Consider the following 57,671-nt stretch of genomic DNA (forward strand, 5'->3'; position numbering starts at 1 on the left):
CACAGGTCTTCAAGAACATGCATCCGGTTATGCTTACGCCTTACTGTCCTGTGTTGCACTTGATTTGACAATTGGGGGTTTTTTGGAAACTTACCGGCTTTTCATAGAGGCGGTTGTGAGGAGGTCTGGGCGACGGCACCACATCGGTCACCTGACTTAACACAAAAGCACGAGGCCAGGACGTTAATCCTGCACCTCGCGTTTTTTAACTATCTTTCCTAACGTAACTGTATCCTCTATTGCTGAAGTTAAGACGTCCCGTCCTAAAGTTGGGGATTGGCCAGACCAGTCGTAACTACCGGAAATGACTCGGCCAGTGTGAGTGACCAGAGGTGAATCAAGGTGCCCCGCTGTGTCGATGTTCTTAGCTGAGTGCTTTATTCTCAGCTTAGAACATGAGGCGACCTTGGAAACTCGCGACCTTCAGCGAGGTTTCAAGGCGAGGTGGAAGACCGCTTCTCAGGCTGGAACCGTCCTCCATAGCGGGGTACCTTGAATTCACCGCCGGGAACGGACGCACGCCACCTGATTTTCGCTAGTCGTACAGGAGCTCGTCAGGCCGGACTGTGTGATACAGCGAAAAGCCTCCATCCAAATTAACCACATCAAACCCATGCTGCTTCAAAATCCGCTCGGCCACGTAACTCCGGTGACCACTCTGACAGCTGACAATGTATGGTTGCTGTGGATCTAATTCGCTTAACCGGTCACGCAATTGGTCAAGCGGAATGTTTCGTGATTCCGGGAAATACCCCTGCGCCAATTCATCCGGATTTCGCACGTCGATCAGCTGACGACCGGCCACCTCATTTTCCTTGAGCGCAGACCACTGAATGTTATCGCTGAAACCCTCAACCACGTTTAACGCGGCGTACCCCAGCAGGTTCACGGGGTCCTTGGCCGACCCAAACGGTGGCGCATAGGACAATTCCAACTCCGGTAGGTCTGCGACCGTCAGGTGTCCCTTGATGGCCGTGGCCAAAACGTCGATGCGCTTGTCCACCCCATCCGGCCCAACCCCCTGGGCGCCGTAAATTTCGCCGCTATCCGGGGCAAAGAGGAGTTTTAATAAGAGAGACTGGCTACCGGGGAAGTAGCTGGCGTGATTGTCTTCTCGCACGTGAACTGCCCGGAAAGGTCGACCTTGATTGCGTAGGTCGGCTTCGTTCAACCCGGTCATTGCCGCAGTCTGATCGAACACCCGCACGATGGCCGTGCCGATGCTTCCGCGGTTCCGCCGGGGATGGCCGGCCACGTTATCTGCCACCTGACGACCCTGCCGATTGGCCGGCGACGCCAATGAAATGAGCGCGTCCTGTCCGGTCAGTTGTTGCTTGACCAAGATGGCATCCCCCACCGCATAAACGTCAGCGGCGCTGGTTTGATAATAATCGTCAACCACGATGCCGCCGTGATCGCCCAAGGTGATACCGCTGCCGGCAAGGAAGTCCGTGGCCGGCCGTACACCGACCGTCAGCAACGTCAGGTCCGTTTGCAGTTCGGTCTCATCATCCAAAATCAGTGTCCGGCCCGCGTGGCGAAATCCCTGGACCGCGTGGCCGGTGATGACCCGGACATCATGGGCAACGAGTGCCTGCTGAACGCCGGCTGCCATTTCCTCATCCAATGGTGGCAAGAGGTGTTGGTGCTGTTCCACGATGGTCACGGTCAAGCCCCGTTGACGCAAGGCCTCGGCCATTTCCAAGCCAATAAAGCCGCCGCCCACCAGCGTGACGCGCTGAGCGGCCGTATCGTTGAGTTGCGCCATGATTTGGTCTAAATCGGGAATGTTGCGCAGAACCCAGACATTTTTCGCAGCGGTCAACCCGGCTAACTCGGGCACGACCGGCACGGCTCCGGGCGCCAAAATCAGACGGTCATAGGATTCGACCGTTTCTTGTCCTTGGCTGACCACGGTCACCGTATGCTGCGCTGGACTAACGGCCGTCACCCGATGACTCGTTCTCACGTCGATACCGAATCGTTGCTGTAGCTTAGCGGGCGTCTGTACCAGGAGATCTTCCCGGTCACTGATTTCACCGGATAGATAAAATGGCAGGCCACAGGTAGCGTACGACACGTAGGGCCCCTGTTCCAGCACCACGATTTCCGCCGTCTCATCCAGCCGACGTAGCCGCGCGGCAGCGGCCATACCACCAGCCACGCCCCCAACAATCACAAATTTCATATCCAAGCTCCTTTCGAGATACCCCCGTAGGTATGTAACTTCTTTCAGTATAGCCGACCCGTGATTGGGCGCAACTATTTTGCCAATAAGTGTAAAAGAAAAGCCGGCAAACGATTTCCGTTTACCGACTTCACTATAATTAGGAACGACTGCGCGCAATGGCAATCCAAATGGCGTTCACGCCAAAAACCGCAAAGAAGAACGCAATCAATACGTTCAGGGATAAGGCGGCAGCAATTGGGTGAATGAAGAGCATGATGCCGACGATTAAGGTCACAACATCTAACACGACCGACAGCCAGAACCAAACGCCCCCAAAATCTCGAAGGTGACTGGCGACCAGCAACCGTTCAATGGAGTCAAAAATAAACCACAGGGCAAATAAATAACCCAGCGTCACGATGGCACTGTTCATATCAAAGAAGAACACCACCGCAATCAGAATATCCAGGACACCAAAAACTAACGCAAAGTTAGCCCGTAATCCGGTTGCATCATGCAATTTTTTATAACCCGCAATCGTGGTCAACCCACTCAGCAGTGCCATGAAGGCAAAAATAATGGCTAATCCGGTTAGCCCGATCTTAGGTGAGCGCATTAAGCCAAACGCGGCAACGATGAATAGAATACCGAGAATGAACTCGCCCCAGTCAAAACCCCAACGGGATCGATTCATATTAAACATAGTCTGCATCTCCTCACAATTCCGGCCAAGTGGCGACCGGCTTTCAATCATTGTACTGGTTTTTCAGTCCGTCGACAAGTTCTACCCGCACCCAAATGCCGGGCAAACCGTGAACGGTCAACGTTACCCCATTTTGTAACATTTTGATGACTAACCGACCGGATCAAAAAAGCAGCAAGCACCGCGCACAAAGGCGTGGGCACTCGCTGCTACTGATTGGCATTTCGTTAAGCTTGATCTTCTTTGGTCCGGGCGGTGTCGCGTTCCAGTACCGGCTTCAGGTATTGACCCGTATAGCTCTCGCTGACCTCGGCCAGTTCTTCAGGCGTTCCAGTCGCAACCACGTTACCACCGGCTTCCCCACCTTCAGGACCCAAGTCGATCAGGTGATCGGCCGTCTTGATGACGTCCAGGTTATGTTCGATAACCAACACCGTGTTGCCCTTATCGACCAGACGATGAAGCACGACTAACAGGCGTTTGATATCATCGCTATGCAACCCCGTTGTCGGTTCGTCCAGGATGTAGAAGTTCTTCCCGTTCTGTTGTTTGTGCAGTTCGGAAGCTAACTTCATCCGTTGGGCTTCCCCACCAGACAATGTGGTGGCGGGTTGGCCTAATTTAACGTAACCCAAACCAACGTCCTGAATCGTCTGTAGCTTCCGGGTAATCTTAGGAATGGCATCGAAGAACTTCAGGGCTTCACTGACCGTCATGTTCAAGACGTCAGAGATATTCTTCCCCTTGTATTCGACTTCCAGCGTTTCGGAATTGTACCGCGTCCCATGACAAACCTCACAAGGCACGTAGACGTCGGGCAGGAAGTTCATTTCAATCTTCAAAATCCCATCACCGTGGCAGGCTTCACACCGGCCACCCTTGGTGTTGAAACTGAACCGGCCCTTTTGATAGCCCCGCAACTTGGCATCGTTGGTCTGTGCAAAGAGTGTCCGCACGTCGTCAAAGACCCCGGTATAGGTCGCCGGGTTACTCCGCGGCGTTCGGCCAATGGGACTCTGGTCGATATCCACCAATCGTTCAATGTTTTTGACCCCGGCGATGCTCTTGTACTTACCGGGCTTCTCAGAGTTGTGATTCAACTTCTGCGCCAGGGCACGCTTCAGAATTGTGTTGACCAGCGTGGACTTCCCAGAACCAGAGACCCCGGTCACCACGACAAATTCACCCAATGGGAAGTCGACCGTGATATCCTTCAGGTTGTTTTCAGCTGCACCGGTAATTTCGATGGACTTACCGTTGCCCGTGCGCCGTTCCAAAGGTACCGGAATGTACTGCTTACCGGCTAAATACTGACCCGTCAACGATTTCCGCGAACGCATGACCTGCTTGGGGGTGCCGGCAGCCATCACGTGGCCCCCGTTTTCACCCGCACCGGGGCCAATATCCACGATGTAATCGGCGGCACGCATGGTATCCTCATCATGCTCAACGACGATCAGGGTATTCCCCAAATCACGCATCTGCTTGAGGGAGGCAATCAGCCGATCGTTGTCCCGTTGGTGCAGCCCAATTGAGGGTTCATCTAAGATGTAGAGCACCCCGGACAGGTTCGAACCAATCTGTGTGGCCAACCGAATCCGTTGGGCTTCCCCACCGGACAGGGTCCGTGCCGAACGACTGAGCGTGAGGTAATCCAATCCCACGTTCCGTAAGAACGTCAGCCGGTCCCGAATTTCCTTCAAGATGGGTTGGGCGATGACTTGGTCTTGTTCCCCAAAGGACAGGTCTTGGAAGAAGGCCAGTTCCTTTTCAACGGGTAATTCAGAGACCTCACCGATGTGTTGGTGATTGATTTTGACACTCAGAGCTTGGCGGTTCAACCGAAAGCCGTGGCAAGTCTGGCAAGTCAATTCGGTCATGTACTTGCGCATCACATCACGGGTGAAGTCACTGTTGGTTTCGTGGTAACGCCGGTCGATGTTCGGGATGACCCCTTCAAATGCAACATCCACGTCACGCACGCCACCAAAATCATTTTCGTAATGGAAATGGAATTCCTTACCTTGTGATCCATAGAGCACCAGGGCTTGGTCGTTCTTGGAGAGCTTTTCAAATGGGGTATCCATGTCCACACCAAAAGCGTCACAAGCCTGTTCTAACAAGGCTGGGTAGTACTGTGAGCTGATGGGATTCCAGGGTTCCAAGGCCCCTTCGCGCAGTGTCTTGGTTCTGTCGGGAACGACCAGATCCAGGTCGACCTCCAGCTTGACCCCTAACCCATCACAATCCGGGCAGGCCCCAAATGGTGCGTTGAAGGAGAACAGCCGGGGTTCGAGTTCCCCCACCGTAAACCCACAGACTGGGCAGGCGTAGTGTTCAGAGAAAATCATCGGCTCACCGTCGATCAGGTCGGCGATGGCATAGCCACCACTCAGGCGCAGGGCAGCTTCAAATGAGTCAAACAGCCGGGAACGAATCCCCTTCTTGACCACGACCCGATCGATGACGATGGCAATATCGTGGTTTTGATTCTTGTTCAGTTCGGGAACTTCAGACAGGTCCATGGTTTCACCATCTACCCGCACCCGCACGAAGCCTTCGCGTTGAATCTTTTCAAAAATTTTCTTATGCTGACCCTTCTTACCCCGGACAATGGGGGATAAGATCTGCATCTTCGTCCGTTCAGGCAAGGCCAGGACTTGATCGACCATCTGCTCAACACTCTGGCTGGTAATCTTGGTACCGTCGTTGGGACAGATAGGTGTCCCGACCCGGGCCCACAGCAGGCGCAGGTAGTCATTGATTTCGGTAACCGTCCCAACCGTCGACCGCGGGTTCTTTGAGGTCGTCTTTTGGTCAATGGAAATGGCCGGACTGAGCCCATCAATGGAATCGACGTCTGGCTTGTCCATCTGTCCCAGGAATTGCCGAGCATACGATGACAGACTCTCAACGTAACGGCGTTGGCCTTCCGCGTACAGGGTGTCAAACGCCAATGAACTCTTCCCGGAACCGGAAAGACCACTGATGACGACCAATTTATTCTTAGGAATCGTCACGTCAATATCCTTTAAGTTATGGGCCCGCGCCCCGTGAATCACGATTTTATCGTTTGCCAAATTGAAATCTCCTCACTAACCTAATCACCGATCTCAGTCTTCATGTCCATGATGGTATCCCGTAACGATGCGGCTTGCTCAAAGTCGAGCTTCTTAGCAGCGGCACGCATCTCGTCTTCCAACCGAACAATCAGTTTTTCTTGATCTTCCTTGGTCATATCTTCAAAGTCGCTGGCCACGAAGTCATCCTTCTCGTCAGCGTTATCGTTCTTCTTCGTGACCGCAATCAAGTCACGAATTGGTTTAATAATGGTGGTTGGGGTAATCCCATGCTTCTTGTTATATGCAATCTGAACTTTCCGCCGCCGAGCCGTCTCATCCATCGCGGCCTGCATGGATTCCGTCACCTTATCGGCATACAAAATAACGTGCCCGTGGGAGTTCCGTGCGGCCCGGCCGATCGTTTGAATCAGCGACCGTTCGTTACGCAAGAAACCTTCTTTGTCGGCATCCAAAATCGCAATCAGCGAAACTTCTGGGATATCGATGCCTTCCCGCAACAGGTTGATGCCGACTAACACGTCGTACTTACCCAGTCGCAGGTCCCGCATGATTTCGGTCCGTTCCAGCGTCTTGATATCCGAGTGTAAATAAGCCACCTTGATGCCCAGATCCTTCAGGTAATCCGTCAGGTCTTCAGACATCTTCTTAGTCAAGGTCGTCACAAATGTCCGCTCGTTCTTCTCAACCCGCGCGTTGATTTCACCCACCAGGTCATCCATTTGACCCATGATTGGCCGGACCTCAATGGTCGGATCCAACAAACCGGTTGGCCGAATAATCTGTTGCACGACGTGGTCGGTCTGCTCTTGTTCATACGGTCCTGGCGTGGCTGACATGTAAACGACCTGGTTGATGTGCTGTTCCACTTCGTTGAGCTTCAATGGTCGGTTGTCCAGTGCACTTGGCAGCCGGAAACCGTAGTCCACCAGCTGTTGCTTCCGGGCACGGTCCCCGTTGTACATTCCCCGAACTTGGGGCATGGTGACGTGAGATTCGTCGACGACCATCAAGAAGTCCTTGGGGAAGAAGTCCAGCAACGTGTATGGCGGTTCCCCTTCCTTACGACCGTCCATCCAGCGTGAGTAGTTTTCAATCCCACTGGTGTAACCCATTTCCCGCATCATTTCGAGGTCATACGTGGTCCGTTGCTTCAGCCGTTGGGCCTCCAGCAACTTACCGCCATTTTCTAGCTCCGCGACCCGGTCCTTGAGCTCGCCTTCGATGCCCGCCGTGGCCTTCGCCATGATGTCATCGTTGGTCATAAAGTGGGTCGCCGGGAAGATGGCTACGTGTTCGCGGTCACCCACGATTTCGCCGGTCAGGGCATCCACCTCACGAATCCGGTCGATCTCATCGCCAAAGAATTCGATTCGTAACGCCCGTTCGTCCCGTGATGCTGGGAAAATTTCAACGACATCCCCGTGAACCCGGAACCGGCCCCGCTGGAAGTCGTAGTCATTGCGTTCAAATTGAATATTCACTAATTTGCGTAACAGGGCGTCCCGTTCAATCTCTTGGCCGACCCGCAAGGAAACCACGTGGTTCTTGTACTCGGTCGGATCACCCAACCCAAAGATAGACGATACGGAAGCCACGACAATCACATCGTTGCGCTCCAGTAACGAACTCGTGGCCGAGTGCCGGAGTTTATCGATTTCATCATTAATGGATGAATCCTTTTCGATATAGGTATCACTCGAGGGCACATAAGCTTCCGGTTGATAATAATCATAATAACTAACAAAATATTCCACCGCGTTGTTGGGGAAAAACTGTTTGAATTCCCCGTAGAGCTGTCCCGCTAACGTTTTGTTGTGGGACAACACCAGTGTCGGCTTGTTCACATTTTTAATCACGTTAGAAATGGTAAACGTCTTCCCGGTCCCGGTGGCCCCCAATAGAATCTGGGCCTTTTCACCAGACTCGATGCCCTGGGTCAACTTGCTAATGGCCTCGGGCTGATCCCCGGTAGGTTGATACTTGGACACCAAATCAAACTTACGGTCCGTTTGTCGATCGATCATGAATGGTAACCTCCCTGCTACTGTTATTTTCACTGCGCTGGCTGAAAGTCTGGCCTGTTCCCAGTCCCGCTTTCCTCGACGCCACGCCGCAGTTTCGTTCGTTGTCAGGCCCTGCCAGACTGGCAGAAATGCCTGCAATCGCAAAAAGAGTCTGGACGTAAATCCAAACTCATTACGCTAAAATATTTTACCATACCGAACATACTTTCGCCAGTTTGGCGACCTACTTAAAATTTATCCTGGTAAATCGTCACGTTGGCGACCCGGTCACCCTTCACGAGCGCGGTCGTCTGCATCGCAGCTAACCCACGGTCTTCCCAGAACTGCTTCATTTGCCGGTCGCCCATGAAGACACTCAACTGGAGCTGAACTGCCCCAGCGGCCTTCAACGTCTCGACCAGACTCGCATAATAGGCAGCGGATTGTTCCGTGGTGACCGTCTTAGCCGGTAGCCACATGCCTAGCCAGACCAGACTTGGCAGTGGGTAATCGATGATCAGATCGACCAGCACCCGCAACTCGCCATCCTGAAAAATCCCCAGGTAGGCCTTCTGCTCCGGCTGCGCGTTCAGTGGAATGTCTGTCACGTCTTGAATGGCCTCCTGGCGCGTCACGGGATGGTCCTGGAAGTGGGCAAAGTATTCCGGATGACTGGCCTGAAACTGGTAGATCAGCGCGTCATCGTCATGCGTTAACGGCCGCACACCGGCGCCGCCCAGTCGTTGATTCCAAACTTCTGCTAATTTCATTGCGCGTTATCCTCCAGTAATTTATCCGTCAACTGCGCCAACTTCTGCCGGTCGCTAAAGTCCGCCGCTAACATTTCTGGTAATACCTCGGCCAAGAAATACTGGACGCAGGCCATCTGATTGAATGTCAAAATCGTACTCAGGCTTTCCCGGTAAATTTCGGTGAAGACGGGTTCCGGATTGCCCTTTTGAATTTCGCCAAAGGATTCGTACAGCAAGTCCACCTTGTCGGCCACGGAGAGAATCTGGCCCTCCAACGTGTCATCCTTCCCTTCACCTAAGCGGCGGGTATAGGCGGCCTGGAACTGTTTGGGAATTTCATTTTGAATGAAGTTGGCCGTCAACGACGTCTCCACGTCGGCTAGCATCTGGCGTAACTGGGGTGTCGCATACTTCACGGGCGTCTTGATGTCGCCAATAAATCGCTCGGTGTAATCGTGATTCAAGGCCTTCTCGTACAACAAGCGCCAGTTGATGTCATTTCCAGCTTGCTCTTCCACATCGCCTAAGAATTGCGCGACTTCCGCCACTTTAAACGAGTGTGCGGCCACGGAGTGTTGCTCAAATTTAAAGTATCCCGGTGCCCGGTCGATTGTTTCCAAGTCACTCAAGCTTTGCAAAAATTGATTCATGCCCATAGTTCCCTTCAGCTCCCTCAAGTTAGTGATTGCCGTTGGAGCGGTCCCCAACATATTCTAAAGTTAGCTTACCACTCTTTTCGGTTTCAATTCACCTATTAGCCCAATAAAAAACGGGACTCACCCGCAAAGGCGTTCCCGTTTCTAATCACACATTATTTAGCTGCAGCGGCCTTTAGGTCTTCGATGAAACTGAAGGCTTCTTGGCCCGCGATACCGCCATCACCGACCGCCGTCGTGATCTGCCGCAAATCTTTTTGCCGCACATCGCCGATAGCGAAGATGCCAGGAACGGCCGTCCGCATGTGTTCGTCGGTCTTGATCCAACCAGCGTCATCCGTGATGCCCAGGTCCTTGAACGGATCGGTCATTGGTAAGTTCCCCACGTAAATGAAGACCCCACTCACAGCCTTTTCGCCAGTTTCACCCGTCACGTTGTTCTTCGTGGCCACACCGGTCACCTTCATGTCGTCACCCAACACTTCGGTCACACTGGTGTTCCAAACGAATTCGATCTTGTCGTTAGCAAATGCCCGGTCCTGAATAACCTTTTGGGCCCGCAATTGGTCACGCCGAACGTAGACCGTGACCTTGGAAGCTAATCCAGAGAGGTAGATGCTCTCTTCAACAGCGGAATCCCCGCCACCGATGACGGCAACTTCGCGGTTCTTAAAGAACGCCCCGTCGCAGACCGCGCAGTAGGAAACACCACGGCCACCGAATTTATCTTCGCCAGGCACGCCCAGCTTCTTGTATTCGGAACCGGAACCAATGATGACAGCCTTCGCAGCGTAATCACCGTCGTCGGTCTTAACCACCTTGTGGTCACCGTGATCTTCAATGGCTTCAACGCTACCGTATGCAAACTCAGCCCCAAATTGGGTCGAGCCTTCGTACATGTCCTTGGCCAGGTCGGGTCCGAGAACGGACTTGAACCCAGGATAGTTTTCAATGGCGGCCGTGTTGTTCATCTGACCCCCATAGATGCCGCGATCCAACATTAAAACGGATAAGTTGGCCCGTGAGGCGTACAGCGCTCCGGTCATCCCACCGGGGCCGGCGCCGATTACAATCACATCATAATTCTTCAAGCGTAACGCTCCCTTCCACTCTTGCCTTGATGATAGAGCCTACTTTACTATTAAAAAGTAAGTTTGTCACCTATTTCGACTTGGGTGCCTTCTCGTCGGCCTTAGCCAGCTTAGCGCCCAACTCTTTAATGTAGGCCCGGAGTTGGTCTTTGGTTTCTGGATGGTTCAAGCCATATTCGATGTTGGTTTGAATCCAGCCGAATTTATTGCCGACGTCAAACCGTTTGCCCGTATACTCGTGGGCAAACACGCGTTGGGTCTTGTTTAGATTATCAATGGCATCCGTTAATTGCAGTTCATTGCCCAAGCCAACTGGCGTGTTCTCCAGGGCTTCAAAAATTTCTGGGGTGAACAGGTACCGGCCAATAATGGCCAAGTCACTAGGTGCCTCGTCCGGTTGGGGCTTTTCCACAAAATTCGTGACGTTGTACAGTCCTGGCGCCGTTTCCTCGGAAGGATTGATCACGCCATACTTTGCCGTGTCCTTGTGTGGCACCCGCATCACTGCCAGCGTAGAGGCCCCGGTTTCTTCATACCGGTCGATCAATTGCTTGGTCAGTGGTACCTTGCTGTCGGTCATGTCGTCACCCAACATCACCACAAAAGGTTCGTCGCCGATGAAGGCCTTGGCCGTCAATACGGCATCCCCCAAGCCCCGTGGATAAGGCTGGCGAATAAAGTAGAGATTCATGCCCGTAGTTTCCTGGACCTGGCGTAGCAGGTCATCCTTATGCTTGGCTTCCAAATTCGCTTCCAATTCCGGGTTGGAATCAAAGTGATCTTCAATCGAGCGCTTAGACTTGCCATCCACGATCACGATATCCTCAATGCCAGACTTGCGGGCTTCCTCAACGATGAATTGAATCGTTGGCTTGTCCACGATAGGTAACATTTCCTTCGCTAACGCTTTGGTTGCAGGTAAGAAACGGGTTCCCAAACCCGCCGCTGGAATCACTGCTTTTCTAACTTTTCTCATAGTAATAAGATCCTTCCTCGTATCCCCAGAAATTTTTAAAATTCAGACCGACCCTCGCGTTGCATCAAATCAGAGATGGCGGCGCGAATGTCCTTGCCCTCATAAATAACCTGATAGATGGCTTCCGTGATTGGCATGGAAACGCCGCGTTCACGGGAAAGTTCGTAAGCGGCCTTGGTCGTTGCCAAGCCTTCGATGACCATGCCCATGTGATTGATGACGTCATCTAACGCCTCACCGCGGCCCAGCTCATCGCCGGCCCGCCAGTTCCGTGAATTAGAACTCGTGGCGGTCACGATAATGTCACCGACACCGGACAGCCCAATGAAGGTCATCGGATCGGCGCCAAAGGAGGTCCCCAACCGAGAGATTTCGGCCAGACCCCGGGTCATCAAGGCAGCCTTGGCGTTGTCGCCGTAGCCTAAACCGTGTAAGGCCCCGGCACCCAAAGCAATGATATTCTTCAATGCGGCACCAATTTCGACCCCAATAATGTCGGGATTGGTGTAGACCCGGAAGTATGGCGTCATGAACAGTTTTTGCACGTATTTAGCCGCGTCAGGGCTCACGCTAGCGGCCGTTACCAAGGTAATATCCTTGCGAGCAACGTCTTCCGCGTGACTTGGGCCAGACAAGACGGTCACGGCCTTGCGGTTGGCTGCGGGAATCTCTTCCTCCAGCACTTGTGACAACCGCTTGTAAGTCTTCTGTTCAATCCCTTTGCTGGCGTGAATCAGTTCAGGTTGTAAGTTCTTAGCCTTTAAAATTTCAGCAACCTGACCCGCCACGGACCGAATGGCCTTGGTTGGGACGACAAATAAAATGGCGTCCACGCCGTCCAGAGCGCTCGCCAAATCGGAGTAAGCCACTAACGACGGAGAGAAAGTAAAGTCCTTAATGTAATGCGTGTTCGTATGCTGCTGGTTTAATTCCTCAACTTGTTTGGGATTGTACGACCAGAGGCGGACGTCATGACCATTTTCGTCCAAAACGCTCGCTAAGATTGATCCCCATGAACCGGCACCGAGTACTGCAATTTTCTCTGACATAGTAATGGATTCTCCTTATTTAGAAAGATTAGTTTTTTCTTGAAACGGATTTCCGTCAAGGTAAGCGATTGGTGGCGTGGCCGCCCGTCGCCGGGATACCCAGAGAATCAGGGCACCCACAAACAAGATGATTGACAACAGCTGGGACACCCGGATGACGCCCAACAACATCAGGCTATCCGTCCGCATGCCTTCGATAAAGAACCGGCCAAATGAGTACCACATCACGTAGCCCAGGAAGACCTCGCCCTGCTTGAAGAGCTTGGGATAGTGACGCAGGCTCATCAAAATGACGAAGCCCATCAGATCCCAGGTCGACTCATACAGGTAGGTGGGCTGGCGGTAAGCCCCGTTGATTAACATTTGATTGATGATCCAGTTAGGCAGATGGAGCCCCTGCAGGAAGGCCAGGCTAGTGACACGGCCAAAGGCTTCCTGATTCATAAAGTTGCCCCACCGACCAATGGCTTGGCCCAGAATAACGGTCGGCGCGGCCACATCCAACATCAACCACACCGGAATGAACCGGGAACGGCAGAAGAAGTACACGACCAGGCCGGCCCCAATCAGCGAGCCGTAAATGGCGATACCCCCATCCCAAATCGCAATGATCTCACCGGGATGGTGCTGGTAGTACGACCATTGAAAAATAACGTAGTAAGCGCGGGCCGCAATCAAAGCGGCCGGCAATGCCCAGAGAATCATGTCGTAAATATCATCCGACTTGATTCCCCGGCGGTCGCCCTCCCGCACTGCCAGGGTCACCGCAATGATGACCCCGGTCGCAATAATGACGCCGTACCAGTGGACTGCAATCGGTCCGAGGTGAATGGCGATGGGGTTCAACGCCGCCACAATAGGTGAAAAGATAACGCCCATCTCCCTTATGATTTATTTCCGTTTTGCTTAATTAAGCGCTTTAAGTTTTCATCAAAGACCTTGGTGGCATCGTAGCCCATTGACCGTGCCCGGAAGTTCATGGCGGCGGCTTCAATGATGATGGCCAGGTTACGCCCAGTCTTCACGGGAATACTAATCTTTGGCACCACGACATCAAAGAACCGTTGCGTCTCATCGTTATTGCCGAGGCGGTCAAAGTGGTTATCGTCCTTCCAGAGTTCCAGGTGAACGATCAAATCGATGTCCGTTTCACTCCGGACGGCACCGGCACCAAAGAGGTTCATCACGTCAATGATCCCGATTCCCCGAATCTCAAGCAGATGGCTCAAAATGGCTGGGGCGGCCCCAACCAGGGTCTGTTCATCCTGCTGGTACACTTCAACGCGGTCATCGGCAATCAACCGGTGGCCCCGTTTAACCAGTTCCAACGCGGTTTCACTCTTCCCAACACCGGAGTCACCGGTAATCATGACCCCAACCCCGTAAATGTCCACGAGAACCCCGTGAACGGATTGGCGTTCGGCTAGTTTGCCTTCCAAAAAGTTGGTCATGTTACTGAGAACCCGTGACGTGGTGAGCTTGGTCCCTAAGATAGGGATCCCCGCCTCAGCAGCAGATTCCTTGAGTTCTTCTGGGGGATCCAGTTGCGTGGAAATCACAAATGCGGGTGTCTCGGGTTGACACATCTTCCGCATCACATCGAGCAATTTCTTGTGACTCATGCCCTTTGCAAACGAGGTTTCGGTGATTCCCAGTAACTGAACCCGTTTTGCTGGATAGTAATTAAAATAACCGGTCAATTCCAATCCTGGCCGGGAAATATCGCTGGTCGTAATTTGACGGTCTAGATTTTCTTCGCCGGAATACACATCTAAGCGGTTGGCTTTGACGAGTTCGGCAACCGTGACACTTTCTGTCATGGGCGCTCCTCCTTACTGCATAGTAAACTACTTTAATTTTAGCACTTTCCCGTGGGAACTCCCACCAAATTAAACCGGTAGCAGCAAGTTATCCTCGGGCAAAGTGGTCGCTGATAATCGCGTTACATAACGACATGATCACCGCAATGATCAGGGTCGTACCAAACGAGCTGAACGCAAAGTTGGCACCAACAAACGCCGAGGTCAACTCAAGCATGGCGGCGTTCAGCACGATACTGAACAAACCCAGGGTCAAAATGGTAATCGGCAGCGAGAGCACGAAGAGAATCGGCTTGACCACCGCATTTAATAGAGCCAGCACGAAGCTTGCCAGTAAGGCGATCCAGACGCTGGAGACATAGAAGCTATTTTGAAATGACCCGGCCAGCGAGCTCTGGAAAAAGCCGGCTAATGCCAGGAAGATTAACGCGTTTACAAAAATTCTTGGCCAAAACCGCACCCTACTCACCGTCCTTGTGAGAATCCTTGACGTCCTGTTCGGTGACGTCGTGAATCACCTTACGCCCGGTGTGGTCGGGTTCTTGTTGGCCCCCGCTCCGGAATAGATCCCGGAAGTTAGGCGTTGCTGGCTGTGAATCATCCAGTGGCATGAAGGTCATCACAACCACGTAGACCAATAGGCCCAAGACGCCGTGGGTGGGAATTGCGAGCGAAACCAAGACGTAGATCAACCGTAAGAGGTTGGCGTTCCAACCAAAATATTCTGCAATGCCGCCCAATACCCCACCAACCAAGCGGTTAGTACGGGAACGGACGAGACGTTTCTTTGCTGCCATAGGCGAACACACTCCTTTTTATTTACCTCATAAACATTTGAAATATATTAACTGACAAACTCTTTACCAGCTCACTAAGTAATCGGCTAGGCGACCACGTTAGCTTGAGTTAGCAACGTTAGCCGCAGGGAGAGTGAAAATGGTCTCAGCCGTGGGAATTGCCTTATCGGCGAACTAGGCCGATTAGGCAATTGATATCTTTGAGACATCCTGATGGCTCAAAGTAAGCGCGGAGACCGCTCTTTGGCTCCGGGCGTTCGCCCACAGTGTTCCGGACCATTTTCACTCTCCCGGAGGCCTGTCCAACGCACAAAACATGGCCTACGGTTAAGTGCTTCTATCATATCCGAAATGGCCTTAGTAAATCCAGTAATCTTACGAGAATTATCACCGTTCCGGAAGCCAACACCCCAGTTTCTCGGGCTCACTAGGGCAAGAATAACGAAAGCGGCCACTGAAAGCAAGTCTTCAGTGGCCGTTCTCATCAATCTTCAGTTTAGATTAAGCTTTCACACTGTTCGCAACGGATTACGCCGTTTCGCCATCCTGGCTTGCCGTGTTCAATTCAATGATTTGGCCGGACTTCAGGTAAACGATCCATTCACAGACATTCGTCACGTAATCCCCAATTCGGCTGAGGTCTTGCGCCACGTTCAAGTAAATGGACGCACCCGTTTCAAACGCCGGGTCGCTACGCATCTGGGCGTAACTATCGGCCCGTACCTGGTGATTCAGCTGATCCAGTTGCCGGTCGACATCCGCCAACTTGCGGGCTTCGTGGTCATTCTTATCCACGTACGCCGCCAAGACATCCTTGACCATCTGCGTCGTCATCAGCCCCATCTGGTTCAGTAACTGTTCTAAAACGGGAATCTTTTGCTTCGTGCCAAATTTAATCGTGGCGTGCGCAATGTTCCGGGCATGATCCCCGGCCCGTTCCAGTTCCGACACGGCCTTTAGAATCGTCACGATTTCTCGGAGATCCGTGGTGACGGGTTGGTACAAGGCAATCATTTCAAACGTTTTCTTTTCCAACGCAATTTCACGTTCGTTAATATCATGGTCGTGGTCAATGATCTGTTGCGCGGCAACGGCATCCCGGTTGGTAAAGGAACTCACTGCCTGCTCAATCGTTTCACTGACCAGCATCCCCATTTCAGTAAAGTCAGCATCTAATTCAGCTAACTCATCATCAAATAATCTGCGCATATCCTGCCTCCTTACCCGAAACGACCACTAATGTAGTCTTCTGTCTGCTTGTTCGCTGGGTTCATAAAAATATTCTTCGTTTGATCCACTTCAATCAGCTCCCCGTTCATGAAGAACGCGGTCCGGTCCGCAATTCGGGACGCCTGCTGGAGGTTATGGGTCACAATAATAATCGTATAATCGTGGCGTAAATTCAAGAGAGTTGCTTCAATTTGGCTACTGGACACGGGATCCAACGCACTGGTCGGTTCGTCTAGCAAGATGATTTCTGGTGACACGGCTAAGACCCGCGCAATGCAGACCCGCTGCTGTTGCCCACCGGAAAGGGCCAGGGCACTTTCATGCAGGTGGTCCTTGACCTCATCCCACACGGCCGCCTGCCGCAAAGACTTTTCAACGACGGCATCCAGCTTTTCCTTGTCCTTCTCGCCAGCAATCCGCAGTCCGTAGATCACGTTGTCGTAGATGGAGAATGGGAAGGGATTAGGTTGTTGGAACACCATGCCAATTTCCTTTCGAATCTGTACCGTGTCAGCACTAGGTGCGTACAGGTCGTCGCCCTTAAACTTAATCGTCCCGGTAATCGTGACGTTTGGAATCAAATCGTTCATCCGGTTGAGGGTCCGCAGGTAAGTGGACTTGCCACATCCCGATGGCCCGATCAATGCGGTGATGCCCTTTTCATCAAAGTTTAAATTGATGCCCTTTAAGGCTTCCTTGTCCCCGTAGTATAAGTGAAGATCCTGCGTCGTCAAAATTTCTTCTTTCATTATTTCTCCTCCTCTTAGCCGAAGTTCCCCGACACGTAATCACTGGTCACCTGCACCGACGGATTGGTAAAGATATGGCTCGTGGTGTCGTACTCCAACACCCGTCCCTGATTGAAAAATGCCGTATATTCACTGATCCGCGCGGCCTGTTGCATGTTGTGGGTCACAATGATAATCGTGTAATGCTCCTTGAGTGACAACAACGTGTCTTCCAGTTGCCCGGTCGACACTGGATCCAACGCACTAGCTGGCTCATCCAACAATAGGATGTCTGGCTTGATGGCAATGGCGCGGGCGATACACAACCGCTGCGCCTGACCACCGGAAAGTGCCAGCGCACTCTTGTTCAGGTCGTCTTTGACCTGGTCCCAGAGTGCTGCCTGCTTGAGCGACGTCTCCACGATTTCATCTAACTTATGTTTACCGGTTACCCCCCGGAGTCGTAAAGCAAAAGCGATGTTATCGTAAATTGACTTGGCAAACGGGTTGGGTCGTTGGAAGACCATCCCCACCCGGCGCCGCATCTCATAGACGTCGATACTGGGCTGATTGATATCCACGCCGCGGTACATGATTTTCCCCGTCACCGTGGCGATCCGATCATTCATCCGGTTCAACGACCGCAAGTAGGTCGATTTCCCCGAACCGGAGGGCCCAATCAAGGCCGTGATTTGATTGCTGGCAAACTCCAGGTCGCCTTCAAACAGGGCTTCCTTCTTGCCATAGTACACGTGGAGGTCTTCCGTGGAGAGAATGACGGGATGGTCCGGGTCACTGAGCTTAATCACGTGCCGCTCTTCCATGGCCATCGCATTTTTTACATCGTTATTCACAAACATGGCTTTCCTCCTCTACGCCGACGTCAGGCGCTTATACAAACGTTTGCCCAGGTAACGGGCCGCAAAGTTAAACAGCAGGATGGCAATCACCAAGACGGCCGATGACCCGGATGAAATGGCCTTAGCGTCCGGCATGATACCTTCCGAATTGATTTTCCAAATGTGAACGGCTAGTGTTTCTGCCGGCCGCATGGGGTTCAGTGGACTGGAAATGTTAAACGGATTCCAGTCCGTGAAGTCCAATGCTGGGGCACTCTGGCCCGCCGTGTAGATCAACGCGGCGGCTTCCCCGAAGACCCGGCCGGCACTCAGGATGACCCCGGTCAGGATACTGGGTACCGCGGCGGGTAAGATTACCCGAGTAACGGTCTCCCACCGAGACAGGCCGAGTGCCAGGCCACCTTCCCGTTGCACATCACTGATGGTACGCAGGGAATCTTCAATACTCCGCGTCAGCAACGGTAGGTTAAAGAACGTTAGCGCAAAGGCCCCGGACAAGATGGAAAAACCTAGGTGCAGCTTGACCACAAAGAACAGGAAGCCAAACAACCCAACGACCACGGAAGGCAGCGAACTTAAGATTTCAATCGCCGTTCGAATCGTGGTCGTGACCCAATTATCCTTGGCGTATTCATACAGATAAACGGCCGCGCCCAGGGCAATCGGAAAGGAAATCAGCATGGCGAGGATCAACAGATAAAACGAGTTATACAGTTGAATCCCAACGCCCCCGCCCTTCAGGAACGCCTTCCCCGGTGCGGTCAGGAAGTGCCAGCTTAACTGGGGCACCCCACTGACCAAAATGTAGCCAAGCAGGGCTAACAAAATCAGAACGACCAATCCGGCAATTCCGTAGAGACCGCCAATGGCAATCTTATTTTGCGTTTTGGAATTCATTATTGTAAGCGCCCCTTTCGACCAATCAAACGAATAATTAAGTTAAAGACTAATGACATGAATAACAGAACCAGTGCCAGGGACCACAGCGCATTGTTTTGCAGCGAGCCCATAACGGTGTTGCCGATTCCCGTTGTCAGGACCGACGTCAGTGTGGACGACGGTGAGACCAGGCTGTTGGGCATCAGTGCGGCGTTCCCAATCACCATTTGCACGGCTAAGGCTTCACCGAAGGCCCGCGCCATTCCGAAGACGACCGCGGTCATTAACCCGGGGGTCGCTGCGCGCAGAACCACCTTGTAGATGGTTTGCCACTGCGTTGCTCCCAAGGCCAGGGAAGCCTCCCGGTAGTAACGGGGCACAGCGCGCAAGGCATCGGCACTCATCGACGTCACCGTTGGGAGAATCATCACAAAGAGCACGCAGGTCCCGGAAAGAATCCCGAAACCACTACCGCCAAAGATGGCCCGGGTGGTCGGAACCACCACGGAAAGCCCGATAAACCCATAGACTACGGAAGGAATCCCCACTAGGAGTTCCGTCACAGGTTGGAGAATCTTGGCCCCTTTATTGGGTGAAATTTCATTCATAAAGACCGCCGTGCCAATCGCAAATGGCGTAGCCACGATGGCCGATAAAATGGTAATTAAGAAGGATCCGACAATCATAGGCAACGCCCCAACTTCAGGCTTGCCGTTGGCGCCATTGACCCCGGGGTTCCAGCTCTTGCCGGACAAAAAGTCCCAGAGACTCACGTGGTTACTGGTAAACGTTGCAATCCCTTTGGAGGCCACGAACCCAATGATGGCCACGACGACCGCCACAATCAGCATCAGCGCCGTTAGACTGACCAAGCGCCCCCAAATTTCTAATTTGGCGGCCTTGGAACGACGCTTCAGCTTGGCTTCTAATTGTTCCGTTGTTTTCATGTTAGTTGCCCTCCGTCTGCGTAATCTGCCCGGTTGCATTTCGTTCGACCATCATTTGGTTGGGTGAAAGATAACCCAGTTGGCGGACCAAAGTATTCTGGACCGCTGGCGATTGAACGTACGCAATGAAGGCCTTCGTCAGACCGGTTGGCTGACCCTTCGTGTATAAATGCTCGTAGGACCAAATTTTCCAGCGATTGGTTGTCACGTTGTCCTCCGTTGGCGCCACGTGATTCAAGGACAGGTCCTGAACCGTTTGGTCAACGTAAGAAAAAGCCACGTAACTGATGGCACCGGGCGTCGTGGCGACGATGGACCGGACCATCCCGGAAGAATCCTGTTCCTGTGAGGTCTTGGAACGGTGCTTCTCCAGGCCAAATTGTTCAAAGGTTGCCCGGGTCCCACTACCTTGGGCCCGGTTAATTAAAACGATGGGGAGGTTCGCGCCACCGACCTGACGCCAGTTCGTGACCCGGCCGGTAAAGACCTGAATCAGCTGATGCGTCGATAGGTTCTTGACACCCACCTTTTTATTTACGATAGGGGTAATGCCCACGACAGCTACGCGGTGATCGACTAATTCCTTAGCCCGAATCCCCTTTTGTTCTGCAGCGAAGAGGTCTGAATTTCCAACCTGGACCGCACCCTCTTGAATTTGGCTCAATCCCGTCCCGGTGCCCCCACCCTGAACGTTGATGAACGTCCCCAGGTGTTCGCCCGTATACTGCTCGCCTGCTGCTTCTACTAAGGGTTGAAGGGCCGTTGACCCGACCGCGGTGATGGATTCACCCGCATGGCTGACCTGACGCGTTTGGTAAGCATAAATCCCTAACGCAACCAGAACGACCAAGACCAGGCCCTGCACCCAGCGCTTCTTAGACATACCGTTAACCTCCTAATCGGCTAGGCTTTGCGGCCCGACCATTTCAAAAGCAAGTATACCTAACGAATGTAAATGTCGTGTAGACGTATTGTAAAGGTTATGTAAATATATCCCGTTATGGGTAATTTTTTTGGCTAAGCGGTCACGCCCCACAACTAGCCCATTAGGCGGCGGCCGCGGGGGTACGCCATCCCCACTGACTCTTTCGCCAATCAAGTCACAGCCACCCGCGAGCCCACCCGCCCTGCACAAAAAAGGTGTCCGGAAAATTAATTCCAGGCACCCACGTCATTCGTCTATTCTTTTTCAGCCAACGGGAACGTCAATGTCACCTTAGTCCCGACGTCTGGCGTGCTTTGTAAATCAATCTTGCCGTTCAGCGATTCGACCAGCTCCCGGACAATGGCGAGACCGAGGCCACTCCCACTGACCAACTGATTGGAATGGGACACGTCGGCCCGGTAGAAGCGCTCGAAAACCCGGAGCTGGTCCTGCGGGGCAATTCCAATCCCGGTATCCGCAATCGTCAACGCCCACGAGTGCCCTAAGATTCGGGTCGAGAGCGTCACAGACCCCTGCGGCCGATTGTATTTAATAGCGTTGCTCAACACATTTTTCAGCACCTGATCAAACTTACGCTGGTCGGTGACGGCCATTAAGTCTGTCGGTACCTGATTGATCAGCGTCACCGCATTAACTGCCGCCAAGGGCGTTAACAATGCCACCTGACTCGCAATCATCTGCCCCACGGGGACCTCGGTCACCTCAACGGCATTACCCGATTCGATGTGCGAAATGGTTAAAACATCATTGATTAATTCCACCAAGCGTTCGCTCTGTTGGTCAATAATTTTTAAGAACTCAACCGATTTTTCCGGATCATCCTTGGCTCCCGCTAACAGCGTTTTAGCAAAGCCTGAGATAGCCGTGACCGGTGTCTTCAGCTCATGGGACGCGTTGGACACAAAGTCCATCTGCATCTGCTCAACCGCATACACCTCGGTCACATCGTACAGCAGGACCAACACTTGAAAATAGTCCTGCGACGTCGCCGTATAAATGGCCCGGGCATCTACGGTCCGCTCGTTAACCACGCCTGGCAACTTCAAAGTCCGATGCTGGGTCTCGCGGTCACTCAACGCCGAGTTAATCAGACTGGCCAACTCAAACTGCCGAATATCTTGGGTGAAGGGATGCCGCCGCGGTGAGATGCGGTGCTGGAGAAACTGTTCCATCGCGGGATTGGCCAGCTCGACCTTGCGATAGCGGTCAATCACCATCACGCCGATGGGCAGGTAGTCCAGCAGGGTGGCAAACTCTTGGTTTTGTCCCGCCATCTGCCGCCGGGCCTTACGTTGCTGCGTTTGCAGATAGTTAATCTGTAAGGCCAGCTGATAAAATGGGTCGTGCGGCGATAATAACACGTGGGCCGGGGCCTCCTCATGACGGATACCCTCGACCTTCTTCGTCAGAATCGTAATTCGCTGTTCAGCCCAGTGGTATAGGTAGCCAGCGACCACCGTTTCCAGCAAGGCCAACGACCAGGCTACCAACGTGGCTAACGCAAAATGAGGGGCGCGCACCACGCTCACCAGTAACGTATTGGCCGCACCCAAGCCGAGAAAGACCACCAGCAATTGCCGGATCATGGCTGGACCTCAAAAGTATACCCAAAGCCCCGAACCGTCTTCAACAGCGTCGGATGCTTAGGGTCCCGCTCAATTTTTTCTCGCAGATGGGATACGTGGATGTCGACCATCCGCGTCTGCCCACTATAATCAAACCCCCAGACGCCTTCCAGTAATTGCTCACGACTCCAGACCTTGCCGGGACGCTTGGCAAAGAACAGGAGCAGTTCAAATTCCTTAGGGGTCAGCTCAATCGGCTGGTCGCCCCGCTTCACCTGAAACTTATCTTGATCAATGGTCAGGTCCCCGACCTGTAGCCGGTGGGCTGCCTTGCTAGGCGCCTTTTCCTGCGGTTCATCCTCATGGTATCGCCGCATGACAGCCTTCATCCGCGCAATGACCTCCCGGGGACTAAACGGTTTGGTGATATAATCATCCGCCCCTAATTCCAAGCCAAAGACCGTATCAAATTCACCTGTCTTGGCCGTCACCATAATGATGGGTGTCTGAATCTTCTCTTGGCGGAGGCGTTTGGTCACCTCAACACCATCCAATTTAGGCAACATTAAATCCAGTAAAATCACATCAAATTTTTCGTGTAGGGCTAAATTCAACGCCTGTTCGCCATCAATTGCTGTGACCACTTGAAAATCTGCTTGTTCCAAGTTGTACTGCAACAGCGTCACAATGGCGGGTTCATCATCGACGACTAGGACTCGACTCATAGGTTACCCCTCCTGATCTCTGAATAAAACGATCCCAATTTCGTGCGGTGCGCCGGAATAAATGGCCGTTTCGGTCATCTTCAACTCGCCATTCATGTCCCGCACGCGTAAGTGACAGTACGCAGGATTGGCCAGCAGCGCCTCATAAAAACTCGTTTCACTATTGATGGGACGATGGTTGCATTCCAAAATAATATCGCCAGCAGCCAGATCCATTTTCACGGCTGGTGTTCGTGGCCGGATAGCCAGTACCCGGACGCCGTCGTCCACCTGAGAATACCAGAATTGTTGGTGTTCGTCATAGCGTTTAGCCCGCCATAGGATAACAGCATAACCAACTAACAGGACGATTAATAGGAATGGCGAATCTTGTGGCCGAAACGTTGTCCAACCCACAAAAGCCGCGGCGGCCACACCTAACCACACGAATTGCTTCGCTAGACGGCGGTAGACCAGCTGCGGGGCCTGCCGAAAGATGGTAAAACGTAGGCCTAGCAATAATGGCAAAACTAAAATTGCAAAACTCTGTCCTTGAATGTGAAAGACCGGCCAAAAGGCCCACTGACTGGTAAACCAGTCCCCAGGAACCAGCGTCACCATGGGGATGACGAGCAATTCACGCCAGGGGTAGCCAGCGATGCGCTTCCCCCGTTGTTTCGCATAAATCTTAGGACTTGTGAATCGGCCACCATAATGGGCAACCCAGTGGCCCAGCAAAAGGAAGAACATGACGGCGAGCCACAGATAGTTGGCTCCCGCTACAGGACCAAAGCTGAGACCGGCAGCCGATAAATCGGGCTTGATCGGTATGTAATTACTGCCCCACCAGGTGATTAACGTGCTCACCACAATTAGGGTCAGTGGTAAAACAGTGGTTGGCAAAATGATCAACGTGATAAACGCCAACACTTCATAAACAATAATCCACATAATGGGTAGACTGAACCCAATCAAGAAGTTAACCAGGGAGAGCCCTAACCCCAGTAAAATCCCCTGCGTCAACAAGTGACGCAACTCAAAGTGATCGCCGTAAACGGCGCTCCCAAAGTCATGACGCTCGGACTTGATCCGCGCGCGACTAGCCAGCCAGACCCGCAGAACGGCCAGCCAAACTAGCGGCTGCAGCAAATAACTGCCGCAAGCAATAAATGTCCGCATGAAATCGACACCTTTCCTGAAAAAATAGCTGTCCTCAGTATAGCATGAAACAAAAACGGGCAACACGACATTCGTGTTACCCGCGCAATCATTATTTTTGTGAATCAGTCAACGACCCGTCCATGCCCGCTGGCAGTTTCATCAGGTCACTTGCCGTAGCGGTTACCAGACGGTGATTGTTAGTTTCACTAACGTTTAAGCACGCTGACCGACCGCTTAGTCTGGATTCTTCTGGCTCAGTTGCCATTGCAGATAGGCGTCGATGAACGGATCCAGGTCACCATCCATGACAGCCTGGCCGTTCCCCGTTTCATAGTCCGTCCGGTGATCCTTGACCATCGTGTACGGATGGAACACGTATGACCGAATTTGAGAGCCCCAGCCAATGTCCATCTGGTCACCCTCAAGCTTGGCCTTTTCCTCGGCCTTCTTCTGTTCTTCGCGTTCATACAACTTGGCCCGCAACATCCCCAAAGCCGTCTGCCGGTTTTGCAGTTGTGACCGTTGCGCCTGACTCTGCGTCACGATACCGGTTGGCAAGTGGGTGATTCGTACGGCCGAAGACGTCTTGTTAACGTGTTGGCCCCCAGCACCCGACGCCCGGTAAACATCCACCTTCAAGTCAGCCGGATTAATTTCAACGTCGACCGAGTCATCCAGTTCTGGTAAAACATCCACGGAAGCAAACGACGTGTGCCGCCGCCCAGCCGAATCGAATGGGGAAATCCGAACTAGCCGGTGCACGCCCTTCTCGGACCGGAGATAGCCATACGCATTGTGCCCGGCAATCAGTAACGTTGCGCTGCTTAAGCCTGCAACATCCCCTGGTTGATAATCCAAAATGGTGACCTTAAAATCATGCTGCTCGGCCCAGCGCGTGTACATCCGCATCAACATGTCCCCCCAGTCCTGGGATTCAGTGCCCCCAGCCCCGGGATGGATTTCTAAAATCGCATTGTTGCGGTCATACTTCTGGTTGAGCAACATGTTCAGGCTGTACTGCTGTAGTGCTTGCTTAGCCTTGGCAAAGTCCGCCTCAAACTCCGCCTGCATGTCGGCATCGGGTTCTTCCTGTAATAACTCCAGGGCAACCTCGAGGTCATCGACTTGGTCGGAAAGGTTTTGGTATTCCTCGACCTTTTTCTTCATTTCATTGGTTTCGTCAATTAATTTTTGCGCGGTTTGGGCATTATCCCAAAAATCCGGTTGGGCCATCTGGCCTTCGTTAACACTGATGCTTTCGTTCAAGGCATCAAAGTCAAAGCGACCCCCTAAAGCCGGTTAGTTGTTCACGCATGGCGGTAATTTCACGTTTTGCATCGCTTAATTCCATGTTGGTTGGCTCCTTTTTAGTTATTCTATTTGTTTCAGGTTAAATGTTGTCGCCTCCGGGCTGGTGAAAAATGAGCCGTGACGCTGTGGGCGCCCGTCTGGAGCCAAAGAGCGGTCTCCAGACTTACTTTGAGCCTCACAATCCGAGGCTCAAAGATAGCAATTGTCTAAGCAGACCAGCTGCTAAGGCAATTCCCACGGCTGAGCTCATTTTCACCAGCCCTGCGGCTAACACTAGTTTAACCCATAACCAAGACTGCTACTAGTATGACACACTTATCAGTCATGTGCCGCCAATAACTCTGTCTTAACCTTATTCGTGACTAAGACTGTCTTGTCCTCGCCACTACTTAGCATTTTTTGAAGTTAAAAATAAAACGAGGTCGGAATTGCTTCCGCCTCGTTCGTTCCCGTTTAACGGGTAATATTTTGTCTAATTTCAGACTTCATGAACAGGCGCGTGGCGTCGTAGTCAATGTCGGAAATCATTTCGCCGAACATCCGGAACCCATCTTGTTGGTATTCAACCAATGGGTTCAACTGACCATAGCCCCGTAATCCAATGGATTGACGTAATTGGTCCATGGCGTCGATGTGGTCGGTCCAGTGAGAGTCAACACAACGTAACAACACAACCTTTTCGAATTCCAGCATTTGTGCTGGGTCGTAGAGTTGCTTTTGCTTGTCAGCGTAAACCTCTTCCGCCAAGCCCATGAAGAAGGCCTTGATCTCATCAGCGGTCTTGCCCTTCAAATCATCCAGGCTGATCTTATCTGGTGAAACCATTGCGGAAATCCCGAAGTCCAGTAAGGTATCCAAATCCCAGTCGGATTGGTCGCCTTGCGTATGCAGGTTAACCACGCGTTCAACGGTCCGTTCGATCATTGGCATCAAGACCCACTTCAATGAGGAGTCTTGGTTAATGACCTGGTTCCGTTCGCCGTAGATAACGTCCCGTTGTTGACGCATAACGTCATCATATTGCAGAACGTTCTTCCGGGAATCGTAGTTGTTCCCTTCAACCCGCTTTTGAGCGGATTCTACCTGCTTGGTGATCATCCGGCTACGGATAACAGCGTCTTCGCCATCAACATTCATCCGTTCAAGGAAGGCCTTGACCCGGTCAGAACCGAACCGCCGCATCAAATCATCTTCCAAAGACAGGTAGAACTGGGTCATACCAGGGTCACCTTGACGACCGGAACGCCCACGAAGTTGGTTATCGATCCGCCGTGATTCGTGACGTTCAGTCCCGATAACGGCTAACCCACCAATTTCAACGACGCCGGGTCCCAATTTAATATCGGTCCCCCGCCCAGCCATGTTGGTGGCAATGGTAACGGCACCCTTTTGACCAGCGTTTTGAATGATATCGGCTTCCTTAGCATGGTTCTTGGCGTTCAAGACCACGTGCGGGATGTTTTCACTATCCAAACGTTGGGACAGGTATTCAGAAGTTTCCACGGCAACGGTCCCGATTAACATGGGTTGACCCTTTTCGTGTAACGTCTTGATTTCCTTAACCACGGCGTCAAACTTGGATTCCAAGGTTGGGTACAACAGGTCAGGTTCATCGACCCGGACAACCGGTTTGTTGGTTGGCACGGTGATAACTTCCATGTTGTAAATTTCCCGGAATTCTTCGGCTTCGGTCTTGGCAGTACCGGTCATCCCGGAAAGCTTCTTGTACATCCGGAACAAGTTTTGGTACGTGATGTTGGCCATCGTCTTAGTTTCTTCTTGAATCTCGACGCCTTCCTTGGCTTCAATGGCTTGGTGCAGGCCGTCAGAGTAACGACGACCGTCCATAACCCGCCCAGTAAAGGAATCAACGATTAAGACTTCACCGTCTTGAACCACGTAGTCTTTATCACGAAGCATGATAAAGTTGGCCCGCAAGGCTTGGTCCATATGGTGGGTCAAGGCCGTGTTATCGGTGTCATACAAGTTCTTCAAGTTGAAGTACTTTTCGGCCTTTTCAATCCCAGTATCGGTCAAAGCAACCGTCTTGGATTCGAGGTCAATCTTAAAGTCGTCTTTTTCATGTAAGGTCTTCGCAAAGCGATCAACCCGTTGGTAAAGCGCACTCGTCCCTTCGGACTGACCAGAAATGATCAGTGGCGTCCGGGCTTCATCAATTAAGATGGAGTCAACTTCATCGACAATCGCAAAGTTCAATGGTCGTTGAACCATATCTTCTTTGTAAACAACCATGTTATCACGCAGGTAATCGAAACCGATTTCCCCGTTGGTTGAGTAAGTGATGTCGGCGTTGTAGGCTTCCCGCTTTTCTTCTGGTGACTTTTCAGCTGAGTTCAACCCAACCGTTAAGCCCATCCAGGTGTACAGTTCACCCATTTCAGTGGCGTCACGTGCAGACAGGTATTCGTTAACCGTTACAACGTGAACCCCTTTACCGGCAATAGCGTTCAGATAGACGGGCATTGTGGCGGTCAAGGTTTTCCCTTCACCAGTCTTCATTTCGGAAATATTCCCTTCATGAAGCACAATTCCCCCCATGATCTGCACGTGGAAAGGATAGAGGCCGAGAACCCGCTTGGCACCTTCACGGATAGCCGCAAAAGCCTCAGGCAGTAAATCGTCCAACGTTTCGCCGTCTTGATAACGCTGTTTAAATTCCGGCGTTTTTGCCTTCAGATCATCGTCTGAAAGTTGTGCGTACTCGTCGGCGTAAGCACCAACTTCGTCCGCTAATTTACTGAGGCGTCGTAAAGTCCGGCGATCACTTTCGACCCATCGTTTCAAAATATTTGCCATGTGAGAATTCCCTTCAGTACATTTAGTAAGTCTATTTAAAGTTACCCATTTGTTTACAATAAATCAACCTACATTTTACCACTATCCGGACCAAGATGAAACAAATCTCCATACTGGCGGCTTGGTGAAGCGGTTTCTTTGGCTTGGCACCAACCTAAAATAGGGTTAACAAAATTAGTTTAACAATTAATCTATTGCGATATTCAAGGGGGTCACAGACTTCCAGCGTGCATCGCGGTCTCCCCGACACACTGATTCGAGTCTTAAGTATAACAGTTCTGCGTTAAGTCTGCGTTGCGTGGAAGTTAAATTGTGATTTCAGCGGCCAAACTGATTGGTAATTTGTGCTGGTTGAATTGATTGGGACGGTGTGTCACGAGTTCACCCGGCAGAAACTTATTCCGCAAGGCAGCTAGTTCCGCTTAACAACGTAACGGGAGTGTCCCAGGCTCTGGGTGAGTTCTTAGATTCTATTTTGTTTTAGACCCTTGGACTAGGAACAGTCCTGGACCTGGCAGTCTCTGAAACGTGTTACGCGAGCCAGGTCCCTGCGCTTAACCCCGACTAAGCAATGACCCTAGACTGGACATTCATTTCAGCTTGCTTTAAATCGTTTCACTGGTTCTACACGGAACATTCCCGATTCTGGCGGCCTCTGAAACGTGCTACACGAGCCAGGTCCCTGCGCTTAGAAAGTAAAAGAACTCCTGCCCGGCGCTGCCGGACAGAAGCTCTTTTACTCCCTAATGCTCAGGACCTAAGCGGCTCGCTCCGCACTCTTATATAAAAAAAGCGCCGCAAGAACTCGCAGCGCTTCGGAAACTAAATTTACTTAATCTTGGTCATCGGCCTCAATCAAGCCATACCGACCGTCGTTACGACGGTAGACGATGCTGATACCATTAGTTTCAGCGTCTTCGTAGATAAAGAAGTCATGGCCTAACATGTCCATTTGCAGAACGGCCTCTTCATTATCCATTGGCTTCAATGAAACCCGCTTGGTGCGGACAACTTCTAATTCGTTACTGTCAGCCGGTTTTTCACTGTCAGTGTCCGGTGAGAAGTCGAGATTCTTGTAACCCTTTTCCCGGGACTTACGGTTGACCTTGGTCTTGTACTTACGAATTTGACGTTCCAGCTTGTCCGTTACCAGGTCAACACTTGCATATAAGTCCGGAGAGGTTTCCTCTGCCCGTAATGTCAAGTATGGGAGTGGGATTGTTACTTCAACCTTCGCTGTCTTGTTTTGGTAGACCTTCAGGTTGACATGCGCAATTGCCTCAACGTTGTTGTCGAAATATTTCTCCAACTTGCTGATACGCTTTTCAACGTAATCCCGTATTGCGTCAGTAACTTCGATGTTTTCACCACGAATATTAAATGTGAGCATAAAACTTCTCTCCCTTCAGCCAAGAATTCCTTGGCTTGCTCAGCATTAGAAGGACCACTCTTCTAATATGCTTTGCTTACACTTATTATAATAGAAAGCCCTACCAGAAACAATTAATCTAATCATTTTTACCTACCCCTTAACGTGCTAAAGTCAGGCTAGTAACCGCTTTCGCCCCTCCCAAATAAATTTGGTCAGCGGCGTGACGCAGGGTCCGCCCCGTCGTGTACACATCATCTAAGAGTAAAACGCGTTGTCCGTGGAGAATCTGACTGGCGTTGGGTGCCAGGGTAAATGGCTGGGGTGTCCGCAACCGGTCGGCCCTAGCCTTGGCCGATTGCGGCCGTTCCTTGTGCGTTGCTCGAACCAACAGGGCCTGCTGGAAAGGCTGGTTTCGCAGCCAGCCGGTCACCTGATTGAACCCCCGCGTCCGCCAGGTTGTCTGATCCACCGGAATCGGCACCAACACATCATAGGTCTCCCGCTGCAGGGCCGCCGCCAGTGGGGCCTGCATCAGGACTCGCAATGCGTAATCCCCCTGAAATTTATATTGCTGCATGTAGGCCTTCATCGCCACATCATACACGTAAACGGCATGGTTGGTCAGTGGACGCCCTGACCAGCGCTGACAATCCAGGCAAACAGTCTCATCGATTTGCTGCCGACCGCATGCCGGACAATGCTGACTCGTAATCGCCGCAAACCGGTGTTGACACGTGTCACAGACGGTGGCCTGCGCAATCGGTGCGAACCGCCAAATTTGGGCTAACGTCAGCGTCGCTTGCAGCTGGCGGCCGCACCAGACACAGGCGCTCATGGCCGCCCACCCTGGCGTCTGCCCTGGAGATTGAGGTGAGCGATCATCCCCCGCGCCAACCGCACCCGTTTGGTATGACTATGGCAGTAACAGGTGACCTGCCCACTGGGAAAGTCCGCACTTCGGCCAACTCGTCCGGCAATCTGGACCAGGGCGGCCGTCGAAAAGACCGGGTCATCTCCGCCCAAAATCACCACGGCAATATTGGGAAAGGTGACCCCCCGTTCCAAAATCGTGGTCGTGATCAAGAAGGGAATCGTCTCGTCGCGCATCGCCTGGACCTTGGTCGGCCGGTCCGGGTCCGCCGCATGGACGGTCACCCCGCCCTGAATCCCAGCCAGTTGCAGGGCCTGACTGATCACCGGCAGATCCACCACGTGCGGCACAAACAATAGGAACCGCTGATGCTTGGCCAAATAGCCCCGTAACTGGTGAATCAACGCGCTCGGCAGGCGATTGCGTAAAAGTCCCTCCCGCCACCGCCACGCTAACCGGAGATCAATCTGTGGCAACAAATGGCCGTGATAGCGCAATGGCACGTAGGTCACCGCTAACTGATGCCGACGAACCTGTTGCTGCAGGTCGTTGCCGGGCGTTGCGGTCAATAACAGATGACACCCCTGCGGCTTCTGGGCATTGGCAATGGCCCGTTGGAGCATTGGACTGGTCGCCAGTGGAAAGGCATCCACCTCGTCCACGACAATCAGGTCAAAGGCGGCCTTGAAGCGTAATAGTTGATGCGTGGTACAGATGGTCAGCGGACAATAAGCATACGGGTCGGCCTGACCACCGTATAACAAGGCCTGCGCGACCCCGCCAAATGCCTGACGCAACCGTGGGGCAAGTTCCAAGCACACGTCCACTCGTGGCGAGGTCCAGGCGACCCGCCAGCCTTGGGCCAATGCCCAGGCCAGCGCCGGATAGACGATTTCCGTCTTCCCCGCCCCGGTGACCGCCCACAGTAGGTGGTCCGTTCGTGTTTTCACGTGCCGTAACACAGCCTGTGCCGCCACGTCTTGTTGCGCACTCAACTGCCCTGTCCAAGTCAATCCCCCCGATTTGACGCGCGCAAACCGGTTGGGCTCCGGAATAGTGTATAATTCATGTTGCGAGGTCAATCGGCCTAGCTGCAGGCACTGGCGACAATACCAGTCGCCGTTGGCCAACCGGTCCGTGACCGCTAACCACTGCCCACAGCGCTGACACTGCCGCCGTTCACCCACGGTTCTTAACGCCCGTTGCCCCACCGCTCCATTTGCGGGTGCTCCTCGCAACGGTAACTGGCGGCCAAAAAAGTCTTCATCATTTTGCACGGCTACTCCTCCTTACGGTGACTCTACTAGTTAACTCCGTAAAAGAAGGCCGATTATTTTTTTGAAAGGTGCTTTTTTAAAATGGAAACAGATTATTTAACCATCCAAGCGAGCGGCAACCATGAGCTCGAAATTAAAAAATCGCGGTTCATCGCCGATCTCGGCCGGGTCACCACGGAGGATGACGCCAAGGCCTTTTTGGCGGACGTGACGGCTCGTGAAGCAAAGGCCACTCACCATTGCTGGGCCTACTTGATTGGCGAGCACGACGAAATCCAACGGGAAAGCGATAACGGCGAGCCCTCCGGAACCGCGGGCGTGCCCATTCTGACCGTCCTGCAACGCAATCATCTGCACAACGTGATTGCCGTGGTCACCCGGTACTTTGGCGGCATCAAATTGGGCGCTGGTGGCTTGATTCGCGCTTACAGCAACGCCACCTCGACCGGTATCGAAGCGGTTGGCGTGGTCAAATTGGTCCGCCAACAGGAACTGACCCTCACCGTCGACTACCCCAACTACGACCGGCTCAACCACTACCTCACCGAAAACGCCATCAGCATCCTGGCCACCAACTATACGGACCAGGTCGCCGTCACGATTGCGGTCGATTTGGCTGCCGTCGCTGACACCCAGGCCGCCATCACTAACCTGTTGAGCGACCGACTGACGGTTGTCGTGGGTGACATCGCCTACAACGAAGTCCCAGTGGAAATCAACGCCAGCAGTCGCGACACCACGGATTAATTCTTCTACTAATACATTGGTAAACGAAAAGGTGTGCCGTCAGAATTTTCTGGCGACACACCTTTTTTGGTTAAACATCTGATTGATTCCTACTCGTCAGAATTTTTCGACGTAAGTTTTTGAACCACACGGTTGATCCAGTGCAGCAAGGGCTGTCGATTCGAACCGACCAGGCCAATGGCCTCCACGAAGAGTTCCAGTCCAATCAGGATGGCCACCGTCAGCAGGACGGACCCCCAGATGGTGGACAACGGGTAAAGTAAGGAAATAAAGGAAAAAATCAACGCGATTCCGTAGATAACCAGCACCGTTTGCCGGTGGGTTAAGCCCAACTGCATCAAGCGGTGATGCAAGTGATGCTTATCCGCATGCGAAATGGGCTGCCGATTTAAGATCCGGCGAATCATGGCGTACACGGTATCCGTGATGGGCACCCCGAGAATGATCACGGGGATGATCACGGAAATAAACGTCACATTCTTTAACCCATATAGGGAGAAACAGGCAATCATGAACCCAATAAACTGGGCGCCGGTATCCCCTAAATAAATCCGGGCTGGGAAAAAGTTATACGGTAAGAACCCAACCATGGCCGCCACCAACGCGAAAATCATGATGGCAACCCAGGTGTTGGCCACGTTTAAGAAGAACAAACCGGTAATCCCGGTAGTCGTCAACGCAATGATTGAGACCCCGGTCGCCAATCCATCCAGCCCATCGATCAGGTTGATGGCATTCACGATGGCCACAATCCACAGCAACGTGATTGGCAGGGCTAACCAGCCAAAGTGCCAGACGCCCACGAAGGGTAAGGTCAGGTAACGCATCCGCACGCCGGCCACGAAATAAACTTCTAGGGCCGCCAGCAGTTGTCCTAAAATCTTTTGCTTGGGGGAAAGCTCGAAGACATCATCGATCATGCCCTCAGCAACAATAATACATTCACCACCGAACAACCCCCACAGCTGCTGCGTTGGCATTTGGTCACGTAACAAAAACATGGTTGAAAATGTAAACGCAATGAAGATGGCTAGGCCACCCAGGGTCGGCATGGGAACTTTGTTGACCCGGCGTTGATTCGGTTTATCCACCGCACCAATTTGAAACGCAAAGCGGCGTACAAACGGGGTTAGGACCGCGGAGATAATCATGGTAGCAAATAAGCTAACAATAATCTCAAATTTCATTAAAGTGTCCTCTTTCTTTCATTCAACTCTTTTGCTAATTATACAAATCTATGAAATTAAACACAACCGCCTTTTCAGACTCATCAGAGAAAAATAAGCTTTGTTCAGCCAACTAACACAATTCACAAAGTACCCCACTCCGGGTTTGTGAATTAAAAATTAATTCATAAAGTTTGTGTAAGCGTTTCCTTTCTATCCACTTGGGCGATTTCGTGCACAAGTGTACAGACGAAAGCCTAAAATTCACAGATTTTTCTTGTGCAAATCAGGCAAAAGCCATATAATAGGTTTGTGTCATTGAGAAAGGTTTCACATTTCATTTGTGTCCAAGCTATTTATCCTATTTCCTTGTGAAACCTTTCCAGTCGTCCGTCACTTTGGTTTGTATTTTGAAAGGAGATTTTTCTATTGGCTGCTAATGATAAAGCAACAAAGACAGAAACGGCTAAAGAAGAACAAGCTTCACCCATCTTAATTCAAATGGGGATCTTCGCCGCTATCCTGTTTGTTTCCAGCCTAATTTCCCCACTGTTCCCAGCAACGTTCCCAGTTCCAACGCCTGTTATCGGTTTGGTAATCCTTTACATCTTATTGGCTTCCCACATCGTTAAGTTACGTAACGTTGAAAAATTTGGGGACTTCATGATCAGTTTGATTGCCTTCTTGTTCGTTCCTTCAGGTATCCAATTGGCTGCTAGCCTGGACATCTTAAAGGCACAAGGGGTTCAACTGGTTGTCGTTATCTTAATTGCAACGATTGTCCTGCTGGTTGTTGTGGCTTACACGACCGCCGGATTCATCTGGCTTCGGAAGAACGTCTTCCATCGTGACGTTAACGTCGAAGAATAAATTCGTCGACTGCTACTACTTTCACTAGAAAAGGATGAAAATTTATGATGACTTTAACTGCAACTGCCCATATGGCAGCTTGGGGCAAATGGCTCGGTGACGCGTTAGGAACTAACGCCGCTGGTGCTTCTGCCGGTAACGCTTTATTTGGTATTTTTCTATCATTAGTTGTTTACTTATTCGGTCAATGGTTATTCAAGATCGGTAAAGGTTTCTTCTTATTCCAACCTCTGTTCGTTGGGATGGTCTTAGGGATCTTCATTCTGTTCCTGTTTGCTAAGGCATTCGGAACGGACACGGCTACTTTCTACAAGTCAGCCTACTTACCAGGTGGTAACATTATCTTCTGGTTCTTGAACCCAGCTACTATCGCCTTCGCTATTCCTCTGTACCGTCGGAATGACGTTGTTAAGAAGTTCTGGTTGGAAATCGTGCTTTCCCTGATCGTTGGGTTAGTTATTTCCTTGTTCGTTATCTACTACGTATCAAAGCTTATCGGTTTGGACAACGTTGGTATTGCTTCAATGATGCCACAAGCTGCCACGACCGCCATCGCGATGCCTATTGCCGGTGCTATCGGTGGTAACACTGCCGTTACTGCCATGGCCTGCATCCTCAACGCCGTTATCATTTACGCCTTGGGTGACTGGCTCGTTAAGTTCTTCCATGTTAACAGCGACCCAATTGGTGCCGGACTTGGTTTAGGTACTGCCGGACACACGGTTGGCTCTGCTAAGGCCTTACAACTTGGTTCTATCCAAGGGTCTATGGCATCCATCGCCGTTGTTGTTATCTCTATCGTTGTTGATATCGTTGTTCCACCATTTGCTTCTATGATGGGCTTAATCTAAGCTAACTTAAACTAGCTTGCTATAAACACCGAATCCACTTGGGTTCGGTGTTTTTTTGCGCTCTTTTGTCTTAGGTTTGGTTTTGGGTCAAGGGACTTAGGTCAAACCCGTCAATCACTTGCAATTGGCCGCCTGCGGCTTCCAGGACTACGCCTGCTGTGGGGCCGGTTTCCGCCTGGGGTGCGGGCTCCCACCTCAACTTTGAGCCCTGCTAAGCTCATGCAGGTCTCAAAGATTGTCCCATTCTGTAAGCCGGCCCAAGAACGCCGACTAACAGAATCGACACAGCCGTCTCCGTCCTGGCTTCCTCCGGCTCTTGATTGTGCGTTGCTTGATGTGTTCGCTTAGCCCGTTTGGCCCAAGACCTTGAACCCGGGCCCAAACGCAAGCTCAACCGCCACGTCGTCTGTTGAGCAGCCAAGAGCAACTCTTTTAGCTACTCTTACTTCCCCACCTCGTTAGCAAGTTTTGTTAAAAAGCGTCCGCTAACATGAACTGCTTCACACAACCCGCAATTTGCCCGTCTAGATATCATTCTCCACGACTTTACTGGTGAGTTGGTAAACTTACCCATGAACGGCTAAAGTCTCTAATAGTGCCGAATATCACTGAAATTCAGTAGTCCTAAATTGCCTACTAACTGACGTCCCGGCTCATGGATGATCCTACCGCCAAATTGATTAGTTGGAAAATCGTTCACCTGTTCTAAATTGCGCACAAAAGGCGCTCCCCCGACAACCGTGTAAACGGCTGCTTAAGGAACGCCTTTTCTGGTGAAACTACTCTTTTAAGTGATAGTTATAAGTTGAAACGATGATATTTTCCCGTGAGTTCAGGATAGTCCGTAAGCGTAACGCCGTTTGGTTATGCAGAACATTTTGCCACGGGTGCCGCGGAACGAACTGCGGTACCAGGACCGTGGTCGTAAAGTTCCGTTCAGCCGCCCGTTTGGCAATCACGTCACAGAACCGCAACGTTGGCGTGGCAATGGAGCGGTAAGACGAATGGATATCCACGAACCGGATATCTGGGAACTCCTCTTTGAACTCCTGAGCCGTCTTGTGTTCCTTCTCTGGATTTTCATCGAAGGACACGTGCATCGCAATCACGTAGTCCCCAATGGACCGCGCGTAGTTGATGGCGCCGGACGTCACCCGGGTAATGTTGCTGACCAGCACGATAACGGTTGCCCCGTCATACTCGTGGATGTCAGCCCGTTCCTTTTCCGCAACTCGCAACTGTTTCGCGACGTTATGGTAATGACCATTAATCCGATAAAACAGTAACAGAATCAATGGCATAATGATCAGGTATGGCCAAACATTGCCAAAACGCAGCAGCAGTAAGACGGTGACCAGTCCCAGTGAGATTAAGGCCCCTAACAAGTTAATCAGCGCCTTACCAACCCACCAGCCTTCACGTGTTCTGAACCAGTGAATGATCATCCCAGACTGTGACAGGACAAATGGCACGAAAACCCCAATTGCATAGAGGGGAATCAGCAGCGTCGTTTGACCATGGAAAATCAGGATCAGGACAATGGCCCCAACGGCTAACGAGATAATCCCGTTGGAATACCCTAATCGGTCCCCCCGGTCGAGGTACGCGTGTGGCAGGAATTTATCCTTGGCTAAGTTGTAGGCCAAGATTGGAAAGGCCGAGAACCCAGTGTTCGCAGCCACGGCTAAAATCATGGCCGTTGACAGTTGGAAAATATAATACAGCACACCGTGACCGAAGACCGCCGTCCCAATTTGAGACAGCACGGTCTGGCTGCTCTGTGGCCGAATCCCCATGTAGTAACTCAGGAACGTAATCCCAGCGAAGAAGATGGCCAGGATACCCGCCATAATGGCCAACGTTGCCGCTGCATTATGCCGTTTCGGCTCCTTGAAGTTTGGCACCGCGTTACTAATGGCTTCGACCCCCGTCAATGAAGATGACCCGGACGAGAACGCCCGCAGGAACAGCAACAGCGTCATACCCTTTACGGGATCGCCAAATGGGGTTGCCGCAGCGTGATACGTGATATTTCCACTCATGATGTTGTAGAAGCCAACACCAATCATCACGATGATCATCCCAATGAACAGGTAGACCGGAATCGTCAGAAAGGCCGCCGACTCCTTCATGCCCCGTAAGTTCAAAAGCATAATCCCAATAACGATTAAGACTGATACCAATACGGAATACGGATACAGCGCTGGAATCGCCGAGGTAATCGCCTCGGTCCCAGAAGTCGTTGAAACCGCCACGGTCAGCATATAATCAACCAGCAAGGAACCCCCAGCGACTAACCCGGCCGATTGGCCCCAGTTGGTGCTAGCAACCACGTACGCGCCACCCCCGGAAGGATACGCGTGAATGATCTGCTGGTAAGAAAGCGTGATCGCAAATAACAGAACTAAGACCAGGGCAGCAACCCACAATTGATACATCAAAGCGGCTGCTGATAAGGTAATCAGAACTGTCGTAATTTGCTCAGTACCATAAGCCACGGAAGATAACGCATCAGACGAGAGTAAGGCTAACGCTTTAAACTTGGTTAACGCCTGACCGCCTTCGTCCATGGTCTTGAGGGGTTTACCAATTAAAACCCGCTTTAAATAACGCCACATGACTATTTACTCCTTATCTCCATAAATAATGAAAACGGGTCTATGCCCGTTAATAAGTGCTTTTCAGATTGAATCCGAATGTGTGGTAAGTCTACTACAACTAGCTCCACATTACCACAATTCTAGCAGTTAGCAACACCAGAATTTCTCAACGAACTTATCCATTATCCGGCAAAGGCTCAGAGAAATAAAGACTTTCTTTTTACTTTGTTTTGTTGCTACCCCCTAATCCCTGATATACCGACTCTTTTTCCCCTGAAATTTGGGTCAAATCACCCTAACAAACCGGCATTTGCGCAGAAAAAAACGAGAAGATCGCAATCTTCTCGTTTTTGTGATAATCATTTTAATGAAGCAGTCGCTTACATCATGCCGCCCATTCCTGGGTTAGCAGCTGGTGCAGCTGGTGCTGGATTGTCTTCTGGCTTTTCAGCAACAACGGCTTCAGTCGTCAACAACAGAGCTGAGACAGAGGCAGCGTTTTGCAGAGCAGAACGGGTAACCTTGGTAGGGTCAGTGATACCGGCCTTAACCATGTCTTCGTAAGTGTTGTCAGCAGCGTTGTAACCAACACCAGGCTTTTCGCTCTTCAAATGTTCAACAACGACAGAGCCTTCGACCCCAGCGTTTTGCGCGATTTGACGAACGGGTTCTTCCAAGGCACGCAGTACAATGTTCACACCGGTCTGTTCGTCGCCTTCGGCTTCAACCTTAGCAACGTCCTTGATGACGTTGATCAAGGCAGTCCCACCACCAGCAACGAAACCTTCTTCAACGGCCGCACGGGTAGCGTTCAAGGCATCTTCGATCCGGTACTTACGTTCTTTCAATTCAGTTTCCGTAGCGGCACCGACACGAACGACGGCAACCCCACCGGATAACTTAGCCAAACGTTCCTTCAGCTTGTCGCGGTCAAAGTCAGAAGTCGTATCGTCGATCTGACCCTTGATTTCAGCAACCCGAGCAGCGATTTGGTCCTTAGCACCAGCACCTTCAACGATGGTGGTGTCATCCTTCGTCACGTTAACCTTTTGGGCTTGACCTAATTGATCGATGGTCGTGTCCTTCAAGTTCAGGCCTAAGTCATCGGTAATCACAGTCCCACCAGTTAAGGTCGCGATATCAGCTAATTGGGCCTTACGACGGTCACCAAAACCAGGTGCCTTAACAGCAACCACGTTGAAGGTCCCACGCATCTTGTTCAATACCAAGGTTGGCAAAGCTTCACCGGTGATGTCATCAGCGATGATCAAGAGTGAACGGCTTTGTTCAACGACGGATTGTAACAATGGCAAGATGTCTTGAATGTTGGCAATCTTCTTGTCAGTAATCAAGATGTAAGGATTGTCGAGGTTTGCTTCCATCTTATCGTTGTCGGTAACCATGTATTGTGACATGTACCCACGATCGAATTGCATCCCTTCAACAACGTCCAAGCTGGTATCAACCCCACGGGATTCTTCAATAGTGATGACCCCGTCGTTACCAACCTTTTCCATGGCGTCAGCAATCAACTTACCCGTTTCCTTGCTGGCAGATGAAATGGAAGCGATTTGGGCGATATCGTCCTTGGTCTTCACGTCGATGGACATCTTGTGTAAAGCGTCCACAGCGGCGTCAGTAGCCTTTTCGATTCCGCGACGGATACCAACTGGGTTGGCACCGGCAGTGACGTTCTTCATCCCTTCGTTAACGATGGCTTGCGTTAAGACAGTGGCCGTCGTGGTCCCATCACCAGCGATATCGTTGGTCTTGGAAGCAACTTCGGAAACTAACTTCGCACCCATGTTTTCAAAGTGATCGTCTAATTCAATTGCCTTAGCAATCGTGACACCATCATTCGTGATGGTTGGGTTGCCGTAGCTTTGTTCCAAAACGACGTTACGACCCTTAGGCCCTAAGGTGGTCTTGACCGTATCAGCTAACTTATCAACACCAGCAAGCATCTTGCTGCGCGCATCTTCAGAGAACTTTAATTCTTTAGCCATTTTTTACATTCACCTCATACTAAATTTTTTAAATAGTTGCACGTATTAGTGGGAAAGCAATTAGTCGACGACAGCGACTAAATCCTTTTCGTGTAAAACAAGGTAAGTCTTGTCTTCGTACTTAACTTCCGTACCGGCATACTTATCAAACAATACCTTGTCGCCAACCTTAACAGCTGGGGCTACCTTATCGCCATTGTCTAACACACGGCCATCGCTGACAGCAACGACATTGGCCGTTGAAGGCTTTTCCTGAGCATTACTTGCTAAAACAATGCCACCAACCGTAGTTTCTTCTTCTTGTGGTTGATCCAAAATGACGCGGTCTCCTAATGGTTTTAACACTTGAATCCCTCCAATAAACTTACTTTTTAGCACTGTTAGCACTTGACTAACATAAGTGCTAATCACAATATCTAATATATGGTTTTTCCTCGTAAAAATCAAGGAATTTGGCAAACAATTTCTCGAGTGCTAATTGGTCAGTCCACTGATGCCTTGTGGGCCTAAGGATGACCGCACATTGTATGAATTTATTCATGGTCAAAGGCCGGTAGCTTCTCGTTGGCAGCGCATCCAGACGCGTGAAATTCTGCCGAGGCGTCATAGCTGCCCATCTGGCGCCAGTGGGAGGCATTCGGCCTAACTTGGCGCTGCCTAATTCAAGGTGACTTCATCATTACTGGCCCGACTCGTTGTCCCATATAATAGCGAATTCCTGACAAATTGCTATTAATTTAACAGGTCCCGCTACCACCTTTGCTTGGCAAGTCTACAGGTTTCGCGTGACTACTACCTAAGTACCGATTTTTACACTAGCAGGCGAGGATGCCCCGGGAGCGGCTTAATAACTAAGCCACCAATCAGCCGGTCATCGACACAGTTAACGCGGTTGTTTTTAAATACACAATCACAAAGTCGTCAATGTGAAGGCTTTTTCCGCAAATTTCGACAAATTTAGCCAAGAGCTTTCACAATGCCAACAAAAAAGTCGCAACCTACGAATAGGTTGCGACTCCCTGATTATTCTTTGTTGTAGTGTTCCAAGAAGTAGATCAACGTTTGCAGTTCGTTGGTCAAATCCACGTTTTGTACGCGGACATCCTTAGGCACCGTGACCCGCAGTGGCGTGAAGTTCAAGATTCCCTTCACCCCGCCGGCAACGGCATCATCCGTCACGGATTGGGCAACATCAGCTGGGACCGTCAAGATGGCCACTTGAATCTGTTGTTCTTCCAACTGTGTCCGCAGGTCTGACATTGGGTAGATTGGCACGCCACTTTGAATCGTGTTGGCAATATCTGCGTTCACGTCAAAGGCGGCACTGATCCGCACGTTTCCGTCCTGATGGAAGTTGAAATTCAAGAGCGCATGGCCCAAGTTCCCAACCCCAATTAAGGCGACGTTCGTCAGTCGGTCTTGGTTCAAAATTTTCTTAAAGAACTTAATTAAGCTCTCAACATCGTAACCGTATCCCCGCTTACCGAGGGCACCGAAGTACGAGAAGTCACGACGAATGGTAGCAGAGTCAACCTTAACGGCTTCTGACAATTCTGTCGAAGAAACACGCGTTTTGTCTGCATCTAACAAAATGTTTAAGTAACGATAGTAAATGGGTAACCGCTTTGCTGTAGCGCGGGGAATCTTTTGTTCAGTCAAAAAACGAGACCTCCTAATCAATATTACGAGTTACCACCAATTGGCGATAACACTTTCTCTAAATGGCATTATGATTGTGAAATTGACTTTCTTACAAATTATAGCATAACCACCGGCCTTGTGAAAGAATTTGCAAATATTTTTCACAATTCTTTACTAATTTCGGTCTAATCCCAGAATATGCTAAAATAGACGTATCTGCATTGGTCGCGTCATCCCCCTGATTGTGGGTGGTGAAAATAATCGAGAGCCGCGGCAACACTTGCTTTTCGTGGCGCCAGACTCAGCTGACCAATGAGCAACTAATTAACTACCAACATGAATTAAACTAAAAAATATAAGGAGGTCGGTTCACCGTGATACTTTTACAAGTGCAACAGGTTACCCGCCGATTCGGCGCCACCGTCCTGTTTGAAAATGTCAGTCTGGATGTCCCCGAACACGGCCGCGTCGCCCTAGTTGGCCGCAACGGTGCCGGGAAGTCTACCCTACTCAAAATGATTGCCGGCGAAACCACCCCGGATGTCGGTCAAATTACTACGAAACGGGGACTTACCCTGGGTTATCAAGCACAAAACGCTGGCTTAGCCTCATCTAAAACGGTCTGGAACGAAATGCTGGACGTCTTCGCCGAGGTCCGGGCGACAGAAAAACGGATTCACGAACTTGAAACGCAAATGAGTGACCCCGCCATTATTGCCGACGAGGAACAGTTTGCCCAAATCAGTGCGACCTATGATCAGCTCCAACAAGATTTTAGCGACCACAACGGCTATGGTTACCAGGCTGAGATTCGTGGCATGCTGCACGGGTTTGAATTTGGCGAAGAATATTACGATAAGCCCATCAATGAACTCTCGGGTGGTCAACGAACCCAATTGGCCCTGGCCAAACTCCTGCTGGAACGGCCTGACTTACTGATTTTGGACGAACCCACGAACCATTTGGACGTTGAAACGTTAACCTGGCTCGAAGGCTACCTCCAAGGTTACTCTGGCGCCATTCTTGTCGTTTCCCATGACCGGTACTTCCTGGATCACGTGGTCAACGACGTCTACGACATGGCGCACGGCGGCCTGGTCCATTATCCCGGCAACTATTCCCACTACATTTCCGCTAAAGCCGAACGGTTGCGGCGCGAATGGAAAGAATACGACAAGCAGCAGTCTGAAATCGGTAAGCTCGAGGACTTTGTGAATAAAAACATCGTCCGGGCTTCGACGACGAAACGGGCCCAGGCCCGGCGGAAACAGCTGGACAAGATGGATCGTATGGAGAAACCTGAGGGCGATGAAAAGGTCGCTCGCTTCACTTTCACTCCGCACCGTCAAAGCGGGAACGTCGTGTTGGACGTGGTCAATGGCGCCGTTGGATACGACCAACAGATTCTCTGCGCCCCGGTCACCCTCGATATCAAGAAACATCAAGCCGTCGCCATCGTCGGCCCCAACGGTATCGGAAAATCCACCTTGTTGAAAACGATCCTGGGTCGCATTCCCGCCATTCAGGGCCAAATCATCTTTGGCACCGGCGTGGATACCGGGTACTACGACCAAGACCAAGCCACGTTGCACGAAAAGAAGACCGTCTTGCACGAACTGTGGGACGACCATCCCACGACCCCCGAAGGCGATATTCGCTCCATCCTTGGCAGCTTCCTGTTTACCGGGAGCGACGTCGACAAGAGCGTTCACAGTCTCAGCGGGGGTGAGCGGGCGCGGCTCCTGCTGACCAAGCTGGCGTTACGGCACGATAACTTTCTGATGCTGGACGAACCAACGAACCATTTGGACATTGACAGCCGTGAGGTCTTGGAAAATGCCCTGAATGAATTCGACGGCACCATCCTTTTCGTTTCCCATGACCGGTACTTCATCAACCAGGTTGCCACGCAAGTCGTTGAATTGGCCCCAACCGGCACGACCCGCTATCTGGGTAACTATGATTATTACATGGAGAAAAAGGCAGAACAGGATGCCTACGCCGCCAAGGAAGCCGCCGAAGCTGAGGAAGCCCACCCAACCGTGACCGCCCCCAAGCAAACGCAGGTCGACTACCAGCAACAAAAGGAGCAGCAGAAGGCCAAGCGGAAATTAAGCCGCCAGGTCGACGCGCTGGAAGCCAAGCTCGGTGACCTCGAACAGCAGAAAACGGCTATCGAAACGGACATGAGCTCGCCGGACAACTTCAATGATGCCGAGAAGCTGGCTGACCTGCAGGCCCAATTGACTGCGGTCACCACCGACCTCGACGCCACCGAAGAGGAATGGACGGAAAAGAGTTTAGCCTTAGAAGATTTTGACGATTAATCAAAAAGCCGTTTCACCCGTTATCCCCTAAGGGACACGGGTGAAACGGTTTTAATTTACTCTTTTATAAAGCGGTGTACCCGCCATCGACGTTAATCGTGGCGCCGGTCACAAATGAGGCCTCGTCACTGGCGATAAAGGCAATGACGTTGGCAATTTCTGCCGGTTCGGCTAACCGACCGATTGGCATCTTACCCACCATCGGGCCAGTCACCTCTGGCGGCAACGTCTTCAGGAGTGGTGTTGCCACGTAGCCCGGTGCCACCGAATTGAACCGGATTCCCTGTTGCGCATAGGTGACTGCCTGGGATTTGGTATAGTTGGCCACACCAGCCTTAGCCGCGGAGTAGGCCTGGGATTTTGCAGCGCCCACGACCCCGAGAATCGAGCTCATGTTGACGACGCTCCCACTCCCCTGCTTCACCATCTGAGCAACGGCGACCTTGTTAGTCAAGACGACCCCGGTCAAATCAATCGCGATAACTTTGTTCCAATTGGCCATATCAATGTCGGCCACACCGGCCTTCTGCTCGGCAACCCCGGCATTGGCCACCAGAATGTCTAGATGACCGTACTGGCTGACCACCTGATCGACCATGGCTTGTAGAGACTGCTCGTCCGTGACGTCCGTCTTGATAAACGCCACGCCCTCATCGGCAGGAGCCGTCACGTCAGCGGACACCGCCGTCGCACCCTCCGCCGTAAACTTTTGAATGGTTGCCAGTCCGATTCCGGACGAGCCACCCGTGACAACGGCTACCTTGTTCTCTAGCTTACCCATGACACATCACTCCTTTGCGTCCAGTATACTGCAATTTATCGTTTAAATGTAAGCGCTTTAGTCGTGCCTCCGGGTGGGGGAAAATAAGACCGGTCCGCGGTGGGCGAACGCCTGGAGCCAAAAAGCGGTCTCCAGACTTACTTTGAGCCGCTGAGAAACGCGTCTCAAAGATATCAGTTTCCTAAGCGGCCAAGCCGCTAAGGGAACTCCCACGGCTAGGCTTATTTTCCCCCACCCTGCGGCTCACTTTGGCTTAGCCCGTCAATACAGAATTCCCGTCACTTCAAAAGGGGCGATTCGCCATAAAAATATCCTTATTAAAAAGTCGTTCCCATAAAAATGGAAACGACCGCGTTATTTATTCTATTTAAATGTGTGCACCCACGCTAATATAACCTTACGCCCCAAAGACGATTAGGACCCAACCACGTCAGACGTCGGATACTGAAAGTTAGCCGACATAATCAGTGTCAGTGACCAGAGGCGGACCAAGGTGCCCAGCTGTGTCGGCGGTCTTGGTTGGGGTTTTTGCCCAACCTAGTCCGCGGGACGATCTTTGAGACCGCCTTTCGGCTCAAAGTCGAGGTTCCAGACCGCCCCTCAGGCTGGAACCGACCCCATAGCAGGGGCACCTTGAGTCCGCCGCCGGGAACGACCAGGACCATGCTCCGGGTATCTTCACTAGTCCGGAGACACCACCAAAACCATTTGCGCCTAGTCAGTAAATGAAATGCCATCGTACGTTAACTGGCAGAACTCGGCGATACGCTGGAAGAATCTCTCCACAACTGGCTGATCAAAGTCACCCCAACGTTTGACCGTAAACCGCATTCGCTTCCCCGAAATCTGATAATTCCAATGACCAACCAACTGGCCGTTGACAATAATGGGGGCCATCAGGATGCCGTTCACGGTCCACATTTTCGACTGCAGTTTCGGGTCGACTAACCAGCCTTTTTGCTGGTAGCCGGTCATCAGTGAACTGAACCGCGGCGCAATCAGCGTGCGGTCGGCCACCTCTGCCGTTATTTCCCGCAATTTTTGGGCCGACACTGCCTGCATCAGCCACAGCGTTTCGCCCGCAACCGTCACGGGCGTCAACTCGGGTTCAACCACACGCCACGCCGGCCGGGCCTTGCCAATCTTAACGCCCGACCATTTGACAAAGTCCGTCAACGTGGCGGGACCGAATCCCGTGAGGTAGCGGCGAATCAGGTCTTGGGTCGCTAGTTGCTGGTCAGTCCGGGTAAAGGCCGGTCGAAACAGGTGAAACTGACTCTGCCCCGGCTGGCCCTGCATCACAGCGCGGCCTTGTGCTTCCAACACTTGGAGAACCGCGTAATCAAAGTTCCGTGAGCGCTTCAAGTCCGGGACCAGTTCAGCCACACAGGCCAGGTAATCCGTCTTGGACAATTCTCGGTGCTGTAGGACCGCCGCAATCTCATCGGCCACGGCGTATACCTGCTCGGACTGTCCTTCAAAATAGGCTTTGGGGAGCCGCTCCGTTTGCCGGGCGTTGATCATCAACTGCCAGTCCGCCGCGGTATAGAGGTGTAGCGTCCATCGTTGCCCCCAGGAGCGAACCAGCTGCCGCGTCTGATACAGTGCCGTCAACTCGACCATACTAGCCTGAGTTTGTAGCGCGACGGTCAGCTCGGCGACCCGCTGATTCTGAGCCTGAATCCCAATCACTTGGGTAAACGGCTGTAAAATTGGCGCATCAACCGTTAACACGCCCTGCTGAAATAACCGGTAAGCCAAAAGTTCTGCTGGCGTCATGGGCATGCTCCCTTCACGGTTGACCTACTTGGCTGAATCAGCCGCCCAGTCGAATTCCAAACTCGGGTCGGCGTTCAACGTGGCGTCAGCGAAGACACCGTGACGGTAGGCCACGTTCGCAAAGGCACCGATCATGGCCGCGTTGTCCCCACACAATTTCAGAGGGGCCTTGACCAAGTGCGTCGTTGGGTTGCTAGCTATGTCACTGGCTAAACGGTCTCGCAGACCATGATTAGCCGCCACCCCACCGGCCAAGATCAGCTGGTGAACGGGGTAATCGGCCAAGGCACGCTGCGTCTTTTCAGCCAAGACATCGACAACGGCCTGCTGGAAACTAGCCGCTAAGTCTTGCTTGCTAAGCGTTTCGCCAATCTGATCAGCGTGGTGGGTCGTGTTGATGAAGGCACTCTTCAACCCACTAAAGCTAAAGTCAAAGTTGTCGTCCTTCTCCATGGCGCGGGGGAAGTTAAACGTGTCGTGGCCTTGGTGCGCCCACTCGTCCACAGTCTTTCCGGCAGGATAGTTGACGCCCATCACCCGGCCAACCTTGTCGTAGGCTTCACCGGCCGCGTCGTCGCGCGTTTCACCGATGATTTCAAATTCATTTTCAGCTGGCATGTAGACCAGTTCCGTGTGACCACCGGAAACCAGTAAGGCCATCGCGGGGAACTCGATCGGTTCCACGTAACGGGCCGCATAGATGTGACCGGCCATGTGGTTGACGGGAATCAGCGGTAAGTTGTGGGCAAAAGCCACCGTCTTGGCCGCCGTGACCCCAATCAACAGGGCACCGACCAGGCCGGGACCGTACGTCACAGCCACGGCATCCAGGTCGTCATACCCAACTTCGGCCTCGGTCAGCGCATCCTTGATGCACAGCGTGACCTCTTCAATATGGTGCCGGCTCGCAACCTCGGGTACCACGCCACCAAAGCGCTGGTGACTCTTAATCTGTGTTGCCACAATGTTTGACAGAATCTTGTGGCCATCCTCAATGACCGCCACACTCGTTTCGTCACAACTTGATTCGAACGCTAAAATTAAATTTCGCTTATCCGTTGGACCCACTCCCTTTTCCGTTATCAATTTTTTTACTAAGTCAATTAAAAAGACGAGTGGCCAAACGCCTACTCGTCTGCGTCCGCAACGGTGTCATCGTTTAAATACAGTTTCATATCCGCTGCGTCTTCGTGGTCGCCTAAATAGTAGCCCCGCTTGATGCCGGTCTGTTCAAAGTCCAAGCCCCGATAGAGGCGTTGGGCATTAGTATTGGAAACGCGGACCTCTAAGCTGACAGACTTATAGTTCAGCTTGCGTGCCTTTTTGATCATGATGGCCAATAAAAACCGCCCAAGTCCCCGGTTCTGGTAGTCCGGTAACACGGCAATATTGGTGATATGGGCGTCTTGGTTCCGTTCGTCAAAGGTACAGCCAATGAAGGCCAGCAACTTATCTTCCTTACGAATAACCAGGTAGAGCCGGTCCTTTTCCCGGCGCAGTTCGTTGGCAAAGGCCGTGGAGTCCCACGGGGCCTTCCCAGCGTAGACGGCCCGTTCAATTTCGATCATTTCGGGAATATCTGTGAAGAGGGCTTTCGCCACAAAATAAGTGACTTCCCGGATGTCTACCCGGTGGTTCTTAACGTCCATGGCCTCCTCACGCACCTGTTCGCGCCGGCTGCCAAATACATTTTTATACCAGACTTTAAATTTTTTCAACATATGAGTCGTTATCCTTTTTATTATTCGGGTTCTTCGCTTGCCATTCTGCTTCAGCCTGCGTCAAACGTAAATAGTTCGGCACAAATCGGTCGACATCCTTGACGGGCGTCATCTCTTGCCCCAGTAAACCAATGGTGGCAACTTGGGGAAGGTTCAACCAGGGGCTGATCTTAGGGGTCGCAGCTGACACGGTCGTGTTAATTAGGTCAGCAAAGTGGCTGGCATCTCCCAGGAACCAAACGGGTTCAGCGTACTCCGTCACAGCCTCTAAGAAACTCGTGATGTTCGTGTGGGCGTCCGCAATCACGGCCGTTGGCACGCCATCTTTAATCCGGTACAACCCAGCGAAGACGTTTTGATTCCGGGCGTCAAATAAAGGCGCTACCAGGGCACCTTCCACCGGCACGTTAGCTGCGAGCGTTGCCAGACTGGAAACGGCCACCAGCTCAATGTCTAGTGTCGACGCGAGCGTCTTGGCGGTCGTCACGGCGATCCGGATGCCCGTGTAGGAACCGGGTCCCGCGGCAACGACGACCCGATCAAGGTCCGTTGGCTTGAGATCCGCCATCCCCAGAAGTCGTTCAATTTCTGGTAAAAGGTACTCCGCGTGTTTTTGATGAACGGTGACCGTGATGGCAGCTAACACCGTGCTGTCATCTAACACGGCGACGCTCAAAGGTCGATTCGATGTATCAATTGCTAAAATCTTCATAATTACTTGCGTTCCCCTTTACTGGACTTCACCAAGCCGGTGAGTTGCCGGGAAGTGAAAAGCGGTGGCCGAACTCGCCCACCGCTAACCATCTGTCTCGGTTGTTGCGCCCGTTTACTGTCTTTATCAGTTTATTATACTACCACAAACGGACGGGCGCGACATCTTCTCTGCTTGAATTTTCTTAAAAAGACTACCGTGTTTGCCACTGAATCGTTGCCTTGGCAGCTAACACGTCGCCACTGTAGATGGCATGTTGACTAACCAACGCGTCATCTGGCTGCCCGTAATCGCTAGTGACTTGCCGGCCGTACGTGACCTCATTTTCATACCGGATCCGAATATCTTTCGGCTGATGCTGGCGTAAAAAGTCTGCCGGCAGGGCATCCAGCATCCACTCGAAGTAATGGGCGTTGTTGACGTGACCGTTTTCATCGATATCAAAGTAACGGACCGTGTAGGGCTTATCCGCCAATGTGGTTTTCTCAGGTAACCGGTCTGGCCGGGGCAACCGGGGTAACCGCACGCTCGGTTCACTCTCGTAAGGCGCCATGACCTCGGCCGGAATCGCCGCAATCTTGCGGGTCGCGTAACTCATAGTTACCCAGATTCCCTCAGCATACGCCAATTGATTGCCGTCGGCGTCGAGTAGCCAGTATTCGCGGTAGGCAAAGTACTTGTTAAACGACGTTGCCCGGGTCTTCAGCGTCACTTGGTCGCCAATTGCTGGCAACTGGGTCACCTGAATATGGTACTGGGTCACGACCCAGCCCACCCCGTGGGATTGCACAAATTCTGTGGTCAAACCCAGAGTGGCATTCTGATCCTCAGAGACCAACACGAAGAGGTCGATCAGCATGGCCAGGGTCAAATGGCCGGTATCGTCTGCTTCATAGTAAACGACACGATGTGGTTCGGTAAATTCATTTGCGGCCACCTAGGTCACTCCTTGTCTAAATGATGATACGTGTTATAGATTGCTTGTTTCTTCACGCCACGCAGGTTGGCGACCTCTTTGATGGCAGCGTTAGGCTTCTCCCCCGCCGCAATCAACCGGTCGACCTGGACCTCGACGGGTTCGCTCAAATCGACCGCCGTCGTTGCCGTCGTGGTGGGCGCGGGATTCCCGCCAACCAACACCACGAATTCTCCTCGGACCGTATCCGTGGCGGCCCATTCAGCCAACTCGGCTAGAGACCCACGGAGAAATTCTTCGTAGCGCTTGGTGAGTTCCCGACAAAGCACGGCGGGCCGGTCATCCCCAAAGCCCGTTGCCAGGTTTTGCAGCGTCTTCTTCAACCGGTGTGGGGCTTCGTAGAAGATCAAGGTTTCTGGACGTTGCGCCAAGCCCTCGATTTCAGACCGTTGATCCTTAGGCTTGCGGTCTAAGAAGCCGTAGAAATAAAATGGTTGTGGCAGTAAACCAGAGGCAATCAACGCGGTTAACCCAGCGTTCGCCCCAGGTAACGGCACTACGGGAATCTGCGCCGCGATACAGGCATTGACCAGCTCGTGACCGGGATCCGAAATAGACGGCATCCCCGCGTCACTGACCTGGGCAATGTCTTGTCCCTGTTGGAGTTTGGCCACCAACTGGGGAATACGTTCCTGCGTATTGTGTTCGTGAAAGCTGATTTGTTTCGTGGTAATTTCAAAATGATTTAATAATTTCTGGGTGTTACGGGTATCCTCGGCGGCAATTAAATCGGCGGCCTTTAGGGTCTTAACCGCCCGAAAAGTCATGTCGTCTAGGTTTCCAATGGGCGTTGGCACCAGGTATAAATGTCCCTGGGCATCGTCCTTAAAACTCCGTGTTCGTTCCATCATGTGGCCTCCTACTGATCGCGGTAAATAACTTCCAGGCAAAAGGCACATTCCTCATCCTGCTTGCGCCGGGTTCCGTAGAATTCCCGGCAAACGTGAAAGCCTTCCTCATAAAGTTTCTCCAGAATCTGTCGCGACTTGGAGAGCCCTTGGGGTGTTTCGGGATCCTCAGGCAATGTCTTCTGTAGCTCCCGCACCAAGTCCCGCAAGTGCTGATTCTCAATTTCTAATTCGGCATTTTGCTCAAACACCTGCGTCATCTGCGTTTGTAAGTCAGAGAATTGGGCGAGCATCTGCTGCAACTGACCCTCAAGACTCTTGAACTGATCATAAACTTCTTCTTTATCCAAAGCTGCCACCCCTCCAATGCTGACTAGTCTTAGCGCATTTGCGCCAGAATCTGTAACGTTAAGGCTTCTAAGATTGCTTGAAAATTCATGTTCCCGGCCAACTGCCCGCGCGTGGCAAGTGTCAGCGTCATGATGGCCACCAGCTGGTCGATGGACAGGCGTTGACCCACCTCACGACTCGCCTGTGCCACTTGCGGATAGGCTAAGTCATCTGGACCGACCGTCCCCGACTGTTGGCGTAAGGCATCGTGCCAGGCCTGAACGACCATGTCTAAGACAATACCTTGCCGATCTCGGTTACTGCCCAGCGGGACCAGGTCCGTTTGCACACGAACAAAGGCCCGCTCATCCTTAGCACAACAGGCGGCTAACCATTGGCCCACCGCCGTCTGTGCGTCCTTTAGCCAGTCATCCGTCGTCAAATCCATGGCGGCACTGACGCTTTCTGTTAAGGTGGTCAACAAGTAGCGTTGACTTGGCGCGACGCCGGCCGTGGCCAGGGCATCCGTCAGGGCTCGTGGCGACACCCGGAGAAAATCAACGACCTGAGTCCGCGACAAAATCGTGGGTAAAATCAGGTTTTTATTGGCCGTCAACAATAACGCCACCGTGTTACCTACGGGTTCTTCAATAAACTTTAACAGGCTATTAGCGGCACCAGTCGTCATGCGGTCGACCTGGTCGACGATGAAGATTTTTTGATTGCCCTCCACCGCACTCTTGGTGAATTCCGCCTTTAAGTAGCGGACTTGGTCGACCTTAATGCGTTGGCCGTCTGGGACCACGCTGACCACGTCGGGATGGTCACCCGCCATGATGCGCCGGCACTCGGCACACGTGCCGCAGGGCAAGCCCTCGGGCGTGACATTTTGGCAAAATAGCCGCATGGCCACGGTCCGCGCAACCGCTTGCCGGCCGGTCCCATCCGCACCATTAAAAAGGTAGGCGTGCGCCAGATGATTGGTTTGAATCAGTTGCATAAAGTGGGTCACGAGTTGCGGCTGAAGCCGTTTGGCCGTGGCGACCACGGATTCTTCGGTCATATTTTCCTCCTAAAACCGGTGGAACTGCTCAACGGGCATCACGAACACCGTGGCGCCGCCGACTTGGACTTCGACCGGGTAAGCGGAAGTACTGTCAAGTTGGGCATCCAGGTTAACGGGTGGCGTCATGAACTGCTGCCGCGTGTGGCTGGCTTCCTTGATCATGTTCAGCACCTCATCCACGCGGTCGTCTTCCAACCCAATCATAAACGTCGTGTTCCCGGACTTTAAGAAGCCGCCGGTCGTGGATAACCGGGTCGCGCGAATATCGTGATCGATAAATTCATTACTGAGACGGTTTGCATCCTTATCTTGGACAATGGCGATTAATAATTTCATAACTGGTTTCCTCCCTCAATGCCGGTGCTAAAAGTAAGCTTGGGCCGTGTGCTTGATGAGTGCCAACGCCTGTTCCACCACAACTTCAGGTGCCTGCGTGGCATCAATCAGTTTGATTCGTTCCGGGTGCGCAGCTTGTAAGCGCAAATAGGCCGCCCGGACCCGGTCATGGAAGGCCGCCTGCTCAACGTCTAACCGGTCGACCTTCTGGGGGTCCCGGTGCGCTTGAATCCGGTGTAGCCCCACCTCAGCGGGAACATCGAAGTACACGGTCAATTCGGGCAACAGCCCGTCCGTGGCAAATTCATTCATTTGGGCAACGGCAGCTTCCCCGATTTCGCGGCCAGCCCCTTGATAGGCAACGGAACTGTCCACGTAACGGTCACACAACACCAATTTGTCGGCAGCTAACGCGGGTAAAATGGTCTCCGCTAAGTGTTGCCGCCGAGCCGCTGCGTACAGTAAGGCTTCCGTGCGATAATCCATCGCCGTGTTGGCGCGGTCTAAAATGATGGCCCGAATACTCTCAGAAATCGGGTTACCCCCGGGTTCTCGCGTAATCGTGAGTCGGTCACCCAACACAGGCGCAATTTGTGCGGTAATGGCCTGCAGCGCGCTAGTTTTCCCGGCGCCGTCGGGTCCTTCAAAACTAATAAACGTTCCTGACAACATACTCGACCCCATTTTTGTTTGATAGGTATATTGTACTTGAATTCAGAATTGATGTCTATTTGCATCGCTAGCTTTCGCCTGTTTCTTACCAAAAGTTCACGACTTGGCGTTGGTGAAAATGGTTCCTCGCTGGTCGTTCCCGCCGGTGGGCTCAAACCGCCCTGCTGTGGGGAACGGCTCCAGCCTGGGAAGCGGTCTTCCGCCTCGCCTTGAAACCTCGCTGTGGTTCGCGAGTTTCCAAGGTCGTCCCGTGCTCTAGACTGAGAAGTTCACTCAGTCAAGACCACCGACACAGCTGGTCAGTTTGGCCCGCCTCTGGTCACTGACACTGCGTGGACCTTTTCACCAACTCCGTCATTCATGGTCACGCACTATGCAAGTCTGACCGACACCAAATTTTTTCTATCGTAGACACCACAACTAGCGAACGCAAAACCAATTCAACCAATTATCCTAACGTTGCTTAAATTTTTTCAACTCACTCTCCTCAATTCTACACGCCCCGTCAACACGAGCGCGTAAAAAAAGACGAAAGCCACAACGCCTTCGTCTTCTCCTTGCTACTTATTAAATTAATCGCGGAACACTGCGGCGGAGATGTGCTTTCCTCTGACGTGACGGCGACGGGCTTCACGGTACAAGAAGAGGTACGTCTGCCGGGCCAGCGCGGTGTTGGCCGTCATTTGATTGTCGGCGTCCGCAATGGCCTCTTCCGTTTGCTTGGCATGGTCCCAACGGTCCTTGGCGTCGTCGATGCTCAACAAAAGTTGTTCATCGTACGCAGCCTTTAACCGTGGGAGTTGCCGTTTCTTTCGTCCAAACACGTGGCAACCCTCCTCTACATTTCCGTTCGGCCTTCAACCGCCTTGAACAGCGTCATTTCATCCGCGTATTCAATATCACTCCCGACGGACAAGCCGTGGGCTAACCGCGTGACCTTGATTCCGGCCGGTTTGATCAACCGTGACAGGTACATGGCCGTGGCTTCACCCTCTGGCGTGGCGTTGGTGGCGATGATAACTTCTTTAATTGACGGATTCTGCTGCAACCGGTTGATGAGGCTGGCAATGTTCAGGTCTTCCGGCCCCTTGCCTTCGATTGGCGACATGACCCCTTGCAAAACGTGGTACAGGCCATGATATTCCTTCATCTTTTCCATCACCATGATGTCCTTGGCCTGTTCGACCACCAAGACGTGCGATTGATCCCGCGTCTTGTCGGTACAGATGACACACGGATCACTCTCGGTAATGTTTCCACAGATGGAACAGAAGTGCAGGTTTTTCTTAGCTGAAATTAAAGCCTTGGAAAACGCCGTGACGTCGTCTTCTTGCATATCAATCGTGAAGAAGGCCAGCCGCGTCGCTGACTTTTGCCCAATACCGGGCAGCTTCATGTAGCTGTCGATCAGTTGGGCAATCGGTTCTGGATACTGCATGGTCACAACGTCCTTTCTAGATTACATCCCGGGAATGTTCATGCCTTGCGTGTATTTGCCCAGGGATTGTTTCGTTGCTGCATCAACTTGGCCCAGGGCGTCGTTAACGGCGGCCAGGACTAAGTCAGCCAACATATCAGGGTCATCGGGATCGATGGCTTCTGGCTTGATGGTCAGGTCGGTCATCTTCCGTTCACCGGTAAAGGTGGCTTGGACCATGCTATCTGGTGAAACGCCGGTAAAGCTTTGGGCGTTCAAGTTGTTTTGGTCCTCTTCCATCTTCTTTTGCATTTGGCGCATTTGTTTCATCATGTTTCCCATATTTCCCATGTTCCGCATCATTAATCATCCTTTCAAGGTTTTAATCATTTTTAACATCAACAACATCTTTACCAAACAGTTCTTCCGCCTTGGTGACGACGGGATTAGGTGCTGGCTTAGCTGGTTCCGGTGACTCAGCGTTATTCTGCAACTCCTCACGATGGTCTGTCAAATAATTCTTTCGAATCGTTGGCCAGTCATCCTTGGGCACGAAAACAACGGGTAACGCCGTCCCAATCATGCGATCCAAGCCGTTTTCCAGGGCGTCGGTCAACTCGTGATCGGTCGTCGCACGCTGGTAAAGGAACGAGTAATCGAAGGCCACAATGACCCCGGAATCCGCCGCCGCTACCGGTTGCGATACCTTCATCACGGCCCGCTGGGTAATAGACAACGTGTCCAGCAGATCTGGCCAAACCTCTTGGAGTTGGTTGAGCTTCTCACGGGTGGCCGACCCCAAAACGGGATAGATCTTCGCGAGATTAACCTCTTTAGCCGGCGCTGCCTTCGTCGTTCGTGGCTTGGCCGCTGCGGGTTTCGCCGCAACCGGTGCTTGTTCCAGTTGCTTGACCGTGTTGCGTAGTTGGTCGACCTCGTGTTGCAGGGACGTCAGTTCGCTTGAACTGGCTGCCGTTTGTGGTACGGCGGATGCCTCAGCCGTTGGTGCTACCGGTTGGGCTGCACCCACCTGCCGGCCAATTTCAGCCAATTTAATGGTCAAAATTTCTAGGTAGACGTCGGGATGGGTCGTGAACCGCATCTGTTGTTGAATGGCGTTTAACTCATTGATCATGGCGTACATGGTCTGTGCTGGCGTTTTCTCAGCCAAAGCCTGGAAGTCCTCGCTCACACTGCCCATCTCGGCCTCTTCAACCAGCTGCGGGGCCTGCTGATAGAGTAACAAATCGCGGGCATAACTGATGACGTCCTCGGTGAACCGCTCGGCATCCTTGCCCGCTTCCAAAACGGATTGGAGCGTGGCTAAGGCCGCCTTGGTATCTCCGGCTAGGACCTGTTGCACGTAGGTTGCCAATAGTTCGTGGGTCACACTCCCCGTCACCAACAACGCGTTATCCAAGGTGATTTCATTGTCCCCAAAGGACAACGCCTGGTCGAGAATACTCAGCGCATCCCGCATACCACCTTCGGCTGCCTTGGCAATCACCTTAACAGCCTGTTCATCGTAGGTGACACCCTTCTGGTCCAAGATATACGTCATCCGGTTGTAACTATCATTGGCCGCAATTCGTTTGAAATCAAATCGTTGGGTCCGCGAAATAATTGTGGCTGGAATCTTGTGGGGTTCCGTGGTGGCTAAGATGAAAATCACGTTAGCCGGTGGCTCTTCCAACGTCTTTAACAGCGCGTTGAACGCCCCCGTCGATAGCATATGAACTTCATCAATAATGTAGACTTTGTAATCGGCCACGGTCGGCGCGTACTTCACCTTATCCCGGATATCCCGAATTTCTTCGACCCCGTTGTTCGAAGCCGCATCGATTTCAATCACATCGTTGAGCGTTCCCTCGGTGATGGCCTTGCAGGTCTCACATTCGTTGCAGGGTTCGCCGTCCGTTTGATGGTGACAGTTGATGGCCTTCGCAAAGATTTTAGCCGCCGAAGTCTTCCCGGTTCCCCGCGGACCAGCAAAGAGGTACGCGTGACTGATTTGGTTGGTCGTAATGGCGTTTTTCAAGGTGCGGGTAATGACTTCTTGCCCGATCATATCCTCGAATCGCTGGGGCCGCCAGACCCGGTAAAGTGCTTGATAAGCCATGCAATCTGTTCCTTTCTTGAAAATATTCATCTGATTAAATGGTCGTTGGTTTTGCCTCCGGGCTGGTGAAAACTGAGCCGTGACGCTGTGGGCGCCCGTCTGGAGCCTGAGAAGCGGTCTCCAGAATTACTTTGAGCCGCTGAGAAACGCGTCTCAAAGATAGCAGTTACCTAAGCGGGAAACCCGCTAAGGTAACTCCCACGGCTGAGCTCATTTTCACCAGCCCTGCGGCGTACATCGACTTAACCCGCTAATCTGTTCACTAGTATTTGTCCGTCTCTGATAGGATTTTCATCAACTCTACCGCCACCTAGAAACCTACTTAGTATCATCAAATTAACCGCAATATTTCTTTACATGTGACGCAAACGTTCTCTTAATTTTACCCATTTTGTTTAAATTCACTGATTAACATTATAGCCTTTTTGACCGGGTCCTGTCACGACTCAAGTCGGAGATTTACCGGAACTTAATGGGCTAAATTTGGACACGAAAAAACTCCCAGTCCACGGACTAGGAGTTGGAATTATCACATAAACTTGAAGCACAAAGCGAAACGAACTTAGTGCTGCTTCCTTCCGGACCTGACACGATTCGTAAGCCCACCCTTGCTCCAAGGCCTTTACGGCAAATACTAGTATATCATGATTTATTCTTGCTGTCTAGCGTCTTGTTAGCTTCTGCGCGTTTGGCCGCTTGCCGAGCCTTCTTCGCCGCCTTCTGCCGCTTGCGGGCCGCCTGGAAGAAGCTGACCATTCGTTCACCAGCATCCTTGGCCAGTAACCCTTCATGGACCGTCACGGTGTGATTCAACCGCGTGTCCGTCAGCGTTTCGTAAAGACTGTCGACCGCGCCCGCCTTCGGATCACGCGCGCCATAAAAGACTTCGGGAATCCGTGAATTAATAATCGCGCCACTACACATCAGACACGGTTCAA

The 57,671-nt window shown here is 52.0% G+C and carries 52 protein-coding genes and 1 other RNA gene (1 of these 53 running past the window's edge); 4 read left to right on the forward strand and 49 right to left on the reverse strand.

The features are described from left to right. Positions 1-535: 535 nt before the first annotated feature. The 27 genes from JUF13_RS07480 to JUF13_RS07610 all read right to left on the reverse strand — a co-directional run bounded on the left by JUF13_RS07480 (position 536) and on the right by JUF13_RS07610 (position 31,768). Positions 536-2,188: an FAD-dependent oxidoreductase gene (locus JUF13_RS07480; RefSeq protein ID WP_203638905.1), complete on the reverse strand. Its 1,653-nt coding sequence runs from the start codon at positions 2,186-2,188 to the stop codon at positions 536-538. A 139-nt stretch (positions 2,189-2,327) separates the two neighbouring features. Further along, complete coding sequence (locus JUF13_RS07485) at positions 2,328-2,873, reverse strand: HdeD family acid-resistance protein (protein WP_203638906.1); 546 nt, start codon at positions 2,871-2,873, stop codon at positions 2,328-2,330. A gap of 227 nt (positions 2,874-3,100) precedes the next feature. After that, positions 3,101-5,953, reverse strand: coding sequence for an excinuclease ABC subunit UvrA (gene uvrA, locus JUF13_RS07490; RefSeq protein ID WP_203638908.1), 2,853 nt, complete (start codon positions 5,951-5,953; stop codon positions 3,101-3,103). A 20-nt stretch (positions 5,954-5,973) separates the two neighbouring features. Next, entirely contained in the window at positions 5,974-7,980 is a 2,007-nt protein-coding gene (uvrB, locus tag JUF13_RS07495) for an excinuclease ABC subunit UvrB (protein ID WP_203638910.1), read from the reverse strand. Positions 7,981-8,207: 227 nt separating this feature from the next. Further along, positions 8,208-8,729: an acetyltransferase gene (locus JUF13_RS07500; protein WP_203638912.1), complete on the reverse strand. Its 522-nt coding sequence runs from the start codon at positions 8,727-8,729 to the stop codon at positions 8,208-8,210. Beyond that, positions 8,726-9,367: an HD domain-containing protein gene (locus tag JUF13_RS07505; RefSeq protein WP_203638914.1), complete on the reverse strand. Its 642-nt coding sequence runs from the start codon at positions 9,365-9,367 to the stop codon at positions 8,726-8,728. The genes JUF13_RS07500 and JUF13_RS07505 overlap by 4 nt, the downstream gene beginning before the upstream one ends. 155 nt (positions 9,368-9,522) lie before the next feature. Further along, positions 9,523-10,458 carry a thioredoxin-disulfide reductase gene (gene trxB, locus JUF13_RS07510; protein ID WP_203638916.1) on the reverse strand — a complete coding sequence of 312 codons (936 nt, stop codon included), beginning with the start codon at positions 10,456-10,458 and terminating at the stop codon, positions 9,523-9,525. 70 nt (positions 10,459-10,528) lie between these two features. After that, positions 10,529-11,434 carry a UTP--glucose-1-phosphate uridylyltransferase GalU gene (gene galU / locus JUF13_RS07515; protein ID WP_203638918.1) on the reverse strand — a complete coding sequence of 302 codons (906 nt, stop codon included), beginning with the start codon at positions 11,432-11,434 and terminating at the stop codon, positions 10,529-10,531. A gap of 35 nt (positions 11,435-11,469) precedes the next feature. Beyond that, positions 11,470-12,483, reverse strand: coding sequence for an NAD(P)H-dependent glycerol-3-phosphate dehydrogenase (locus JUF13_RS07520; protein WP_125765539.1), 1,014 nt, complete (start codon positions 12,481-12,483; stop codon positions 11,470-11,472). A gap of 15 nt (positions 12,484-12,498) precedes the next feature. Then, positions 12,499-13,362 carry a prolipoprotein diacylglyceryl transferase gene (gene lgt, locus JUF13_RS07525; protein WP_203638920.1) on the reverse strand — a complete coding sequence of 288 codons (864 nt, stop codon included), beginning with the start codon at positions 13,360-13,362 and terminating at the stop codon, positions 12,499-12,501. Positions 13,363-13,367: 5 nt separating this feature from the next. After that, on the reverse strand, positions 13,368-14,303 hold the full coding sequence (hprK, locus tag JUF13_RS07530; protein ID WP_125765537.1) for an HPr(Ser) kinase/phosphatase: 936 nt from the start codon (positions 14,301-14,303) through the stop codon (positions 13,368-13,370). 88 nt (positions 14,304-14,391) lie between these two features. Continuing rightward, on the reverse strand, positions 14,392-14,763 hold the full coding sequence (locus JUF13_RS07535) for a phage holin family protein (protein WP_203638922.1): 372 nt from the start codon (positions 14,761-14,763) through the stop codon (positions 14,392-14,394). 1 nt (position 14,764) lies between these two features. Beyond that, positions 14,765-15,100, reverse strand: coding sequence for a PspC domain-containing protein (locus JUF13_RS07540; protein ID WP_203638924.1), 336 nt, complete (start codon positions 15,098-15,100; stop codon positions 14,765-14,767). 528 nt (positions 15,101-15,628) lie between these two features. After that, on the reverse strand, positions 15,629-16,309 hold the full coding sequence (gene phoU / locus JUF13_RS07545) for a phosphate signaling complex protein PhoU (protein ID WP_203638926.1): 681 nt from the start codon (positions 16,307-16,309) through the stop codon (positions 15,629-15,631). An 11-nt stretch (positions 16,310-16,320) separates the two neighbouring features. Next, complete coding sequence (gene pstB / locus JUF13_RS07550) at positions 16,321-17,079, reverse strand: phosphate ABC transporter ATP-binding protein PstB (protein WP_125765533.1); 759 nt, start codon at positions 17,077-17,079, stop codon at positions 16,321-16,323. A gap of 14 nt (positions 17,080-17,093) precedes the next feature. Further along, entirely contained in the window at positions 17,094-17,888 is a 795-nt protein-coding gene (gene pstB / locus JUF13_RS07555) for a phosphate ABC transporter ATP-binding protein PstB (RefSeq protein WP_203639044.1), read from the reverse strand. 42 nt (positions 17,889-17,930) lie between these two features. Next, entirely contained in the window at positions 17,931-18,815 is an 885-nt protein-coding gene (pstA, locus tag JUF13_RS07560) for a phosphate ABC transporter permease PstA (protein WP_203638928.1), read from the reverse strand. Next, positions 18,815-19,744 carry a phosphate ABC transporter permease subunit PstC gene (pstC, locus tag JUF13_RS07565; RefSeq protein WP_125765530.1) on the reverse strand — a complete coding sequence of 310 codons (930 nt, stop codon included), beginning with the start codon at positions 19,742-19,744 and terminating at the stop codon, positions 18,815-18,817. The genes pstA and pstC overlap by 1 nt, the downstream gene beginning before the upstream one ends. 1 nt (position 19,745) lies before the next feature. Beyond that, positions 19,746-20,627 (reverse strand): phosphate ABC transporter substrate-binding protein, encoded by an 882-nt coding sequence (locus JUF13_RS07570; protein WP_203638930.1) that lies wholly within the window; start codon positions 20,625-20,627, stop codon positions 19,746-19,748. Between the two features lie 296 nt (positions 20,628-20,923). Then, positions 20,924-22,276, reverse strand: a complete 1,353-nt coding sequence (locus JUF13_RS07575; protein ID WP_125765528.1) for a sensor histidine kinase — start codon at positions 22,274-22,276, stop codon at positions 20,924-20,926. Beyond that, on the reverse strand, positions 22,273-22,980 hold the full coding sequence (locus JUF13_RS07580) for a response regulator (protein ID WP_125765527.1): 708 nt from the start codon (positions 22,978-22,980) through the stop codon (positions 22,273-22,275). Before JUF13_RS07580 ends, JUF13_RS07575 begins: the two co-directional genes overlap by 4 nt. A 3-nt stretch (positions 22,981-22,983) precedes the next feature. Then, the gene (locus JUF13_RS07585) at positions 22,984-24,138 is read right to left on the reverse strand and encodes a PDZ domain-containing protein (RefSeq protein ID WP_203638932.1); all 1,155 of its coding nucleotides are present in this window, start codon (positions 24,136-24,138) and stop codon (positions 22,984-22,986) included. A gap of 216 nt (positions 24,139-24,354) precedes the next feature. Then, positions 24,355-25,471 (reverse strand): peptide chain release factor 2 gene (gene prfB / locus JUF13_RS07590; RefSeq protein WP_203638934.1). Its coding sequence is split into 2 segments (ribosomal slippage): positions 24,355-25,398 and positions 25,400-25,471, totalling 1,116 coding nucleotides; the frame shifts between segments, so codons are not numbered across the junction. A gap of 413 nt (positions 25,472-25,884) precedes the next feature. Continuing rightward, on the reverse strand, positions 25,885-28,248 hold the full coding sequence (gene secA, locus JUF13_RS07595) for a preprotein translocase subunit SecA (protein WP_203638936.1): 2,364 nt from the start codon (positions 28,246-28,248) through the stop codon (positions 25,885-25,887). Positions 28,249-29,080: 832 nt separating this feature from the next. After that, positions 29,081-29,638 (reverse strand): ribosome hibernation-promoting factor, HPF/YfiA family, encoded by a 558-nt coding sequence (gene hpf, locus JUF13_RS07600; RefSeq protein ID WP_125765721.1) that lies wholly within the window; start codon positions 29,636-29,638, stop codon positions 29,081-29,083. Between the two features lie 139 nt (positions 29,639-29,777). Next, positions 29,778-30,455, reverse strand: coding sequence for a ComF family protein (locus tag JUF13_RS07605; RefSeq protein ID WP_203638937.1), 678 nt, complete (start codon positions 30,453-30,455; stop codon positions 29,778-29,780). Further along, entirely contained in the window at positions 30,452-31,768 is a 1,317-nt protein-coding gene (locus tag JUF13_RS07610) for an ATP-dependent helicase ComFA (protein WP_203638938.1), read from the reverse strand. Before JUF13_RS07610 ends, JUF13_RS07605 begins: the two co-directional genes overlap by 4 nt. Before the next feature lie 81 nt (positions 31,769-31,849). Here JUF13_RS07610 and JUF13_RS07615 point away from each other — a divergent pair, with 81 nt between their 5' ends. Next, on the forward strand, positions 31,850-32,515 hold the full coding sequence (locus JUF13_RS07615; protein WP_203638939.1) for a YigZ family protein: 666 nt from the start codon (positions 31,850-31,852) through the stop codon (positions 32,513-32,515). 89 nt (positions 32,516-32,604) lie between these two features. Here the strand turns inward: JUF13_RS07615 and JUF13_RS07620 are convergent, their stop codons facing one another. Further along, a complete protein-coding gene (locus JUF13_RS07620) occupies positions 32,605-33,702 on the reverse strand; it encodes a glycosyltransferase family 4 protein (protein WP_125765717.1) in 1,098 nt (365 codons plus the stop codon). Positions 33,703-34,182: 480 nt separating this feature from the next. On the opposite strand from JUF13_RS07620, the gene JUF13_RS07625 reads away from it, so the two are divergent. Together JUF13_RS07625 and JUF13_RS07630 are read left to right on the forward strand one after the other, a co-directional pair. Continuing rightward, complete coding sequence (locus JUF13_RS07625) at positions 34,183-34,551, forward strand: CidA/LrgA family protein (protein ID WP_125765725.1); 369 nt, start codon at positions 34,183-34,185, stop codon at positions 34,549-34,551. A gap of 44 nt (positions 34,552-34,595) precedes the next feature. After that, positions 34,596-35,402 carry an LrgB family protein gene (locus JUF13_RS07630; protein ID WP_203638940.1) on the forward strand — a complete coding sequence of 269 codons (807 nt, stop codon included), beginning with the start codon at positions 34,596-34,598 and terminating at the stop codon, positions 35,400-35,402. Between the two features lie 779 nt (positions 35,403-36,181). Here the strand turns inward: JUF13_RS07630 and kimA are convergent. The 4 genes from kimA to JUF13_RS07650 all read right to left on the reverse strand — a co-directional run bounded on the left by kimA (position 36,182) and on the right by JUF13_RS07650 (position 41,667). Continuing rightward, the gene (gene kimA, locus JUF13_RS07635; RefSeq protein WP_203638941.1) at positions 36,182-38,020 is read right to left on the reverse strand and encodes a potassium transporter KimA; all 1,839 of its coding nucleotides are present in this window, start codon (positions 38,018-38,020) and stop codon (positions 36,182-36,184) included. Positions 38,021-38,382: 362 nt separating this feature from the next. After that, entirely contained in the window at positions 38,383-40,008 is a 1,626-nt protein-coding gene (gene groL, locus JUF13_RS07640; protein WP_203638942.1) for a chaperonin GroEL, read from the reverse strand. Between the two features lie 60 nt (positions 40,009-40,068). Beyond that, the gene (gene groES / locus JUF13_RS07645; protein WP_125765712.1) at positions 40,069-40,353 is read right to left on the reverse strand and encodes a co-chaperone GroES; all 285 of its coding nucleotides are present in this window, start codon (positions 40,351-40,353) and stop codon (positions 40,069-40,071) included. 678 nt (positions 40,354-41,031) lie between these two features. Beyond that, positions 41,032-41,667 (reverse strand): redox-sensing transcriptional repressor Rex, encoded by a 636-nt coding sequence (locus JUF13_RS07650; protein WP_203638944.1) that lies wholly within the window; start codon positions 41,665-41,667, stop codon positions 41,032-41,034. A gap of 356 nt (positions 41,668-42,023) precedes the next feature. Between JUF13_RS07650 and JUF13_RS07655 the strand changes: the two genes are divergently transcribed. After that, a complete protein-coding gene (locus JUF13_RS07655) occupies positions 42,024-43,976 on the forward strand; it encodes an ABC-F family ATP-binding cassette domain-containing protein (RefSeq protein WP_203638946.1) in 1,953 nt (650 codons plus the stop codon). 64 nt (positions 43,977-44,040) lie between these two features. On the opposite strand, the gene JUF13_RS07660 is transcribed toward JUF13_RS07655, so the two are convergent. From JUF13_RS07660 to JUF13_RS07740, 17 genes are all read right to left on the reverse strand, one after another. Continuing rightward, positions 44,041-44,757: an SDR family NAD(P)-dependent oxidoreductase gene (locus tag JUF13_RS07660; RefSeq protein ID WP_203638948.1), complete on the reverse strand. Its 717-nt coding sequence runs from the start codon at positions 44,755-44,757 to the stop codon at positions 44,041-44,043. 714 nt (positions 44,758-45,471) lie between these two features. Further along, a complete protein-coding gene (locus tag JUF13_RS07665; RefSeq protein WP_203638950.1) occupies positions 45,472-46,536 on the reverse strand; it encodes a winged helix DNA-binding domain-containing protein in 1,065 nt (354 codons plus the stop codon). 24 nt (positions 46,537-46,560) lie between these two features. Further along, positions 46,561-47,604 (reverse strand): tRNA (adenosine(37)-N6)-threonylcarbamoyltransferase complex transferase subunit TsaD, encoded by a 1,044-nt coding sequence (tsaD, locus tag JUF13_RS07670; RefSeq protein ID WP_203638952.1) that lies wholly within the window; start codon positions 47,602-47,604, stop codon positions 46,561-46,563. 59 nt (positions 47,605-47,663) lie between these two features. Beyond that, the gene (gene rimI, locus JUF13_RS07675; protein WP_203638954.1) at positions 47,664-48,257 is read right to left on the reverse strand and encodes a ribosomal protein S18-alanine N-acetyltransferase; all 594 of its coding nucleotides are present in this window, start codon (positions 48,255-48,257) and stop codon (positions 47,664-47,666) included. Beyond that, the gene (gene tsaB, locus JUF13_RS07680) at positions 48,241-48,969 is read right to left on the reverse strand and encodes a tRNA (adenosine(37)-N6)-threonylcarbamoyltransferase complex dimerization subunit type 1 TsaB (protein WP_203638955.1); all 729 of its coding nucleotides are present in this window, start codon (positions 48,967-48,969) and stop codon (positions 48,241-48,243) included. The genes rimI and tsaB overlap by 17 nt, the downstream gene beginning before the upstream one ends. Positions 48,970-49,162: 193 nt before the next feature. Next, the gene (locus JUF13_RS07685) at positions 49,163-49,906 is read right to left on the reverse strand and encodes an acyl-[acyl-carrier-protein] thioesterase (protein ID WP_203638956.1); all 744 of its coding nucleotides are present in this window, start codon (positions 49,904-49,906) and stop codon (positions 49,163-49,165) included. Between the two features lie 5 nt (positions 49,907-49,911). After that, positions 49,912-50,793: a 16S rRNA (cytidine(1402)-2'-O)-methyltransferase gene (rsmI, locus tag JUF13_RS07690; RefSeq protein ID WP_125765704.1), complete on the reverse strand. Its 882-nt coding sequence runs from the start codon at positions 50,791-50,793 to the stop codon at positions 49,912-49,914. An 11-nt stretch (positions 50,794-50,804) separates the two neighbouring features. Continuing rightward, positions 50,805-51,143 (reverse strand): DNA replication initiation control protein YabA, encoded by a 339-nt coding sequence (locus JUF13_RS07695; protein WP_125765703.1) that lies wholly within the window; start codon positions 51,141-51,143, stop codon positions 50,805-50,807. A 29-nt stretch (positions 51,144-51,172) separates the two neighbouring features. After that, a complete protein-coding gene (gene holB / locus JUF13_RS07700; RefSeq protein ID WP_203638957.1) occupies positions 51,173-52,186 on the reverse strand; it encodes a DNA polymerase III subunit delta' in 1,014 nt (337 codons plus the stop codon). 9 nt (positions 52,187-52,195) lie between these two features. Continuing rightward, positions 52,196-52,525, reverse strand: coding sequence for a cyclic di-AMP receptor DarA (darA, locus tag JUF13_RS07705; RefSeq protein ID WP_203638958.1), 330 nt, complete (start codon positions 52,523-52,525; stop codon positions 52,196-52,198). Positions 52,526-52,552: 27 nt separating this feature from the next. Beyond that, positions 52,553-53,197: a dTMP kinase gene (gene tmk / locus JUF13_RS07710; protein ID WP_203638959.1), complete on the reverse strand. Its 645-nt coding sequence runs from the start codon at positions 53,195-53,197 to the stop codon at positions 52,553-52,555. 572 nt (positions 53,198-53,769) lie between these two features. Further along, a complete protein-coding gene (locus JUF13_RS07715; protein WP_125765700.1) occupies positions 53,770-54,021 on the reverse strand; it encodes a YaaL family protein in 252 nt (83 codons plus the stop codon). Between the two features lie 14 nt (positions 54,022-54,035). Next, complete coding sequence (gene recR, locus JUF13_RS07720; RefSeq protein WP_125765699.1) at positions 54,036-54,635, reverse strand: recombination mediator RecR; 600 nt, start codon at positions 54,633-54,635, stop codon at positions 54,036-54,038. A 21-nt stretch (positions 54,636-54,656) separates the two neighbouring features. After that, the gene (locus JUF13_RS07725) at positions 54,657-54,977 is read right to left on the reverse strand and encodes a YbaB/EbfC family nucleoid-associated protein (protein ID WP_191988081.1); all 321 of its coding nucleotides are present in this window, start codon (positions 54,975-54,977) and stop codon (positions 54,657-54,659) included. A 19-nt stretch (positions 54,978-54,996) separates the two neighbouring features. Then, a complete protein-coding gene (gene dnaX, locus JUF13_RS07730) occupies positions 54,997-56,733 on the reverse strand; it encodes a DNA polymerase III subunit gamma/tau (RefSeq protein WP_203638960.1) in 1,737 nt (578 codons plus the stop codon). Positions 56,734-57,266: 533 nt separating this feature from the next. Continuing rightward, positions 57,267-57,353: signal recognition particle sRNA small type (gene ffs, locus JUF13_RS07735), an RNA gene on the reverse strand. 22 nt (positions 57,354-57,375) lie between these two features. Beyond that, positions 57,376-57,671, reverse strand: partial view of a nucleoside deaminase gene (locus JUF13_RS07740; RefSeq protein ID WP_164511380.1) — the 3' portion only. Its footprint extends 217 nt past the window's final position; only the last 296 of its 513 coding nucleotides appear in the window; its start codon lies off the right edge, out of view — the gene reads right to left on this strand; its stop codon occupies positions 57,376-57,378.

Origin of the sequence: Levilactobacillus wangkuiensis, assembly GCF_016861605.1 — a bacterium.
In the GTDB taxonomy this organism is placed as follows: domain Bacteria; phylum Bacillota; class Bacilli; order Lactobacillales; family Lactobacillaceae; genus Levilactobacillus; species Levilactobacillus wangkuiensis.

What these genes read in the sequence shown, in the direction of transcription:
- JUF13_RS07505 (WP_203638914.1), bottom strand. Translation starts at nt 9,367, where the DNA reads ATGGGCATGAATCAATTTTTGCAAAGCTTGAGTGACTTGGAAACAATC.
- JUF13_RS07605 (WP_203638937.1), bottom strand. Translation starts at nt 30,455, where the DNA reads ATGAGCGCCTGTGTCTGGTGCGGCCGCCAGCTGCAAGCGACGCTGACG.
- phoU (WP_203638926.1), bottom strand. Translation starts at nt 16,309, where the DNA reads ATGCGCAGATTATTTGATGATGAGTTAGCTGAATTAGATGCTGACTTT.
- pstA (WP_203638928.1), bottom strand. Translation starts at nt 18,815, where the DNA reads ATGAATTCCAAAACGCAAAATAAGATTGCCATTGGCGGTCTCTACGGA.
- JUF13_RS07665 (WP_203638950.1), bottom strand. Translation starts at nt 46,536, where the DNA reads ATGACGCCAGCAGAACTTTTGGCTTACCGGTTATTTCAGCAGGGCGTG.
- kimA (WP_203638941.1), bottom strand. Translation starts at nt 38,020, where the DNA reads ATGTGGCGTTATTTAAAGCGGGTTTTAATTGGTAAACCCCTCAAGACC.
- secA (WP_203638936.1), bottom strand. Translation starts at nt 28,248, where the DNA reads ATGGCAAATATTTTGAAACGATGGGTCGAAAGTGATCGCCGGACTTTA.
- darA (WP_203638958.1), bottom strand. Translation starts at nt 52,525, where the DNA reads ATGAAATTATTAATCGCCATTGTCCAAGATAAGGATGCAAACCGTCTC.
- rimI (WP_203638954.1), bottom strand. Translation starts at nt 48,257, where the DNA reads ATGTTGAAAAAATTTAAAGTCTGGTATAAAAATGTATTTGGCAGCCGG.
- JUF13_RS07660 (WP_203638948.1), bottom strand. Translation starts at nt 44,757, where the DNA reads ATGGGTAAGCTAGAGAACAAGGTAGCCGTTGTCACGGGTGGCTCGTCC.
- hprK (WP_125765537.1), bottom strand. Translation starts at nt 14,303, where the DNA reads ATGACAGAAAGTGTCACGGTTGCCGAACTCGTCAAAGCCAACCGCTTA.
- JUF13_RS07630 (WP_203638940.1), top strand. Translation starts at nt 34,596, where the DNA reads ATGATGACTTTAACTGCAACTGCCCATATGGCAGCTTGGGGCAAATGG.
- JUF13_RS07725 (WP_191988081.1), bottom strand. Translation starts at nt 54,977, where the DNA reads ATGATGCGGAACATGGGAAATATGGGAAACATGATGAAACAAATGCGC.
- recR (WP_125765699.1), bottom strand. Translation starts at nt 54,635, where the DNA reads ATGCAGTATCCAGAACCGATTGCCCAACTGATCGACAGCTACATGAAG.
- JUF13_RS07520 (WP_125765539.1), bottom strand. Translation starts at nt 12,483, where the DNA reads ATGTCAGAGAAAATTGCAGTACTCGGTGCCGGTTCATGGGGATCAATC.
- JUF13_RS07625 (WP_125765725.1), top strand. Translation starts at nt 34,183, where the DNA reads ATGGGGATCTTCGCCGCTATCCTGTTTGTTTCCAGCCTAATTTCCCCA.
- JUF13_RS07615 (WP_203638939.1), top strand. Translation starts at nt 31,850, where the DNA reads ATGGAAACAGATTATTTAACCATCCAAGCGAGCGGCAACCATGAGCTC.
- tmk (WP_203638959.1), bottom strand. Translation starts at nt 53,197, where the DNA reads ATGTTGTCAGGAACGTTTATTAGTTTTGAAGGACCCGACGGCGCCGGG.
- JUF13_RS07620 (WP_125765717.1), bottom strand. Translation starts at nt 33,702, where the DNA reads ATGAAATTTGAGATTATTGTTAGCTTATTTGCTACCATGATTATCTCC.
- pstB (WP_203639044.1), bottom strand. Translation starts at nt 17,888, where the DNA reads ATGGCCATGGAAGAGCGGCACGTGATTAAGCTCAGTGACCCGGACCAT.
- lgt (WP_203638920.1), bottom strand. Translation starts at nt 13,362, where the DNA reads ATGGGCGTTATCTTTTCACCTATTGTGGCGGCGTTGAACCCCATCGCC.
- JUF13_RS07570 (WP_203638930.1), bottom strand. Translation starts at nt 20,627, where the DNA reads ATGTCTAAGAAGCGCTGGGTGCAGGGCCTGGTCTTGGTCGTTCTGGTT.
- JUF13_RS07575 (WP_125765528.1), bottom strand. Translation starts at nt 22,276, where the DNA reads ATGATCCGGCAATTGCTGGTGGTCTTTCTCGGCTTGGGTGCGGCCAAT.
- pstC (WP_125765530.1), bottom strand. Translation starts at nt 19,744, where the DNA reads ATGAAAACAACGGAACAATTAGAAGCCAAGCTGAAGCGTCGTTCCAAG.
- JUF13_RS07585 (WP_203638932.1), bottom strand. Translation starts at nt 24,138, where the DNA reads ATGCGGACATTTATTGCTTGCGGCAGTTATTTGCTGCAGCCGCTAGTT.
- JUF13_RS07580 (WP_125765527.1), bottom strand. Translation starts at nt 22,980, where the DNA reads ATGAGTCGAGTCCTAGTCGTCGATGATGAACCCGCCATTGTGACGCTG.
- galU (WP_203638918.1), bottom strand. Translation starts at nt 11,434, where the DNA reads ATGAGAAAAGTTAGAAAAGCAGTGATTCCAGCGGCGGGTTTGGGAACC.
- dnaX (WP_203638960.1), bottom strand. Translation starts at nt 56,733, where the DNA reads ATGGCTTATCAAGCACTTTACCGGGTCTGGCGGCCCCAGCGATTCGAG.
- JUF13_RS07540 (WP_203638924.1), bottom strand. Translation starts at nt 15,100, where the DNA reads ATGGCAGCAAAGAAACGTCTCGTCCGTTCCCGTACTAACCGCTTGGTT.
- holB (WP_203638957.1), bottom strand. Translation starts at nt 52,186, where the DNA reads ATGACCGAAGAATCCGTGGTCGCCACGGCCAAACGGCTTCAGCCGCAA.
- rsmI (WP_125765704.1), bottom strand. Translation starts at nt 50,793, where the DNA reads ATGGAACGAACACGGAGTTTTAAGGACGATGCCCAGGGACATTTATAC.
- hpf (WP_125765721.1), bottom strand. Translation starts at nt 29,638, where the DNA reads ATGCTCACATTTAATATTCGTGGTGAAAACATCGAAGTTACTGACGCA.
- pstB (WP_125765533.1), bottom strand. Translation starts at nt 17,079, where the DNA reads ATGAAAGAAGAAATTTTGACGACGCAGGATCTTCACTTATACTACGGG.
- tsaB (WP_203638955.1), bottom strand. Translation starts at nt 48,969, where the DNA reads ATGAAGATTTTAGCAATTGATACATCGAATCGACCTTTGAGCGTCGCC.
- JUF13_RS07500 (WP_203638912.1), bottom strand. Translation starts at nt 8,729, where the DNA reads ATGAAATTAGCAGAAGTTTGGAATCAACGACTGGGCGGCGCCGGTGTG.
- uvrB (WP_203638910.1), bottom strand. Translation starts at nt 7,980, where the DNA reads ATGATCGATCGACAAACGGACCGTAAGTTTGATTTGGTGTCCAAGTAT.
- JUF13_RS07480 (WP_203638905.1), bottom strand. Translation starts at nt 2,188, where the DNA reads ATGAAATTTGTGATTGTTGGGGGCGTGGCTGGTGGTATGGCCGCTGCC.
- groL (WP_203638942.1), bottom strand. Translation starts at nt 40,008, where the DNA reads ATGGCTAAAGAATTAAAGTTCTCTGAAGATGCGCGCAGCAAGATGCTT.
- JUF13_RS07485 (WP_203638906.1), bottom strand. Translation starts at nt 2,873, where the DNA reads ATGTTTAATATGAATCGATCCCGTTGGGGTTTTGACTGGGGCGAGTTC.